This is a genomic window from Nitratidesulfovibrio sp. 1201_IL3209 (assembly GCF_036763125.1).
Lineage (GTDB): Bacteria > Desulfobacterota > Desulfovibrionia > Desulfovibrionales > Desulfovibrionaceae > Cupidesulfovibrio.
Map to the genome: position 1 here is coordinate 1 of NZ_JBAIYT010000033.1, position 44,890 is coordinate 44,890.

Below are 44,890 nucleotides of genomic sequence, written 5' to 3' on the forward strand. Positions count from 1 at the left end.
GGCGGCTCCCTCTACCTCCGGGGCACGGGCGTCACGGCCCTGCGGGACAACCTGACCGTGGGCGGCTCCCTCGACCTCCGGGGCACGGGCGTCACGGCCCTGCCGGACAACCTGACCGTGGGCGGCTCCCTCTACCTCCGGGGCACGGGCGTCACGGCCCTGCCGGACAACCTGACCGTGGGCGGCTACCTCGACCTCCGGGGCACGGGCGTCACGGAAGAGAACGCCCGTAGGGTCCGCGAAAAATCGTTCCCCGAGAACTTCATCCTATCCTGGCGGGGCGGAAAGTACGTCAGCGTGGACGGCATCTTTTCCGAAGTGCTGTCCCGCAAGGGGAATGTCTGGAAGGCCCGTGGCATCGGTGAGAAGAAGATCACCTATATCGTCACGGACGGGCACGGGAAGTGGTCGCACGGCGACACGCTGAAAGCGGCCAAGGATGACCTGCTCTACAAGATCGGCAGCCGGGATAAGAGCCTCTACGCCGAGCACACCATGGACAGCACTTTGCCCCTGGAACAGGCCATCGAAGCCTACCGCGTCATCACCGGTGCGTGCGCAGCGGGCACGCGCGGATTTGTGGAAAGCCTGTCCGTGGTCAAGGCGCAGTACACCATTCGGGAAATTTGCGAACTGACCAAAGGCCGGTACGGGCACAACGAGTTCACGCAGTTTTTCGCGCGGTAGACGGAAACCACCGGAGGCATCATGTCCACGATCACGACGAACAACGGCAGGGGCAGCACCCGCTACAAGCTGGTCACCACCGACGCGCGGGAGATAATCGTGTCCGCAGGCGACGATGTTTACATCAACACTTATGTTAACGGCGAGGTGGCGTAGCCATGAGCGATAAGCCGAGGATGCTGTGGGTGGCGAGGGATGAGGATGGGGAAATATGGATTTACTCATCACGTCCGACTTTGGACCACGGAATGTGGTATTGCGACGGGTCAACGAGGCACGCGGAGTTCTATGATAACTTTCCCGACCTCCAGCCCGGCGAGTGCCGCATGTTCATCGAGTTCGCGCCGCGGGTGGTGAAGGGCGGCGTGCATGGCGAATCTTTGCGCTGGGGAAAAAACGGTTGGGTGCGCGTGCCATACGCCATGCCCGGCGACATCATCCTGCCCATGCCTCCCGACCCCACGCCGTACCTGGAGCAGGTGGACCCCAGCGCGGCGCGGCGCGATGAGATACGCGCGCAGATCGCGGCGTTGAAGGAAGAGCTTGAAGGGATGGATGGGTAGAACATGCGGTGGACGACAGATCGAACTATCGCGCGGTGGACGCTTGGCGGAGGCGCACTGCGCGAACAGCAGGAGTGGGATTACATCAACTGGCGCGAACAGGACTGGTCCATCCTCGCCGAATACTTCACCCACGAGTAACCCCATGGACACCGAAGACACCCCGCGCAGCGTGCGCGACGAGGAACGCCGAAAAGCGCTGGAAGAACACGACATAACCGACTTTTCGTGAGGCTGCCATGCAGTGCCAAAGCGACAATATCCAGGAAATCGCCGCCGCCATAGCCACGGCGCAGGCCGCTATCCCCCCCGCCGCCAAGAACGCGCAGAATCCGCACCTGCGCAACCGCTACGCGGACCTCGCAGCCGTGTGGGCCGCTGTACGCGACGAACTGCCGAAGCACGGGCTGGCCGTCGTCCAGACCATGGTTCCGCGTGACGACGGCAAGGCGTGCGTGCGCACTCTGCTGACGCATACCAGCGGGCAGTGGATCGCTGGCGAGTGCGCCCTGCCGGTGCCCAAGGCGGACCCGCAGGGATACGGAAGCGCCATCACTTACGCGCGCCGCTACAGCCTGTCGGCAATGCTTGGCGTGGTGTCCGAAGACGACGACGACGCAGAGGGTGCCGGGGCGCGGGCAAAGAAGCGCGACGTGCAACAGCAGCGCGACGACGCACGAGCCGCACAGCCCCCGATGAATCAGGCGCTGCGCAAGGCGTTCCAAGCCGCTATGGGCAAGCGCCACGCCGCGGCACCGGACGCCGAAGCAAAGCGCACCGCCATCTTGTCGGAACTGTCGCAATTCTTTGCGCGCACCATCAGCACCAGCAACGAACTGACCGACGCCGAGGTGAAGGAATTCCTCGACGCCATCAAGGAGTAAGGCATGCCCACGATGCGCGACATACAGGCGGAAATCCGCAACGTGCTGGACGCCGTGGAAGACGGCGCGGAACTGACGGACGAACAGCGGGCGCAGATCGACGAGTATCTGGCAGAACTCGCCACCGCCGAGGCCGACAAGGTGGACGCCTTCGCGGCTGTGCTGCGGCGCGAGAAGGCCCGCGTGGAATTTCTCAGGAGCGAGGAGAAGCGCGTAAACTCCCGCCGCACCAGCGTTGAGCGTGCCGTAGAGCATATGCGTGCGCGCTACCTCGCGGTGATGGTCGAGGCCGGGCGAGACAAGATCAAGGGCAACACGTCGTCAATTGGCGTGCAGACTCGCGCTGTGCTGGTGGTAGACGACGCCGCCGCGCTGCCCGAAGCGCTGCGCGACGAAGTGACCACGACCATCTATCAGCCGCGTCGTGCGGATATTGAACGGGCGCTGTCGGACGGGGCGGAAGTCCCCGGCGCGCACATCGAAGAACGCCAACACCTGGTTGTGAGGTAGCCCGTGCTTAACTCCGTCCACATAATTGGGAGACTGGGGCGCGATCCAGAGATTCGCTATGCCCCAACCGGCTCCCCCATCTGCAACCTGCGCGTCGCCACCGACGAGTCGTATACCGACCGCGACGGCAACAAGGTAGACCGCGTGGAGTGGCACACTGTGGTGGTGTTCAACAGGCCCGCCGAGGCGTGCGCGAACCACCTTGGCAAGGGAAGCCTCGTGTTCGTCGAAGGTAGCCTGCAAACCCGCAAGTGGCAGGACCAGAGCGGCCAGGACCGCTACTCCACCGAAATCAAGGCTCAGCGAGTCCAGTTCCTTGACCGGCGCGGCGATGGGCAACCGGCCAGCGAACCGGCCACGGGACGTGCGCAGGCCCCCAGCAACAGGGGCGCGGCGCGGCAGCAGCAACCGGCCAGTGCGCGCGAGGCGTTCACCGGCGACGAGGGCGGCATGGACGATGTGCCATTCTAACCTCCTCCACCCCGGCCTCGTGGTCTGCACACCCTGCGGTGACGTGGTGCTGCGGGGCCGGAACGGGTGCTACCCGTGGATGTGGTGGGGCCACCCGGTGCGCGACGGTACGCCCGACACGCGTCGGGAGCGGATAGTGGACACGCGCGGCAACGTCGCCGCGAAAACTGTAGACGGCGCGCGGTACGTGCTTCCGGTGGAGGGGTGAGAGATGTTGACGCCGAGCGATATGTACTGGCTGACGCGGTTGGACGGCATAGTTGGGATTGGCGTCTTCCTAGGGATATTGGGATTCGCCGTCTGTGCCGGGTGTTTAGGGATTGGATTATGCGAAGGAATTCAGCGGGCAGTGCGCGCTGGTTTCATAGCTGGAACCGTTGCCGTCCTTGGCGCGCTGCTGGCAGTTTTTGTACCTACAACCAAGGAAGCCGTCGCAATCTACGTGATTCCCGCCATCGCCAACAACGAATCTGTGCGCGCCATACCCGATACCGCAGCGCGGCTGGCCGACGAATGGCTGAAGCAGAAGCTGGGCGAGATTACCGGAGAGAAAACGCAGAAGAAGTAACCCCGCCCCCGCTGCGGCGACGCGCACCCCCTGCGAATCGTCGCCGCAGCCACCCCGCCCGCGAGTGTCGTGGCCGGGTAAGCGGATAGCCCCGCCGGGGGCCTGTACCCGACAATTAAGTAAAGTACACATGGCTAAAAACGCGCCTGCAAGCAGATATGCACGGGAGAAGGTATGAAGATCGAAGCCATCAACAGGGCCGAGGCAGAGGCGAAGCGCTTTCTGGAGCGCATCAAGGGCTACAAGGCCGCGCAGAAGCGCATCGACGAAGAGCGCGCGGCATGGGCCAAACAGCACGGGCGCGACTACAAGACGCCTCCTTACCCTTACAACGCCCCGCGCGAATCCGGGGCCATCAGGCGCGCGTCCATGGACTTGACCCGCGCGCTCGCGGACATGAGGAAATGGGGATGAGCGACTTACCGAAGTGCCGTTTATGCGGGGCTGGTGCTCGCATATTCCCTGCGCTCAACGGGGTGCAGTGGATTATCCATGACGTTCTTGATCGCGGGTACTGCTCGCTTGAGCATACACGGATACTGATCGACGAGTGGCGCGCCCTGATGGCCCCGCCGGTCGTCACCGACGCGATGGTGGAGCGGGGAGCCGGGGTCTTGATGGACAGTTTCCCGTGGACCGCACGGGATATCGCACGCGATGTTCTCGAAGCGGCGATGAAGGAGTAGGGGTGTGGAAGAGCAAGAATACGTTGATGCATACAACGACGGCTATGACTATTGCTATGTGAAACTCAAGGAGACAGAAGCGGAGCGCGATGCTCTGCGCGAACGGGTGGAGGCGCTGGAGTGGCTGCGGGAGGTGGAACAGGCTGGCGGTGCATGGCTTGCAAAAAGGTATCGCAAAATCGGGCGCAAGCGATACGACAGTCTGGTGACACAGTACCGCGCCACGCACGCCCACGCCCTTGAGGAGGCCGGATATGACCTATACGAATGACGCGCAGGCCACCCCCGACGACTCGTACCTGCTGCGCCTCCTGGCCGAGATACGCGACGCCATGGGCGTGGGCGGCAAGCCCATGCTGGATGAACTTCCGGGCCTGATCCAGGCCATGAAGGCCGAGCGCGACGAGTTGGCGCGGGCGCTGCTGTCCGGCCCGCACCACTGCCCGTGTCCGAAGTTCTGCAACACGGTGGCCGGGCAGGAAAGGTTGCCGCATCTCCCCGGCTGCCCCGTGGCGCTGGCGGAACGAATCGTGAAGGAGGCTGGCGATGGGCGTTGAGCTTGCGTCTCACAATACGCAATCGGTGAGCCACAACGCGGGTAGCGAATCAACCGTGAGCCACAACATGGCGAAGTGCCCGAACTGCGAGAAGTGCATCGCTGACCTCCGCTCCGAGAACGCCCGGCTACGCGAACGCCTGTCCATGGCCCGCGAGTTCGCCGTGGGCCGCCTGCACGTCGTCTGGCGAGCGGACGGGATGTGGTCCGTGGGCGCAGCCGGGCGCATGGTGTTGAGCCGGGATGGCCGCTTCGAGTACGAGCTTCACCCTTCGGACAGAGATGAAGCCTTTCTCGCCCGCACCCGGTACACCCTCGACGAAGCCCTCGACGTTGCCCTCGCGCTGGTCGAGCGCGAGGCCAAGGAATGCAAGGCGTGCTGCGGCTCCGGCGTTCGGGACGATGGACGGTGGGGCGGCATCGCCGACACCACACCCTGCTCGGAATGCAACGGCACGGGCGTGGCCGAAACCGATGGCGCCGTCGAGAAGTGCGAATGCGGCGGGAAGGGGGCGTAGTGATGGCTGATGTCATCAAAAGCATCAACCCAGGCTGCTGCTTCATCAAGGCCGGATGGAAGCGTGTCGGTCGCAGTAAGGTTCGTGGGTTGGTTTTGCTGGTGAAAGACGCGCCGATGCATCGCATGGAACAGTGCGATATGCTTTCACTTGCCCCCTCATTCCCTGTCAGGTAAACGAGGCCCGCATGGATTGGTCACCGCGCATGCTCATCGGTGCAACTGACGCCGCACGGTATCTCGGACTAAAGTCCGAAGATGCCGCCAAGCGCCAGTTGGCGAAGTTGCGCGTGCCCGTGGTCAACCTGGGGCGTGGGCGCGGCCTTGGCCTGCGCTGGCGCATCCAGGACATCGACGAGGCCATGGAAATCCTGCGTCAGACCCCCGGCGAACCACAGAAGCCCGCTCGCAAGAAGAAGCAGCACGTGCAGGACATCTTCGACCTCCCCGTCCGCGAGCAGGCCCGCAGGTTCACGGACTTGACCGACACCCGCCGCACGCAGTAGCGATGGCCGCATGGCCATCCAGAAACGCCCCGGAAGAACCAAGCCGTATCGGGTCTACTGGAACAACCCGACGACCGGCAAACGCGAATCCCGCAGTTTCGAAACGCTGCGGAATGCTCGAATTTTCAATGCGGACGTGCTGCGCAGGCTGAAGGAAGAGCCGGACAGTTTCGCGGATACCGAGGATGAACCCACCGGGGGAACCGTCCGCGAGATCGTGGCGTTGTACATCGCGGCCAAGGGCTTCAAGGGCATCAACCTCGTGAACACCCTGCATCACCTGAAACCGGTGCTTGAAGTCATGGGGAAGCGCGAGATAGCCAGCCTGACAAGGCACGACCTTGTCCGCTTCCTGTCGGACCAGATGGCCAGCGGCGTGAAGCAATTGACGGCGCACCGCAGGCTGTCCATTCTTCGGTCTGGTTTGGCATGGGCCAGCGAACAGGGATTGATCGCCGAGAATCCCCTGGTAGGAATCAAGATTCCCAAGGGCAAACCGCTGAAACTTCCACCGCCAACCACAACCGAAGCCGCGCGGATCATGCAGGCTGGGCAACCTCACATCCAGCGCGTGGTGATTTTGGGCATGTACGTGGGGGTGCGGGTTGGCCCAAGCGAGATGCTTTCGATGCAGTGGCCCAACGTGGACATGGACCGGGGCATCATCCGCTTGAAGGGCGCTAACAAGGGCGGTGACGCATGGCGCGATATTCCCATCTCCACAGCCCTGCGCCCTCATCTTGCCGCATGGGCTGCCATCGACATCCCGGCAGGCATGACGCACATCATCAACTATAATGGCAAGCCGGTGAAATCCATCAAGACGGGATGGCGCAAGGCGCTCCAACGCGCGGGCATCACCCGGCGCATCCGGCCCTATGACCTGCGGCATGCATTCGCCACCCTGGCGCTGGATGCCGGGGCGGACATCAACGCCGTGGCGGCCAACATGGGGCACACCGACCCCACCATGGTCCTGAAGCACTACCAGCACGTGAAGGAAGCCATGCGCCGCGAAGCCGTGGAATCCATCCCGGAAATCCCGCTCGAACTGGGCACATCCCCTGGGCACATTCCAGACGCGTTTTATGGGGATTTTCCATGTGCCCACACAAAAAAACAACAATAAAAACAACACATCAACACAAAGGCGCAGCGTTCGGGACGCTGAGGCCGGAGGTTCGAATCCTCTCATCCCGACCAGAATGGTCAAGGGCTTGTGGTGAACGCCACAAGCCCTTTTTCCGTTGGGCGCCTGCATGCGGCCCGGGGTTGACAGTCGGAGGCACGCGGACTAATTTAACGCCAAACGGTAAACGCTGGACGTACAATGATCGCATCGTTCCGGTGCAAGGAAACACGAGCCATCTTTGAAGGCACGCCAACCCGCAGGTTCAGCGCCTTCACCAGCGTCGCCCTGCGCAAGCTCGACATGCTGGACGCCGCGGCCTGCCTTGACGACCTGCGCATTCCCCCCGCCAACCGCCTCGAAGCGCTCAAGGGCGACCGGCAAGGGCAGCACAGCATCCGGATCAACGATCAGTGGCGTATCTGCTTCGCCTGGCGGGACGGCGCCGCCCACGAAGTCGAAATCGTCGATTACCATTAAGGAGGGCACCATGCGCATCCGTACCCACCCGGGCGAAATCCTGCGCGAGGAATTCCTGTCCCCCCTCGGCATCACGCCCCACGCCCTTGCCGTGGCCTTGGGCGTGCCCGCCACCCGCATCTCGGACATCGTCCACCGGCGGCGTGGCGTCACGGCCGATACGGCGGCGCGGCTCGCGCGGTTCTTCGGCACCAGCGCCGCGTTCTGGATGAACCTTCAGTCGGCATACGACCTGTCCATCGTCGAGCGCGACAGGAACGACGATCTGCTGCGCATACGCCCGCTCCCTTCCGCCAGGACGCCCCTGGCCTGCTGAGGCGCATCCGACCAGAATGGTCAAGGGCTTGTGGTGAACGCCACAAGCCCTTTTTCCGTATGGAAATCGTTCCGGAACGCGCCCACCCGCTTGCGCCCGCCGTCACGAGCGGGTTGCCAAAACGCCGTTTTCTTGGCACCAAAGAAACCGTCGGCGCGAAACATCCGTTTCCCGCAGCCGCCACAGTCACAGTCCATAATCCGGTTCCACCGCACGCCGGACGGCCGCAGGCCCCTGAAACCACAGGCATGCAGCCGCCCCCGGCAAGTTCGTCTCCAAAGCCGCCAACACCGCAAACACCACCGAACGCCGCCATGCACATGACGACAAAGAACGGACCGTCGCCGCTATTCCGCGCCTGCGCCCGCCTTCTGCCGCTGCTGCTCGCCATGACCCTGGCCGGCCCCGCCTGCGTCCGTCAGGTTGCCAAAACCGCGCACGACACGGACCAGCCCGCCGCCATGGCAGAATCCGCCACCGCCAACGAGGACGCCGGGGCCGCCTGCGACATCGCCCCGCGCCTGGACGGGTCCGCCCGCCTCGACAACGCCGGTTCGCACTACGCCGAGGACGACGAGGAGGGCGACGACACCCTGGCCGACGGCGTGCTCAGCGACATCGCCGAACTGGACGAAGCCCTGGCCGCCATGGACGAAACCGGCGACCACCACCCCAAGGCGGAAGACGCCGACGAGGACATGACCGCCATCGACGCCCGCATGCAGCTGGTCAACGTGGCCATGTCCAAGCTGGGCACCCGCTACCGCCGGGGCGGTTCGGGCGAGACCGGTTTCGATTGTTCCGGCTTCACCGGCTGGGTGTACGAGAACGTGGGCATCGACCTGCCGCGCACCTCGCAGTCGCAGTTTCTGGAGGGGCGCACCATACGCCGCGAACAGTTGCAGACCGGCGACCTGGTGTTCTTCAAGCGCAACAAGAAGCGCCGCATCCACCATGTGGGCATCTACCTGGAGGACGGCAAGTTCATCCACAGCAGTTCGTCCGACGGCGTGGTGATATCCAAGCTGGACGCCAAGCCGTGGTGCAATCAGTGGGCTGGGGCCAAGCGGGTGTTCTAGGGGCGCCACCTCCGCCAGAATTTTCCGCGCGCCGGGCCTGCCCGGCGCGTTCCTTTTCCGGCGGCGCCCGGCGCGGCACGGACAGCCCCCGCCGCCGTCGCCCGCAAGCCGCCTGCCTCCGGCATCCGTCCCCTCCCCCCCGTTGCGGGACGGGCCGTGCTCTGATACGCCGGAACCGCGCGGCATCCGCCGCCCGCAACCGAAACCCTTCCCCCCATGCACCCGACACACGCAAGCTGCGTCACCCACCTTACCGTCGAACCCGTCGCCGACCCGGAAATCCACCCCTACACCATCGACGCGCTGCACAACGGGCGCGTGGTGGGCCGCCTGCGGGGCTTCGTCCTCGAATACCACAACCTGGAAGGCGTGGCCGCGCTGGCCGGGCTGAACCACGACGACCTGCGCGAAGCCGTGGACGCCGTGCGCTTCGCCATGGCCGTGACCCACGATGCCCCCATCTCCTACGTGGACGTGCTGCTGGTGGCCCCCGCCTACCGGGGCTACGGCCTGGCCCGCCAGATGCTGGAACGCTCGTGGCTGCACGCCGACTGCGGCGCCTCGCTGCTGCGCCCCTGCCCCTTGCAATTCTGCCTGGACTGGCTGCGCCCGGAAGACCTGGCGCTCATCGGCCCGCAATGCATCGGGGTGGACCCCAAGCGTTCCCTGGCCAGCCTGATCAGGTTCTACCAGCGCATCGGCTACGCCGCCCTGCCGGGCACCGATTTCTGGTGGCGGCCCCTGCCCCTGCAACGCTGACCCGCGCCGTTTCCCTCCGCGCTTGCCATTTCCACGCGGCCCTGCAAGGATGACCGGAACCGCCGGTCTCCCGCGCCGGGCCGCGCCCCGCTGGCGCACCGCCGCCGGGTTCCCCGCCGATCACGTCCACGCACCGCACCCTTCATCCCGCAAGGAGGCCGCATGCGCACCGTGACCGCCCCATCCGCCGTCCGTCCATTCCCGTATCCTCCGGCCATGCTGATCGTGCTGCTCTGGCTGGCCGCAGCGGCGCTGCCGCTCCCCGCCGTCGCCTCCATCTCCGGTCCGGAGCAGGCGGGCTCTCCCGCCGCCGCCCCGCGCGCCGTGGTGGCCCTTTCCGTGGCGCCTCCGGCCCCGGCCGCCCTGGCCGTTCCCGACGACCTGCCCCTGGGCGCGTTGCGGCTGCCGCCGGGCTTCACCGTGGAACTGTACGCCCGCGTGCCCAACGCGCGGCAGATGGCCCTGGGCACGCGCACCCTGTTCGTGGGGTCCATGCGCGCGGGGCTGGTGCACGCCCTGCCCCTTGACGACACCCTGCGCCCCATGCGCGTGCTGCGTCTGGCGGAGGGGCTGCCCCTGCCCGCCGGGGTGGCCTTCCGCGACGGGTCGCTGTACGTCTCCGCCGTGTCGCGCCTGCTGCGCTACGACGGCGTGGAGGAATGGGCGCATGCGGGCGCGGCGTCCGCGCCGTCTGGTCCCGGCTCTCCGCAGCCCGGTCCATCGCCCTCCCCGGTCACCGTGCGCGCCGACCTGCCATCGGAGACGCACCACGGCGCCAAGGTGCTGGGCTTCGGGCCGGACGGCCTGCTCTACGTGCCCGTGGGCGCGCCGTGCAACGTGTGCCGCACCGGCCCGCGCCACGGCGTCATCCTGCGCATGCGGGCCGACGGCAGCGGCGAGGAGGTGTTCGCGCGCGGGGTACGCAACACCGTGGGGTTCGACTGGCACCCGGAAACCCGCGAACTGTGGTTCACCGACAACGGCCGCGACTGGCTGGGCGACGACCTGCCCCCGGACGAACTGAACCACGCCCCCGTGCCGGGGCTGGATTTCGGCTTTCCGTACTGCCACGGCGGCACCATTCCCGATCCGGAATACGGCGGGCTTGGCAGTTGCGCCGCCGCCACGCCCCCGGCACGCAACCTGGGGCCGCACGTGGCCTCGCTGGGCATGGCGTTCTACACGGGGCGGCAGTTTCCGGCCGAGTATCGGGGGCAGGTGTTCATCGCGGAGCACGGCTCGTGGAACCGTTCCACGCGCATCGGCTACCGGGTGACCCTGGTGCGGCTGGAGCAGGGCCGGGCGGTGTCCTATGAACCTTTTGCCGAAGGCTGGCTGCGCGACGGCGCGCCGTGGGGACGGCCCGCCGCCCTGCTGGTGCTGCCGGACGGCTCTCTGCTGATTGCCGACGACTACGCCGGGGCCATCTACCGCGTCCGCTACGCCGGGCGCTGAGCCGTCGGCATGGGGTTGCCATTTTCGCCGCGCGCGCTACTATCCGAAGGTCGGAAAACGTCACCGCAACGGCAGAGACTTCCCATGGCGACCATCCCCGCATCCGGGCCCGCATCCGGCTCCCCGTCTCCCGTGCCCCGCACCCCGCGTGGCGGCTTCGTCCGGCGCGGCCTTGCCCGCTGGGCGCTGCCGGTGCTGGCGTGCGCACTGGCGCTGGCCCTCGTGCTGGAAACGGGGTGCACCGTGCGTTCGCGCGGGCAGTACGACGTGAGCGTGGGCAAGACGTCGCGCCCCTGACCGCCGCAGGTTCCCTTTTCACCCGTCACCGGACACGCCATGACCCAGCCCGCCCAACCCGCCGGGGGCGCAACGCCGCCCATCCCCCCAGCCGCCACCCCGGCCGCTTCCGCCGCTGCCTCTCCCCAGCCCGCTCAGGCCCGCCAGCCTTCGCCCGTGGACTTCCAGGCGGTGGCCCCCGCCCAACCGGCGGAACACGCCGAGGCGGCCTGCCCGCCGCCCCCCGCGCCCATCATCATCAACGAGGCGCAACTGATCCTTGCGGAGAAGCGCACCTCGCTGGCCGCGTTGCGCACGGGCATCGCCATCGTGGCGCTGCCCATGTCGCTGACCACCTTCCTCATCGCCACCTCGCGCTATTACAACACCGAGGACGTGCTGCACTTCCTGCTGCCGGTGGGTGCGCTGAACCTGGTCCTGCTGGTGCTGGGCTCGTGGCTGTCGTTGCGGGCCGTGCACCGCCTGCGCCAGCAGGAGCAGATGTTGCGCCTGCTCAAGGAGCGCAACGGCGCCCTGGCCGAATTCCTGAAATAACCTCGCACGCCGCGTCCGGCGTTTCCCCGGCCGGTATCAGGGTCCGCCCGCCCATGGCGCGCGGGCCTTTTGGCGTCTGGCGAAAACGACAAGGCATCCTCTTTCCCCCGGCCCGGCCACCTGCCCGTTCCCCTCGCATCGCCGCTTCATCCCGCCCTCCGGCCCGCCCCGCGAAAAATCATGCGAAAAATACTACCATCAATTTCACACAATTAAAGACTTCTTTCGGAAAAAAAACGAAAAAGGTCCCCGTCCAGCCCTAAAGCCTTTTTTATGGGTGCCGATACGACCGGCGAGTGGGGAGGGGAGAATCTACGGCCAACCGGAGGTGATTTCCGCGCCACAGGCGCAAGGCCGCGTCCCCCGATCTGGCAATGGAAGTCGTGACGACACATTCAAGGAGGAATGGTCATGTCACTGATCATCAATCACAACTTGATGGCGATGAACGCCACCAACAACCTGAGCCTGTCGTACGGCAAGCTCGCCACCTCGGTGCGCCGGCTCTCTTCGGGCCTGCGCGTGGGCACGGCTGCCGACGACGCCGCCGGTCTCGCCATCCGCGAACTGATGCGCGCCGACATCGCGTCGCTCAACCAGGGCGCGCGCAACGCCAACGACGCCATCTCGCTGATCCAGACCGCCGACGGCGCCCTGGGCGTCATCGACGAAAAGCTGATCCGCATGAAGGAACTGGCCGAGCAGGCCGCCACCGGCACCTACACCTCGGACCAGCGCCTGATCATCGATTCGGAATACCAGGCCATGGCCTCGGAAATCACCCGAATCGCCAACTCCACCGACTTCAACGGCGTGCACCTGCTGAACGGGCACCTTTCGGGCGCTCACGACGGCTCCGGCATCGAGGCCACCGGCAAGCTCAAGGTGCACTTCGGCTCCGCCAACGACTGCGCGGAAGACTACTACTACATCAAGATCGGCAACGCGACCGCGTCCGCCCTTGGTGTGGGCGCCCAGGCCGCCGACGGCAAGGGCAAGTCCATCTCCACCCAGTCCGCGGCCCAGGCGGCCCTGGAAGGCCTGACCAACGCCATCATCTCCAAGGACAAGATCCGCGCCTCCCTCGGCGCGCTCCAGAACCGTCTGGAAAACACCATCAGCAACCTGCAGATCCAGGCCGAAAACCTTCAGGCAGCCGAGTCCCGCATATCGGACGTGGACGTGTCGATGGAGATGACGGAATTTGTGCGCCAGCAGATTCTGTCGCAGGCGGCGGTGGCCATGCTTTCGCAGGCCAACTCGCTGCCCCGTCTCGCGTTGAACCTGCTGGGCCAGTAATAGGGGGGCGGGACGGCAAACCAGGATTTTTCATCCGCTGGCAAGGAAAGCGAACCGGACATGAGAGAGTATGCGGCAGCCGTTATGCGAGTCTTCGAGCATTACGGATGGCGACCGCAACGAGCTCTTCTCGTATTCGACCGAGCCTCAGCCGTTAGGTGAGCGAAGCGAACCTTACGGATGAGGACAGCAGAGCAATGGACGGTGAAGCCTGACGCAGCCAGCGGGGAAAAGGACGGTTTGCAGCACGCCCGATGCAGGGGAAAGACAAGGACATCGTCAATCCCGACAAGACTTCCAGACCACGCCGGGGCCGCGGGCACACGAACCCAAGGAAACGGCCAGCCTCTCCACTCACAAGCGCCAGCAAAAGGGGCCTCCGCAAGGGGGCCCCTCTTTTGTCGCGCATGGTGCGTGAAATGTGGGTGGCGTTCGCGCGAAGCTCCCCGACTTCCGCATCCGCCCTACTCCCCTATTCCCCCTATTCCATAGTCGAGGTGGAGCGCAGCACCTCCACCACCGTGGGCAGCTTGCGCAGTCTGTCCAGCGCCCGGTACAGGTGCGCCACGTCGCGCACCTCCACGGTGAAGTCCACTTCCGACTTGCCGTCCACCATGGAGCGCATGGTGCCGGAGTCGATGTTGACGTTCTCTTCGGCCAGCAGCGCGGAAATCTGGGCCAGCACGCCCTTCTCGTTGCGGCACACCAAGTGGATGCGCGCCGGGTAGGGCTTGTCCTCCTGCCCGTCCCAGAACACCGAGATGAGCCGTTCCGGCTCCATGGTCTGCACGTTGGCGCAGTCCGAGGTGTGCACCGTCACCCCGCGCCCCCGGCTGATGAAGCCGATGATGGGGTCGCCCGGCAGCGGGTTGCAGCAGCGGGCGAAGCGCACCAGGATGTCGTCCACCCCCTTGATGCTCACGCTGTCGGCCCGGCGGTTGGCCTCGCGCGTGGCGGCGCTGGCCGCCGTGGCCTCGGCCGCCCTGGCGGCTTCCTCCGCCGCGGCCTCCTCGTCCTTGGGCAGCAGGCGCTTCAGCACCTTCTTGGGGGTGTAGCGGGCATAGCCCACGTTGGACAGCAAGTCCTCCACGCTGCCCAGCGAAAGCTCCTTGACCACGGGCAGCAGGTCGCCCTCGCGCAGGGCCTTGGCGATGTTGATGCCCATGCGCCGCCCTTCCTTTTCCAGCATTTCGCGCCCCAGCGCGATGGACCGCTCGCGCTCCTCGGTGCGGATGTAGTGCTGGATGCGGGTGCGGGCTTTTGCCGTCTTGACGAACTTCAACCAGTCGCGGCTGGGCCGCCGGCCGTTGTCGGTGATGACCTCTATGGTGTCGCCGCTCTTCAGGACGGTGCCGAGGGGCACCAGCTTGCCGTTGACCTTGGCCCCGGCACAGTGGTTGCCCACCTCGGTGTGGATCAGGTAGGCGAAATCTATGGGGGTCGCCCCTTCGGGCAGTTCCTTCACGTCGCCGCGCGGGGTGAACACGTACACCTCGTCCTTGAACAGGTCGAGGCGCAGCGACTGCATGAACTCCTTGGAGTCGGTCTCCATCTTCTGGCGGTCAAGTATCTCGTGCAGCCAGGTGAACTGTTCCAGGTCGCGCGGGTTCACCCGGCTGCCTTCCTTGTACAGCCAGTGCGAGGCCACGCCGTGTTCCGCCAGACGGTGCATTTCCTCGGTGCGGATCTGGATCTCCATGCGCTCGCCTTCCGGCCCGATGACCGTGGTGTGCAGGCTGCGGTACCCGTTGGCCTTGGGCATGGAGATGTAGTCCTTGAACCGGCCATGCACCGGCTTCCACTGGGCGTGCATCAGCCCGAGCACGGCGTAGCAGTCGCGCAGGTCGCCCACGATCACCCGGAAGGCGATGATGTCGTGCATGTCGTCCAGCGTCAGGTCCTGCTGCACCATCTTCTTGTAGATGCTGTGCTTGTGCTTGATGCGCCCGCGCACCTCGCCCTTGATCTCGTTCTTCTCCAGAATTTCCCGGATGCTGGTGATGACCCGCTCGATGTAGTGGCGTTCCACCACCTGGTTGGTTTCCAGCCAGTCGTCGATCTGGGCGTAGACGTCGGGCTTCAGGTAGCGGAAGCTCAGGTCCTCGAGTTCCAGCTTGATGCGGTGCAGCCCCAGCCGGTTGGCCAGCGGGGCGTAGATGTCCATGGTTTCCTGGGCGATCAGCTTCTGCTTGTGCGGCTTCTGGAAGTCCAGGGTGCGCATGTTGTGCAGGCGGTCGGCCAGCTTGACGATGAGCACCCGGATGTCGTGCGCCATGGCCAGGATCATCTTGCGGATGTTCTCGGCCTGGGCCTCTTCCTTGCTCTCGAAGGTCATCTGGCTGATCTTGGTGACCCCGTCCACCACGTCGGCCACTTCCTCGCCGAACAGGGTGTCGATGTCCTCGATGCTCACGGTGGTGTCTTCCACCGTGTCGTGCAGCAGCCCGGCGGAGATGGCCGCCTCGTCGAAGCGCATCTCGGCCAGGGTGTAGGCCACGGCCAGCGGGTGCGACAGGTAGGGCTCGCCCGAAAGGCGCGTCTGGCCCGCGTGCGCGGCGGCCGCGTACACGTAGGCCTTCTGGATGAGGGCAAGGTCGGCGTCCTTGTTGACCGACGCCACCTTGTCGAGAACGTCCTGGATGCGGATCATGCGATTCGGGCCTGTTTGCGTCGGCCAGGGCGGAGTGGAGCCGTGGCCGGAGTTGGCTGTGTGTTCCCGCCGGTCAGTGCCGCGAAATCGCGCGCACCCGGCGGCGGGGCCGGGTGCTGGGGAAAAGGCGAGACATGCCCTCTTACGGGGCTGTTTCTGAATGAGGATTTTCGTTCGTTGGCAAGGAAAACGAGCCTGCCATGAGGGAGTGCCCCAGCCGTTATGCGAGTCTTCGAGCATTACGGATGGGGACCGCAACGCATACTCTTATCGTATTCGACCGAGCCTCAGCCGTTAGACGAGCTTGCGAGTCTTACGGATGAGGACAGCAAAGCCATGGCAGGCGAAGTTTGACGAAGCCAACGGGCGAAAAGACCATTCAGGAACTAGTCTTACTGCTGCATGCGGTACCGCTGCTGCTCGCGCGGCGTCCACCAGCGAGTGAAGTTGTGGGTCAGCCCCGCCGGGGCGGGTTCCAGCCCCTGGAAGCGCGAACTGACGATGGGCAGCGAATACGGCACGTACAGGAAGCAGTACGGCTGGTCGCGGTGCAGGATTTCCTGGAAGCGGTCGTACAGCTTCTTGCGCTCGGCCTGGTCGAAGGTGGAGCGGGCGCGTTCCAGCAGGTCGTCCACCTCCGGGTTCTTGTAGCCCACGAAGTTGAGCCCGCCGGGCACCGCCTTGGACGAGTGCCACACGTCGTACAGGTCGGGGTCCTGCAGGATGTTCCAGCCCAGCAGCACGGCGTCGAAGCGCCCCTTGTCCACGAATTCCTTGATGAAGGCCGCCCATTCCACGGTGCGGATCTTCACGTCGATGCCCACGGCCTTGAGCTGGCTCTGGATGATGGTGGCCGCCTTGATGCGCTGGTCGTTGCCCTGGTTGGTCAGGATGGTGAACGCGAACGGCGCGCCGTCCCGGTCGATGACGCCGTCACCGTCGGTGTCGGCCCATCCGGCCTGGGCCAGCAGTTCCCCGGCCTTGGCAGGATCATACGGATAATCATCGATCCTGTCATTGTATACCCAGGTGCCCGGCTTGTACGGCCCCACGGTGGGCATGCCCTGCCCCAGCAGCACCCCGGCCACCAGCGCCTTGCGGTCGATGGCGCAGGCAAGCGCCTGGCGCACCGTCACGTCCCTGAACAGCGGCAGCGACAGATTGTAGCCAAGGTAGCTGTAGCCGAAGGACAGGTACTGGAACTTGCGCCAGGCCATGTCCCATTCGGCCCCGTTGGTCTGGTGCAGGTACTGCTGCGGACTCAGGTTCATCATGTCCAGGCGCTGGGCCTTCAGTTCCAGGAACATGGTGGAAAGGTCGGGGATGACCCGGTAGACCACCTCGTCGATGTACGGGCGGCCCAGGAAATAGCCGGGGCTGGCCTCCAGCGTCAGGCGGGTGCCCGCCTCCCATTCCTTCAGCCGGTACGGCCCCGCGCCCACGGGCTTGCGCGAGAAGGGCGTGTTCATCAGGTCCTGCCCTTCCAGCAGGTGCCTGGGCATGATGCCGTGCATCCAGGTGATCAGCGACCGGGCGAAGGGCCTGGCGTAGCGCACCTCGAACGACAGCGGCCCGGTCTTGCGGAACTCCTGTATGGCCAGGTAGTCCTCGGCGTAGGGGGTGGGGGTCTTGGGGTCCACCATCAGCCTGTAGGTGAACTCCACGTCGTCGGCGGTCAGGGGCTTGCCGTCTTCCCAGCGGATGTCGTCGCGCAGGGTGAAGCGCAACAGGGTGCCGTTCTCCAGCACTTCGTACGAGGCGGCGGCCCACTTCTCGATGTTCAGGTCCTTGTCGTAGCGCAGCGGGGCCACGAAGATCTGGTCGCTGACCTCGTGCGACGAGGCGTCGGAGGCGATGAACGGCAGCAGGTTGGACGGTTCGCCAATAGTGCCGAGGATGATCCGGTCGCCGGTGACCGGCTCGCCGGGCGTTGCCTGCACGCCCTGTACGCCCTCAGAGGTCGCGTTGCCCCCGGCGGCGGTGGCGTTGGCGCCCGTGCCGCCGTTCTTGCCTCCTTGGGGGGCCGAATCGCCGCAGGCGGACAGCAGCAGGCACAGCAAAAGCGCCAGAAGGAACGAGCCTGCGCGCGCGGCGCGCGGCGCGGGCGTGACGGTGCGGTTCATGCGATTGCCTCCGGCTATTGCCTATTCCCGTGGATGGGGTATGATTTCACGATAGCATGGGCGCATCCCCGCGCGTGGCGCGGCGGATTTCTCCCGAGCGCGTTGGATATCATTGTCCCGCGCCGTGAGCAAACGTCCGTGCTATTGATAACGGCGCAATTTTGGACTAAAATGGTCAATTGCGCTTCGTACGGGGGGACACACACGAAGCGCGCCCCGCCCGCATCCGGCATGCGCGCCTTCCCTCCGGTTGCGACTCCAGAGGAGCACACGAACATATGGAACTGAACGAGGAGCAATCCGTCCGTTCGCTCCTGCAGGACTTCGTCCATGATTCCATCCCGGAATACATCCTGGACGGGTCGCAGGACATCCTCGCCGAAGGCGGCGTCCAGAAGCTGAGCCTGAAGAAGGCCGACGGCTATTGGGAAGTCGAGGGAAGCATCCAGGGGGAGGACTTCCAGATATATTCGCCCAGGCTGTCCGTCAGCCTTGGCGAAGGCACCACCGCCTACCACTGCAACTGCCCGGATTCGTTCTCCGGCGTGTGCCGGCACGTGGGGGCCACCGCCCTCAAGATGCTGTCGTCGCTGGAAACGCGTTCCGGCGGCGAGGAACCCGCCCGGCCCAAGACCGAATGGCGGCAGAATTTCCGCGCCTTCTTCTCCACCGCCATAGAGCCGGAGGCGGGCCAGCACTACCTGATCTTCCGCTTCCACCCGGAGCCGGGGCGGCTGCTGGTTTCGCTGTTCCGGGGCCGCCAGAACAAGTCGGGCCTGTCCACGGTACACAATGAAATCACGCTGGAGCAGATCCTGCGCAACCCCGACTGGTGCGAGCTTTCGCCCCAGCTGGCGCAGGTGGCGCAGCAGATCGGCCAGATCGTGGACTACTACGGCCACCGCATCGAGGTGCCGGACGGCCTGCTGACCTGGTTCCTGTGGGCCATCCGCAACGAATACTACCTGTTCTGGGGCGACACCGACCAGCCCTGCCGCATCGAGCGCACCTCCATGCGCCTGAAGCTGAAGCCGCAACTGGCCGACGAAGGGCTGTCGTTCGACGTGATGCTGCACCGCGAGGGCAAGCAGCCGTTCTCCATCATCGGCAGCGAGGTGACCTTCCACGGCCAGATGCCGCTGTGGGTGTGCTGGAACAAGGGGTTCTACCCCGTGCACACCAGCCTGAACTCGCAGCTGGTGCAGGATCTTGTCCGCCAGCCCCCGGTCATCCCGCAGGAGGACATCTCCGAATTCCTCGACCGGGTGTGGACCAAGCTGCCCACCAGCGACCTGTACGGGCAGGAAGAGTTCCTGAAGCACATGGAACCCATCTTCCAGCCGGCCACGTACAACCCCAAGCTGTTCCTGGACGAGGAAGGCAGCCTGCTGACCCTGGAGATCCAGAACATCTACGAGACCGTGCACGGCGAATTCTACCTGCCCGGCCCCAACCCCGAATTCCAGACCGGCAGCTACACCATCGACGGGCACACCTGCCTCATCCGCCGCCATCAGGAAGAGGAAGCGTCGCTCACCGCGCTGCTGGCCGAGATGCGCTTTCAGCCGCGCAGCAACCGCATGTGGTTCCTGGAGCCGGAAGAGGCCATCAACTTCCTGCTCGACTCCTACCCCAAGCTGGTGGAACTGTACCGCGTGTACGGCGAAAAGGCCCTGTCGCGCTACAAGGTGCGCCTGTCGCAGCCCATCATTACCGCGAAAGTGGAAAGCAGCGAGGAGGACAAGTGGTTCTCGCTGGACATCACCGTGGAATACGACGGCCAGAAGGTGCCCATCGACAAGATCTGGAAGGCGTGGGCCCAGGGCAAGCGCTACGTGCAGCTCAAGGACGGCTCGTACACCAGCCTGCCCGAGGCCTGGCTGAAGCGCATCGCCCACAAGCTGCAAGCCCTCGGCCTTGACCCGGAAAAGCCGCCGCAGAAGCAGTTCCAGCAGTTCGAGGCCCCGGTGCTGGACAGCCTGCTGGACGACCTGCCCGACGCCCAGACCGACCCGTTCTGGAACAGCCTGCGCGACAAGATCCGCAACTTCCGCGAGATCAGGTCCATCGCCCCGCCCAAGGGGCTCACCGCCTCGCTGCGCGGCTATCAGCAGCAGGGCCTGTCGTACCTCAACTTCCTGCGCGAATACGGCTTCGGCGGCATCCTGGCCGACGAGATGGGCCTCGGCAAGACCATCCAGACCCTGTCGTTCATCCAGCACATGGTGGAGCGCGGGGCCAACGGCCCCAACCTCATCGTGGTGCCCACCTCGGTGCTGCCCAACTGGGACCGCGAAGCCCAGAAGTTCGTGCCCGAACTGCGCCGCCTGATCATCTACGGCACCCGGCGCGAGGGCATGTTCCGCCGCATCGACGAATCGGACCTGGTCATCACCACCTACGCCCTGCTGCGCCGCGACCTTGAGGAATTGCAGGAGCACGAGTTCAACACGATCATCCTGGACGAAGCCCAGAACATCAAGAACCCCAACACCATCACGGCGCGCTCGGTGCGGCGCATCAACGCCCGCATGCGGCTGTGCCTGTCGGGCACGCCCATCGAGAACAACCTGTTCGAGCTGTGGTCGCTGTTCGAATTCCTGATGCCGGGGTTCCTGGGGTCGCAGCACGCCTTCCAGCGGGGCATCATCAAGCCCATCAAGGACGGCGACAGCGAAACGCTGGACTACCTGCGCACCCGGGTGCGCCCGTTCATCCTGCGGCGCACCAAGTCCGAGGTGGCCAAGGACCTGCCGCCCAAGATCGAGAACACCTACTACTGCGCCCTGGCCGAGGAGCAGGCGGAACTGTACACCGCCCTTGCCCGCAAGCTGAAGGAGCAGGTGATGGCCGACGTGGACGAGAAGGGCATCGCCAGGAGCCAGATGTCCATCCTGGACGCGCTGCTGAAACTGCGCCAGATCTGCTGCCACCCGCGCCTGCTGAAGCTGGACATGCCGGGGCTGACCACCAACCTGCCCTCCGGCAAGTTCGACGCCTTCAAGGACATGATCACCGACATCGTGGAGGAAGGCCACAAGGTGCTGGTGTTCTCGCAGTTCGTGCAGATGCTGCACATCATCCGCTCGTGGTTGCAGATCAACGCCATTCCCTTCTGCTACCTGGACGGCACCAGCAAGGACCGCTTCGAGCAGGTGGACCGCTTCAACAACACGCCCGAGATTCCCATCTTCCTCATTTCGCTGAAGGCGGGCGGCACGGGCCTTAACCTGACCTCGGCCGACTACGTCATCCACTACGACCCGTGGTGGAACCCGGCCGTGGAAAGCCAGGCCACCGACCGCACCCACCGCATCGGCCAGACCCGGCAGGTGTTCAGCTACAAGCTGATCTGCGAAAACACGGTGGAAGAAAAGATCCTGAAATTGCAGGACATGAAGCGCGGCGTGGCCGAGGCCATCATCCCCGGCCAGGAGGCGTGGAAGTCGCTGACCCGCGAAGACCTGGAAATGCTGTTCGAGGTGTAAGGTGCAGGGGACCGGGGCGCGTTCAACTGCCCCCCTGCCCCGCCCCGCGCCGCCCCCGGCTCCGCAACAGTTCCACCCCGGTTCCGCAACAGTCCCGCAACATCCGCACGACGAAGCAACGGCGCGCCTCTCAAGGGAAGCGCGCCGTTTTTCGTTCCCCCGGAAAGGGGGCGAAGGCGGGGGGCATGTCCCATGCCCCCGCGCCTTCGCGGTCGGCCCGTCGCCCTTGGGGGGGGACCCGCCATGTCGGGGAGGAGGCGGGGTGGCGACGTGCCGCCATGCAGCGCGGGCGTTGCCGCGCGTCCGGGCGCGGCGGGGGATCGCTTGCGCGCCGTCACGCACGGCACGCCCACGGAGCAGTCTTTGATGCGTCGGCCTGTCGAGTTGGAACTCCCCTGACCGTCCGGAAGTATCAACGAATCCCGTCCAGCACGGCCTTTTCGCTCTCGCCCAGCAGCAGGTCGAGGTCCAGCAGCAGCAACAGCAGCCCTTCCAGTTTGCCCACGCCACGGATGAAGTCGGACCCGCCCCCCTCGATGACAGCGGGGGGCGCCTCCACCGTGGAGGCGGGCAGGCGCAGCACCTGCGACACCGAATCCACGATGAACCCGGCCACGCGGCCGTCCACCTCCACCACCATGATGCGGGTCTTTTCGTCGGCGGCCCCGGCCCGCAGGCCGAAGCGCGCCCGCATGTCGATGACCGGGATGACCTTGCCGCGCAGGTTGATGATGCCTTCGACGAACGCGGGCGCGGCGGGCACGCGGGTGACCGGCATCATGCGGATGATCTCCTGCACCCGCAGGATGTCCACGCCGAATTCCTCTTCGCCCAGGGTGAAGGTGACGAGTTGCAGCAGCGTGCCGTCTCCACCGCCCGGCCGGAACTGCCCGGACGCGCCTGATACGGCGGAGGCGATGGTCTCGTGGGTGGTATCCATGCGCGCCTACCCTTGCTTCAGTTCTTCGACCAGGCGGCGCAGCACCTGGGCCTGGTTGGACAGTTCGGACACCGCCTTGGCCGCCTCGCGCATGGCCTGCGCCGTCTCGGCCGAGATGGTGCTGACCTGCTCCACCGCGCGGTTGATCTCCTCGCTGGCGGCGGACTGCTGCTCCGACGCGGTGGCGATGCCGCGCACCTGGTCGGTGGCCGAATCCACCAGCGCCACGATCTCCTTCAGCGACGCGCCCGATTCCTGGGCCATGCGGGTGGTTTCCTCGATGGCCCGCACCGAGCGGTCCACGTTGTCCATGTTCTTCTGGGCGCCCTGCTGGATGCCCCGGATGGCGCTGCCCACCTCGCTGGTGGCCTGCATGGTCTTTTCCGCCAGCTTGCGCACCTCGTCGGCCACCACGGCGAAGCCGCGCCCGGCGTCACCGGCGCGGGCCGCCTCGATGGCGGCGTTGAGCGCCAGCAGGTTGGTCTGGTCGGCGATGTCGGAGATGACGTTCATGATCTGGCCGATGGCCTCGGCCTGGCGGCCCAGGTCTTCCATGTCGCGCTTCAGGTCCATGGACTGCTGCTGCACCTGCGAGATTTCGCGCACCACGCTGTTCACGATGTCCGCGCCCGACTCGGCCTTGTTGCGGGCGTTTTCGGACGAGGTGGCGGCGGTGCCCGCGTTGCGGGCAACCTCCAGCACCGAGGCGTTCATCTCTTCCATGGAGGTGGCGGTTTCGGCCACCCGCTTGGACTGCTCTTCCGCGCCCCGGTCGGACTGTTCGATCTGGGCGGAAAGCTCTTCCGACGCGGAGGACACCACCTCGACCACGCCCTCCAGCTTCCGGGCGGCCTGGATCATGCCCTCGCGCCTGGCGTTTTCCGCGCGCGTGCGGGCTTCCTCGGCGGCGGCGGTGGCGGCCATGGCCTCGCGCTCCTTGGCCTCGGCCAGCACGGTCTTTTCGTCGGCCTCGGCGATCTTGCCCTTGAGGGTGGCCACCATGGCCTGCATGGCCTGGTACACGCCGGACAAAGGGCGCTCGGACCGGAAGGCCACATTCAGGTTGCCCGCGGCGATCTCGGTCGAGACGCCCCGCAGGTAGCCGGGATCTTCCCCAAGCTGGCTGAGGGTGGAACGGATCAGGAACATGGCGGCCCCGGCGCCGATCAGCAAGGCCCCGGCCACGAGCACGATGTTGATCTGCTGGGCCGACGCGACGCGGTCGTTTGCCGCCTTTCCGGCCGCCGCCGAATCGCGGTCGTTCAGTTCCACGCAACGGCTCAGGGCATCCATGGCCGCCGCAAAGCTGGGACGCAGCACCTTCCTGTCCAGTTCCATGGCCTCGTTCTCGCGGTGGTCGCGCGAGAGGGCCAGGGCCTTTTGCATGCCGCTCACGTAGTCTTCGATATTGGAGCGATAGTCCTGAAACGCCGCGCGCTCCTCCGGCGAGGTGATGAGCTTCTCGTAAATGGTGCTGTTGGCCATGCGCCTGCCGTTGATGGCCTTCAGGTTCTGTTCGATGGATTCCATCTCCTGCTCTTCAGAGGCAATGACATGCTGGAAATGCTGTCTGCGAAGTTCATTCAGGTTGCCCCGTATATCAGCTATGGCCTTTACGCTTGGAAGAATATTATCAGTAACCTTTACAACGTTTTCAAGAATAGCCTTCAATTGCACTGAAGAAGACCCGCCAACACTGGCAATAAGCACCAGCAAAACAGCAAAACTCACGATCAACTTCATCTTCAACGTCATAAAACACTCCGGAACATACTCTGCCCACCACCCTCATGCCCCTGACACCAGACAAGACACTACTCGCAGCAAGACAAAATTCCCCTTCAAAATCAAAACAAATACAATCATAAAGATACTGGGACTTTGTCCGATAAACACATCACAAACAGACCCTTGCCGTGCAGAAAGCAGATCACAAAGGAAATTGATATTCATAAACGCGCTTCAAGATATGAATCGCCGATTACAACACCCTGTGTTCTATTTTGTAGCAAATATTGCGCATGCAAGAAAAAGCATATCGCAATACACCATCAGCAAAGACGAGATTTGTCGTCATCGAAGCGTGCGCTTGCAGACAAGCCGCATGAATCGCGGCCTCGCCGTTCCCCATGAAATAGAAAATTGCGTACTCGGCCTTAGGGATCGAAGATGGCGTGTGATACTTATAGGCTGTAGACTTATAGTCTTCAACGCAGAACCTGAATGGATTCCCTCAGCCATCGGAGGAAGCCATGTCAGGATACTCTGCCGAAGAAAAACAACACCTTATCGAACTAGGCGCGGCAATCCGCCACTTTCGAGAGGCACTCGGCTGGTCGCAGGAACAGTTGGCCGAAAGAGTGGAGTTGCACCGCACTTACATCGGCGGCGTGGAACGCGGCGAGCGCAACCTGTGTCTGTTGAACATCCTCGCCATAGCCGATGCGTTGGGAATATCGCCGGGCAGGCTCATCGACATGGCGTTTCCCGCCCGGATACCCGCCGGAAGGAGTGTGCCGCCACCGGGAAAATAACGCTCCCGGAACGGAACTTGCCTCGACCTCCGCAGCCCGCGAACCGGGCAAAACCTTCCGCCGCCGTTCGTGTTGCGGCTTGATGCCCCGGGCCGAGCCCGGGCAGACCTGGGAGGGCAGACGGAGGTACGCATGAGCATCGAGCATTGCGAAGGAGTCTCCCGCAACGGGTGGGACCCGTGGCACGGCAGGGGCAGGGGCCTGGGCAGGGCCACCGCCCGGCTGGCCAGCGCCATGATGGAGGAACTGGACGCCGACGACGACGGCAGCCTTTCCGCCACCGAGGCGCAGCTGTCCGAAACGTCCTTCGCGGCCCTGGACAACGACGGCGACGGCGCCGTCAGCAAGCGCGAACTGCGCGCCGGGCTGCGCAGCAAGCGCGACGAGTTGATCGACCTGATGCGGTCCGGCACCGATGATGCAACCGGCACGGGCGAAACGCCCGCGCCTGTCACCCCGGCCGGCCCCACGGCGGAACAGGCGGCGGCCGTGGCCGGGCTGCTCGTCGAAAAGGGCGATGCCGACGGTGACGGCGCGCTCTCCGCCGCGGAAACCGGGCTTGCGGGCGAGGTGTTCACCAGCCTGTTCACCAGCCTGGACACCGACGGCGACGGGCTGCTCTCTTCCGGCGAGCTTTCCAGCGCCGCGCTGGCGGGCGCCATCGCCGCCACCCTGGACGGCAAGCTGGCCGTGCGCCTGACCGCCTCCGCCGCCCGGCAGGACACCGGCAGCACCGACACCGCTGACGGGGGCACGGATTCCACCGCCACCACCGCAGCCACGGCGGCCGCCACGGCCGCCACGGACACAACGTCCACCTTAGCGGGCACGGCGGGCACCGTCGGGGCCATGGCCTCGCGCATCGCCCAGCGCATCGTGGAACGTCTGGACGCCGACGACAGCGGCGGGCTGTCGCAGTCGGAATCCGGCCTTGACCAGAACCGCTTCGCGCAAATCGACACCAACGGCGACGGCAGCGTCACCGCCAACGAGTTCGGCGGCTCGCTGCAACAGATGCTGGACGTCATGGGCGCCCTGCACGCGCTGAGTTCCGTGGCGCGCAACAGCTACGGCCGCAGGGCCTACGGCATGGCCGCCCGCGAGGCCGTGGAACGGTACGAGGGCAACATGGGCGGCCTGATGACCGCCCTGTTCGAAACCGCGCCCACCGGCAGCACGGGCACCACCACCGGCACCTCCGGCGCGGTGGCGGCCACCGGCGGCACTACCTCTGGTGACGGCGGCAGCACCACCGACGCATCCTCCAGCGCCGTGGGCGACATCGCCGACGTACTGGCGGACGCCGCCGCTGCCGAGGCGGCGCAGGCCGCCACCGGGGCAGCAGGCACCACGGCCTGACACGGCCCCGGCGCCTCGCCCCACTGATCACCTGCCGGGCGGGCTCGTTGCGGCCCACCACGCCATGCCACCCGGCAGGCCATGCGAACGGGACGCATGTCCATCCCGCGCCATCACTCCGCCTCCGCCCCTCCCCGGCCGTCCGGCGCATCACCCTGCCACCCGGCACACCACCCGGCCACCCGGCGCACCACCCGGCAGGCTTTGCCGTTGGTGCGATTCTTGCTTTTTCGCGGCCGTGCCGCATGGTGCGGCACGCTTTTCCTGCCCTCGGGCTGCGGGCGAGCACGGCGCTGCGCACATGTGGTACGTCAGGAGGTACTCATGAGCATATCGGGAATAAGTTCCAGCAGTTCCACGTTACAGGAACTGCTGGCATCCTGGGGCAGCGACCAGGCGTCGCAGATAACCCAGGGTGCCGCGTCCACCCTCGCCAGCCTGTTCGGCGGGTCGGACGACAGCGAGGGAACCACCCAGGCCAGCGGACTGTTCAGCAACCGCGACAAACTCATCGCCATGCTGAGCGAAGGCGGCGGCGAAGGCTCTGCCTTCGCACAGACCGCCTCGCTGCTGGGCCAACTGGACAAGGACATCAGCGGCGGGCTTTCGCTGGATGAGTCGGGGCTGGAGCAGGAGTCGTTCGACGCCCTGGACACCGACGGTGACGGCACGGTGACCGGCTTCGAACTGGAAGCCGCCCTGAAGTCGGGCGTGGCCACCGTCGGCGACGACGGCACCCTCACCGTGGACGCCTCGGCCGCGTCCGACGCCGCCGCGCAGGCCTATTCGTCCCTCACGGCCATGATCATGGGCCTGGCCGACGGCGACCAGAGCGGCGACCTGACGCTGGAGGAATCCGGGCTGGACGAGGATACCTTCAGCCAGTTCGACCTGGACGGCGACGGCGTGATCACCGGTGACGAACTGTCCGCCGCCATCGAGAACGGCGTGGCCTCCACCTCCGATTCCAGCCTGAGCGCGGCGGTTTCCGGCTCGGCGGCCAGCGGCGCCTCGGGTTCTTCCGGCGAAGACGACGAGGAAGAGGACTACGACGAACTGGACACCAACAAGGACGGCGTGGTTTCCGCCGAGGAACTGGCCGCCGCCATCCCCGGCTACGCCGAAGCCCTGCGCCTGGCGCGCGGCGAGAACGGGTCCGATGCTTCCACCTCCGAACTGCGGCGGGCCATGAACGCCTACGGCAGCGCGGGCGGCTTCGACTTCGCCAGCCTGTTCGCCTCCACGGATTCGACGGCGATGTCCGCCGGCGTCTCCGGCCTGCTGGAGGAAATCGCCTGACGGGAACGCACCCGACAGGCGAAGACGCCACGCCGTTGCCGCATGCAATGAACAACGCGGCGCTGCCCTTTCGGGAGCGCCGCGTTTTTGCGTGACCGGGCGGGAAAGCGGAGGAGGATGGCGATGGATGGCGCAACGCGCGGGCCAGGCTATCCCCGCCCTGCGCGCATCGCCGCGCGGACCTCCGCGAAGCGGGCGGCCACGTCGTCCGCGCCCACGATTTCCGAGACCAGCGCGCAGCACCGCGCGCCGTGCGCGGCCACCTGCCCGATGTTGTGCAGCTTGATGCCGCCGATGGCCACGAACGGCAACTGGATGTTGGCCACCACCCAATCCAGGTATTCGAAGCCCACCGGGGCGCAGACGTCCTTCTTGGTCTTTGTGGCGAAGATGGGACCCACGCCGATGTAATCCGCCCCGCTCGCCACGGCGGCGCGGGCCTGCTCCGGCGAATGGGTGGACAGCCCGATGATGCGCCCCGGCCCCACCAGTTGCCGCACCGCCTGCACGGGCAAGTCCTCCTGCCCCACATGCACGCCGTCGGCATCGCACAGCACGGCGATGTCCACGTGGTCGTTGACGATGAAGCAGGCCCCGGCCTCGCGGGTCATGCGGCGCAGTTCCATGCACTCGCGCAGCATGTCCCCGGCGTGCCTGTCCTTCTCGCGGTACTGCACAATGCGCGCCCCGCCGCGCAGCATGGCGTCCACCACGTCCACGGCGGACCGCCCGTGCGACAGCCCGTCATCGGTCAGGCAGTAGATGTCGGCCTCCGGCGTGCTGCCGGGAAGGATGCGCGGCATGGGATGCTCCTTGGGGTTGGAGGGAACGGAAAAACTCGCCTTCTTGCCGGAACCGCTGGCCAATCAGGAGGTTGGCCAGGCATTCACTCCAGAAGAAAAAGTCCCGGCTCGGCACCCCGTCTGTAATCGGCGTCAGGGTGGGTAGAGGCAAGGAAAACGGAGTTTTTGCGAGGGGAGTGTACGTCTTATGGTACTCGACCCGAGCAAAAACTCCGTTTGACGCAGCATCTGCCCGCCATCACGCCGATTACATGAAACCGGGGCAAGGGCCGAGTATACGAGAAATAACCGCATCCGCCTGCATGGCCGCCGCCATGGTCACGCGCGGGGCCAGCGGGGGCAGGTCGTGGCCCACCTCGCTGGTGAAGTCGCCCACCAGCACCATGCGCTCGCCCATGCGGCGCATCTGCATGGCCGGACCGCCCCAGCCGCCCATGCCGGAGGCGGACACCACGAAGGCCCCCATTTCCAGCGCGGCCTCCACGAACATGCGCTTGGCCTCGGGGTCGTCCAGGGCTTCCACCAGGATGTCGCAACCCGCGAACACGTCGGCCACGTTGGTGGGGGTCAGGTCCACGCGCCGGGCGGTGACCACCAGGCGCGGCTCGATGATGCGCAGGCTTTCGGCAAGGGCGTCCACCTTGGACTTGCCCAGGTGGAACGGCTGGTACTGCTGCCGATTGAGGTTGGAGGGTTCGACCACGTCGCGGTCGGCCACCACGAGACGGCGCAGGCCGCTGCGCACCAGCATGGCGGCGCAGTTGGAGCCAAGGCCCCCCGCCCCCGCGATGCCCACGCGGGCCGCGGCCATGCGTTCAAGGTGGTCATGTTCGAGATACCGGGCGAGACCGTCGGAAAGAATGCTCACGAAAGCTCCTGAAGGGGGATTGCGACGGCGGATGCCCCGCCGCGCCCGTCCCGTGCGCACGCCCGGCCTTATGAAAGAATCAGGCCGTGGCGCGGGGGGCTGCCGGGGCGGGAGCCCCAGCAGGTTCCCCAGGGTCCCCGGGCGGGGTGCGTCGCGCGGCGCACGCTATCCCACACCCGTACCCTCCGTCCAGCACCGATTCCCAGTCCTTGTACACCGGCTGGTAGCCGCGCGCGGCGATGGCGGCGGCCATGGCGTCGGCGCTGCGCGGATCGGAGATTTCGAACTGCGGGGTAGCGCCGTCGCCATCCGCCTGCCCTTCCGCTTCCTTGTGCGCCGCGTGGCCCCCGACTGCGGTGCTCACCCCGGCGGACATGCGGGTGACCCCGAGGGGGATCAGGTTGTCGCGCAGTTCCGCGCGCTCGCGGGTGGACACGGTGATGCCCGCGCTGGGCATGAAGATGCGGTAGGCCAGGATGACCTGCACCAGGTCGCGGTCCGACACCGCGTGCGCGGGCTGAAAGGCCCCGGCGTGGGGGCGCAGGCGCGGCACGGAAAAGCTCACGTCCACATGGGGATACCGGCGTTGCAGCCAGTGGCCGTGCAGGGCGGTGAAAAAGGCGTCGCGCCGCCAGTCGTCCAGCCCCAGCAACGCGCCCAGGCCCACGGCGCGCATGCCCGCGCGGGCGGCGCGCTCCGGCGCGTCCAGGCGGAAGCGGTAGTCGCGCTTGGGCCCGGCGGGGTGCAGTTCCGGGTACAGGGCTTCGTTGTAGGTCTCCTGGAACATGGTCATGCCGTCGATGCCCGCATCCACCAGCAAGGCGTATTCCTCGTCCGCCAGCGAATAGACCTCCACCGACAGCGACGGAAAATACGGGGCCAGCAACCGCGCGGCGTGGGCGATGTACTCCGGCCCGGACACGTGGCGCGCGTCGCCGGTGAGCAGCAGCAGGTGGCGCAGGCCCGTGGCGGCGATGGCCCGGCCCTCGGCCACGATCTCCGCGTCCGTCAGGCGCTGGCGGGGGATGTGGTTGCGCGCGTTGAAGCCGCAGTAGCGACACTGGTTGGTGCAGTGGTTGGAAAGGTACAGCGGGGTGAACAACTGGATGGTGCGGCCGAAGTGGCGCACCGTCAGTTCGCGGGCGCGGCGGGCCATGGCTTCCAGTTGGGTGGCCGCCGCCGGGGAAAGCAGGACCGGCAGGTCGTGCGGGGAAAGGCGTTCCTTGCGCAGCACGCGGGCCACGTCGGCGGCGGTGGCCGATTCCATGACCTCGCGCAGGGGGGCGTCCGCCACGCGGGGGGTCCATTCACTGACCACGTCGTACATGCTCATGTCCTGCTCCTTGTGCCGGGGCGACGAACGGATGAACGGACGGGCATCCGGCAGGCCACGGCCCGCCCCGCGCGCCGCGTACTCCGGCTATTCCCCCAGAAAACCCGTCAGCGGCGACGATGCGCTGGCCCCACCCTGCGACACCGGCCCCGCGCCGGAACGATACGCCGCGCGCCCGGCGCGCACCGCCTCGCCAAAGGCGCGGGCCATGCCTATGGGGTCGCCCGCCGTGGCGATGGCCGTGTTCACCAGGCACGCGGCCGCGCCCATCTCCATGGCCTCGCACGCCTGCGAGGGCTTGCCGATGCCCGCGTCCACGATGACCGGCAGGTCGATTTCCTCGATGAGCACGCCGATCATCTCGGCCGTGCGCAGCCCCCGGTTGGTGCCGATGGGCGCGCCTAGCGGCATGACGGCGGCGGCCCCGGCGTTGACCAGGTCGCGCGCCACGTACAGGTCGGGGTTCATGTACGGCAGCACCACGAAGCCCTCTTTCGCCAGCGTTTCCGTGGCGCGGGCCGTGGCGTAGCCGTCCGGCAGCAGGAAGCGGCTGTCGGAAATGACCTCGATCTTGATCCAGTCGCCGCACCCGGCGGCGCGGGCCAGCCGGGCGATGCGGACGGCCTCGTCGGCCGTCCGCGCGCCCGAGGTGTTCGGCAGCAGCCGCATGTGCGGCGGAATGTGGGCCAGCACGTTGGTCCTGGGGTTGGCCAGATCCACGCGCCGCAGCGCCACGGTGATGACCTGGGAGCCCGAGGCCCCGGCCACGTCAGGGATGAGGGAGTCGGTGCCGTACTTGCCGGTGCCGATGAAGAGGCGGCTCGTCAGTTCCGTCCCTCCGATCACCAGCGTGTCGTTGTCGTGCGTGTCGTGCGTCACTAGCCCCCTCCCACGAAGTGCAGTAGTTCGAGTTCGTCTCCCTGATCGAGCCGGGTGGCCCCGTACTCCCCGGACTTCACGATGGCGCGGTTGCGCTCGACCACCACGGCCTCGGGCCGCAGGGCCATCCGCTCCAGCAACTGGAGCAGCGTCGTGCCGGGTTCGCATTCCATCTGCTGTCCGTTCACGCGTATCGTCATGCCGTAACCTCCGCTGCCGCGACGTTCGAGAAAGCGAAGGGAGCCTGCGAACGGCAAGCTCCCCTGTGATGGCCCGAAGGCGAGGAAGCTTCCCTACGGCAGGATGACCTGCATCAGGTTCTCGGGGTCGGAAGGCCGTCCTTCCCTCTCAGCCCGTGCGGGCTCCCCCAGCTTCGCGTTGTGGCGCGCCCGCCGTGCGGCCCTTCCTGCTTCCGTGCGGCGGGCGAACAAAAAAACGCCCGTCGCAGGGTGGACGGGCGTTTCCGGCATTTCGGGCGCGGTACGCTCAGCTTCCCTACGGCAGTGTGAACTGCTTCAGGTTCAGAGGGTCTGGAGGCATGCTCCACTCTCAGCCCGTATGGGGCTCCCCTAGCTGAATGTGTGACCAATACCCCCCGGCCGGGGGGATGTAAAGCGATAAATACGGGCGCGGCCTTCGCCGCGCCCGGTCTTGTCTGTCGTGCTGCAAAGGGGAAGCCTGGCCGGGACCAGGCCGGACGCGGCCAAGCCGGACGCGAACCGGGCCGGAGCCCCGGCGGAGGGCGGTGGCGTCAGCGCACCACCAGCACCGAGCACGGGGCGTGCGAGATGACCTTGGAGGCCACGCTGCCCAGCAGGAACTTCTCGATGCCCGTGCGGCCGCGGCTGCCGGTGACGATCAGGTCCACGCCTTCCTTCTTCGCCAGTTCGATGATGTTGTCGGCGGGCGAAGAGCCGCTTTCCAACACCGGCTTCAGGGTCACGCCCTTGGACTTGGCCAGTTCCCCGGCCTTTTCCAGGGCCTCGTCGGCCACGGCCTTGAAGTGGTCGGACAGGCTCACGGACACGGCGATCTCGCCCATGTCCACGGGCTGTTCGGCCACGGCAAGGGCGATCAGTTCCGCGCCTTCCTTCTTGGCCATGTCCACAGCCTTGGCCAGGGCCTTTTCCGAGTAGGCGGACTTGTCGACGGCGATGAGAATCTTCATGGGCTCCTCCTTTCCGGTGTTCCGGCGTTCCGGGCAAAGCGTGCCACACCCCGGTGGGCGGCACGCGTGGCAGCGGAGGAAGCGTCCGTGAATCGTCAGGCGGAGCGGGCGTCGGCGGGTTGGCTCATGGGGCACCCCGGCCGACATCGTGACAGCGGGAACAAGCGCGGACGCATGGGGAAAGTGATCACTCTCCTTCATTCTCCTTATATGACGTTACACTGCCAGCGGCAATGGATTTCCGCGCGAAACGCCATGTTTCATCGGCGCACCGGCACGGCGGCCCTCGGAGGGCGCGCGGCGAAGGAGGCTGCCCGGCGCGGCCCCCTTCGCCGCCGGATGTTTCAGCGCCGCGTCACGCACCAGATGCCGCACAGCACGCAGGCCACCCCGGCCAGATGTGCCCAGCCCACCGGCTCGCCCAGCAGCAGCGCGGAAAAGCCCAGCGCGCTCACCGGCAGCATGGCGGTGAACGCCCCGGCTGTGCCCGCGGGCACACGGGCCACGCCCCGGAACCACAAGACGTACGCGGCCACGGTGATCACCGCGCCGTAGTAGCCCACCAGCAGCCAGCCGGTGACGTCCAGTTCCGTCACCCGGTGCGCCTCCGGCAGGGCCAGCGGCAGAAACTGCACCGCGCCGAACAGGGTGCAGGCCGTGGATGCGGCCAGCGGCGAAACGGGCGTGCGCAGGGTGCGCCCCAGCAGCAGGAACAGGGTTTCGCAGCACACCGCGCCCAGCACCAGCAACAGGCCCATGCCGTCAACTCCGGAGGCCGCGAGCGGGCCGGAGGCATCGCCCCCCGCCGTGCCCGGCGCGGGCGCCAGCCGCAGCACCAGCACCCCGGCCACGCAACAGGCGATGCCCGCCAGGGCGCGCGGGCCGGGGCGCTCGCGCAGCAACACCAGCGAGGCCAGGGTCATCACCGCCGGAGTGGTGCTGGTAACCACCCCGGCCGCCGCCGCATCCAGCCGGGCCACCCCTGCCAGCAGCAACACGTTGAACAGCAGCGACCCGGCGGCGGCCTGCAGGAACAGCACGGCCCAGTCGCGCGCGGGCAGGCGCGGCAGGCCGCCCTCCCGCCGGTACAGCAGCGGCACGGCGATGCACGCGGCCACCAGAAAGCGCAGTTCCTGCACCAGGTGCGGCGGCAGCGTCAACGAGACGAAGCGCGCCGCCGCCACCGACGAGCCCACGATGACCATGGCGGCAGTGAGGTCGAGACAGGCGCGCCATGCGGGACCATGGGGCGGCACGGGGGAAGGAATGGGGGACGGCGCGGCATCCGCGTGCGGCGGCTCAGCGGCGGGGGATGCCGGGGATATCGGGGATATGGGGGACGCCGGATTCTGCCCGGTCTGCCGGGTGGTCCGGCTGATCCGGGTGGGCCGGGGCGTGGTCATGGTCATGGGAGTCCTCCGTGGAAGTCCGGTTTTCCACGAAGGCTACGGCCCATGCGCCGCGCGCGTCTTGAAGCATCTTGCGGAATCTGGCCGGGGTCACCCCCATCTGCGCCCGGAAGGCGCGGGTAAGGTGGCTCTGGTCGGCGAAGCCCGCCGCTGCCGCCGCCTCGGCGGGCGTGGACCCGGCGGACAGCAGGCCGCGCGCCCGGCGCACCCGCGCCTGCACCAGATAGGCGTGCGGGGGCAGCCCCACGGCGGCGGCAAAGGCGCGGGCGAGATGGAACGGGCTCAGGCAGGCCACGTCGCCCAGGTCCGCCAGACGCACGTCGTCGGCGCAGTGGGCATCCAGATATTCGCGGGCACGGCGCACGGCCGCCGGTTCCCCCCCGGCGCGCGGCGGCCGGGCGGTGGGGGCGCGCTGGGCCGCGTGGCGGGTTATCCAGCGGGCCAGCACGGCGGACAGGCGCGTCTCCTGCGCCAGGGTGGGCATGCACGGCCCGGCGCGCTCCATGTCGCGGTGCAGCGCGCCGATGGCCCGCGCCAGCACCGGGTCGTCCAGCACGCCGGTGGAAAAGTCGGGCAGCGCGCCGTGCGGCAGGCCCGCCTCCTCACCGGCCATGCGCACGATGTCCGGGTCGAGGTAGAACATGCGGTAGGCCCAGCCCGCGTCGTCCGCGTCGCCCGCACCGCGCCCGTCGTGCGTCTCGCCGGGGGCCACCAGGTTCACCGCGCCGGGGACGGCCACGTGGTCGCGCCCCAGGTAGCGGAAGCGTAGCGCCCCGTCCTCGATGACGCCCAGCGCGTACCCTTCGTGGAAGTGCCGGGCGAACACCTGCCGCGTGTAGCGCGCCCGCAGCAGGTCCAATCCCGGCAGGCGCGAGGCCGCCATCCAGGCCACATTTTCCTTCGGGGCCACCTCTTCCTTCGGGGCCACGTCGTCCTTTCCGGCACGGGACGCGACAGGGGGCGCAGCGGGGGGCGCGGATTTTTCAGCGGTGCGGGTGCGCATGCCCCTGCTGTGCGGCAGACGGCCCGGAAACGCAAGCCCCTCCGCGTCCGAGCGCGCGGAGGGGCTGCGAGGGGATGAGGCGGAGGGAGAAGGCGAGGATGGGGCGGGCCGCGCCGCGCGGGGTGCATTCGCGCGGTTCTCCCCGAGCCCGCCCCGTGCCGGAGCCTTGCGGCCCCGGCATGTTTCACGAACGGCTGGCGGCTTCCATGGCACCGGGGGCACCGGGGGCATCGGGGGCGCCCGGTTCGGCAACCGCGCCCGCATGGCCCGGCAGCGCATCGCGTCCGTCCCGTTCAAGCTCACGCATGGTCCGGGCGTAGCGCTCGGCCAGAATGGAGCACACGAACAACTGCAACTGGTGGTAGAACATGATGGGCAGCACGATGACCCCCAGCGCCGGATGCGCGCCGAACAGCAGCCGGGCCATGGGCACGCCCGAGGCCAGGGTCTTCTTGGAGCCGCAGAACACGGCGGCAATCTCGTCGGCCTTGTCGAAGCCCAGCGCGCGGGCCACCACAGTGTTCAGCACCAGCACCACCAGCAGGAACAGGGCCGCGCCGCCGATGGTCAGGGCCAGCAGGTCCATGCCGTGGTCGCGCCACAGGCCGCCCCGCACGGAATCGCAGAACGAGTTGTACACCAGGATCAGGATGGCCGCCTTGTCGAAGGCGTTCACCTTCTTCTTGTGGCGGGCGATGAAGCCGCCCAGCCACGGGCGCGCCAGCTGGCCCAGCACGAAGGGCAGGAACAGCAGCCCGGCGATGTTGATCATGGCGTCGGTGAGCGACAGCGCCCCGCCCTGCGATCCGGCTGCCAGGGCGATGATCACCGGCGTCAGGAAGATACCCAACAGACTGGACAGGGTGGCGTTGAAGATGGCCCCCGGCACGTTGCCGTGGGCGATGGCGGTCATGGCCACCGACGAGGAGATGGTGGACGGCAGCGCGCACAGGTACAGGAAGCCCAGCATCAGGTCCGCCGGGACCAGTTCGTCGAAGGCGAAGCGGAAGCCGAACCACAACAGCGGAAACACCACGAAGGTGGTCAGTTGCACCATGGTGTGCAGCTTCCAGCGGGACATGCCGTGGCGCATGCTTTCGGGCGAGATGCCCGCGCCGTGGAACAGAAAGATCAGAAAGATGCCCGCGTTGCCCAGCATGTCGGCGTGCAGCGCGCCGCCGCTGGCCCCCAGGTCGGGCAGCAGCGTGGCCAGGACCACGGCTCCCAGCATCCCGGCCAGGAACCAGTCCCTGACCATCCGTCGTACATATTTCCCGAACATGGCCGTCTCTCCGTTGGGCTGGGGTTCGCCGGGCGGCCCGAGCGCCGCCCGCACCAGACATCTAGCCACCCGCGCCTCTTCCTGCTATCGACACGGAGACAAGATATGTCGGGAATACGCCAAACACTGTTTCCCGTTCCCCACGGCACGGAAAGGCATCCCGACCACCCCACGGACTGCGCATGACCATCCCCCGCCTCATACCGGACATCGCCGCCCTGCCCCGCCCGGTGTTCGCCCGGGCCGAATCGCTGGCCGCAGGGTCGTGGACCCATCCGCACAGCCACGGCTGGGTGCAGTTCACCTATGCCGTGCGCGGCGTGCTGGAGGTGCGCACCCGGCAGGGCAGCCACATGGCCCCGCCGCAGCGGGCCATCTGGATACCGGCAGGGCTGCCGCACGAGGTGATGACCGGCGGCCCGGCCGAACAGCGCAGCCTGTACATCGACCCCGCCGCGCTGGCCCCGTTGTGGAGCGCCGCGCCCGCCCGCTGCCGGGTGGTGGAGGTGACGCCGCTGGCCCGCGAACTGGTGCTGGCCTTCACCCGGCTGCCCAGGGACTATGACGAGCGCGGCGCGCACGGGCGGCTGGTGGGGGTGCTGCTGGACGAACTGGTGGCCCTGCCCGAGGCCGGGCTGTCCCTGCCGCTGCCCGCCGACGCGCGTCTGGCCGCCCTGTGCGAGGCCATGCTGGACGCCCCCGGCGAGGACCATTCCCTGCCGCGACTGGCCGCGCGGGCGGGCATGAGCGACCGCACCCTGACCCGGCTGTTCCGGGCCGAAACGGGCCTTTCGCTGCGCCAATGGCGGCAGCGGGCGCGCATGCTGGCCGCCCTGCCGGAACTGGAGCGCGGGCGCGGGGTCACCGCCGTGGCGCTGGAAATGGGCTACGACTCCACCTCGGCGTTCATCGCCGCCTTCCGTCAATTGATGGGCCGTACGCCGGGGGAATTCTTCAGCCACATGCCGGAGGCGTAGCCGGTCCGCCTTCCCCCGCCGCCATGGGCTCCGTCAGCTTCGCCGCTCCCCCTCCCCCGACAACACAGAAACGCCGGGAAGGTTGCCCTTCCCGGCGTCGATCAAGCCTTGGCCCTGTCTGCGGCCTTGTTGTTTACTCCTGCGCCCAGCCCTTGGCCCGTTCGACAGCGCGCTGCCACTGATGCACCAGCTTTTCGCGCGCGTCGGCGGACATGTTGGGCTCGAAGCGGCGGTCCAGTTGCCACATGGCCTCGATTTCCTCCTCGCTCTTCCAGAAGCCCACGGCCAGGCCCGCCAGATAGGCCGCGCCGAGGGCCGTGGTTTCCGTCACCTTGGGCCGTTCCACGGGCACGCCCAGCACGTCGGCCTGGAACTGCATCAGCAGGTTGTTGCGGGTGGCCCCGCCGTCGGCGCGCAGGGCCGCCAGCCTGATGCCCGCGTCCTTTTGCATGCAATCCATGATGTCCAGCGTTTGCAGGGCGATGGATTCCAGCGCCGCGCGGGCGATGTGGGCCTTGGTGGCGCCACGGGTGATGCCCACCATGGCGCCGCGCGCGTACTGGTCCCAATGGGGCGCGCCAAGGCCCGCGAAGGCGGGCACCAGGTACACGCCGCCGTTGTCCGGCACGCTCAGGGCCAGTTGTTCCACTTCGGGCGCGGCCTTGATGATGCCCAGGCCGTCGCGCAGCCACTGCACCACGGCACCGGCTATGAACACGCTGCCTTCCAGGGCGAAGAACCGGCCCGAGGGGGTGGCCCAGGCCATGGTGGTCAGCAGGTTGTTCTTGCTGGCGTGCACTTCCTTGCCGGTGTTCATGAGCATGAAGCAGCCGGTGCCGTAGGTGTTCTTGGCCATGCCGGGCTTGAGGCAGGCGTTGCCGTAGGTGGCGGCCTGCTGGTCGCCCGCGTTGCCCGCGATGGGAATGGCCTTGCCCAGGAATTCCGGATGGATGTCACCCACCACCTCGGACGAGCGGGTCACCCTGGGCAGCATGGAGCGCGGCACGCCCAGGATGCCCAGCAGTTCGTCGTCCCAGTCGCCGGTATTGATGTTGAACAGCAGGGTGCGGCTGGCGTTGGATTCGTCGGTGGCGTGTACCTCGCCCTTGGTCAGGTTCCAGATGAGCCAGGTGTCGATGGTGCCGAACAGCAGTTCGCCCTTTTCGGCCTTGGCGCGCGCGCCGGGCACGTTTTCGAGGATCCAGCGCACCTTGGTGCCGGAGAAGTAGGCGTCGAGCACAAGGCCGGTCTTCTGGCGGAAGGTGTCGGCCAGGCCGCGCGCCTTCAGTTCGTCGCAGAAGCCCGCCGTGCGGCGGTCCTGCCACACGATGGCGTTGTACACCGGCGCGCCGCTGGCCTTGTCCCAGACCACCGTGGTTTCGCGCTGGTTGGTGATGCCCGCGGCGACCACCTGCGAGGCGTCGATGCCCGCCTGCTTCAGGCAGTCGCGCATGACCCACGACTCGGTGTCGAATATCTCGTTGGCGTTGTGCTCCACCCAGCCCGGCTGCGGGTAGATCTGGGTGAATTCCTTCTGGGAAATCTGGATGATGTCGCCTTCGCGCGAGAAGAGGATGGCGCGCGAGCTGGTGGTGCCCTGGTCAAGTGCGAGAACGTACTTGGTCATGTCGTGCTACTCCCTTGGTTGGGGGGATTGCGGCACGGGCGGCACGGGGTTGGCGTCCCGACCGCCCGCCGGGAACACCGATGTTAGGCGGCCTGGGCCTTGTGCACGGCGCCCGTGGTCCAGTCGTAGAGGAACGCGCCGACCGGGCCGCCGATGAGCGGACCGACGATGGGCACCAGCACGATGCCCGGCTCCATCAGATTGGGCTGGGTGAAACCGGCCAGCAGGGCGAAGAAGCGCGGGCCGAAGTCGCGCGCGGGGTTGATGGCGTACCCGTGCATGGCGCCAAGGCTCATGCCGATGGCCACCACCAGCAGCGCCACCAGGATGCCGCCGATCCAGCCGATGTTGTTCTTGCCTGCAAAGTCGCCGATGGCCAGGATGCCGAACATCAGCACCGCGGTGCCGATGATCTGGTCGATGAAGCCCGGCAGGTAGGAGGTGGTGATGGCAGGGAAGGTGCAGAAGATGCCGGCGGTGCTGGCCAGTTGCGGATCGACGCCCAGCCATTTGGCGTGGAAGTCCGCGAAGACGATGGCCGCGCCGGCGAAGCCGCCCGCCACCTGCGCGACGGAGTACGGCAGCACCTTCTTCCACGGGAAGCGGCCGGTGGCCGCCAGCGCCAGGCTGACGGCGGGGTTGATGTGCGCGCCCGAGGGCAGACCGGCCATGATCCCGAACAGCACGGCGAGACCCCAGCCGAAGGTGATGTTGTCCCAGGTGATGTTCAGGCCCTTGCCGAAAAGCACGGTCATGGCGACGTTGCCGGCGCCGAAGATGATCAGGACCATGGTGCCCATGAATTCGGACAGCATTTCCCGTCCCAGCGAAAGTTCCTTCATAGAATCCTCCTGATGGTACACCCTCTCATGAATGCACGGAGTACCCTGCGTTCTCCGCGCGAAGGTCGGCACCCTTGCGGGTGCGCGCCCCGCACCGTCTTCCCGGTCTTGAAAACCGGCCGACGGGCGGATTAGGCGGCCTGGGAGTCGCGTCCCTCCTTGCGACCCGCCGGGTCTGCACCAACCCGGAGATCCGTTGACGGTTCGTCATCCGCATGCGCGGCGGGCCGGACCGCCTGTGCCATGTTCCGGACAACCGTCCGGAAATTCTGCCTTGCATGGCACAGTGACTGTCCCGCGGCGGTCCTTGCGCCGCGCGCATCTTCCGTATCGCGGGGCGGGGCGCGCCGTGTGGCGCCCCCCTGCCCCGCGTGGCAAACCTTAGTCCCCGGGCGCGCGCCACCCCGCAAGATACGCTTCGAGGTGTTGCAGTTCCGCCTCGGTCCGGGCTGCATCCCAGCCGAGTTCGGCGGCCATGATCCGGGCCACGCCCGGCGCGGCCTGCAACGTGTGCTCCACGTCCAGCAGGCCCATGGGCAGGCGGCGCACCAGCACGTCCACCAGGCGCATGGCCATTTCGTTGCGCACGATGAAGGCCACTTCGGCCAGGATGTGCGGATGGTCCGGGTGCACCCGGTCGCCCAGGTTCTCGTCGCGGGCGATGGCCAGCACCTGCCCGGTCTCGTCGCCGTAGGTGCCGTGCAGCGCCTTGGCCAGTTCCGGCGCAACGCCGTATTCGCGCGCGATTTCCGCGTGGCCGCCGGGGATGAACCCGCGCGCGCCGATGACCTTCAGGTCGCGGGTCACGCAGGGGCGCGTCAGGTTCAGGCCGAAGGCCACGTCGGCGCGGTCCACGGTGTCCTGGGCCATCATGCGGTAGCTGGTCCACTTGCCGCCCGCGACGGTCAGCAGCCCGGCGGGCGAAACCTCGATGACGTGGGTGCGGGCCAGTTCCTGGGTGCTGCCCTTGCCGGGCGCGAACACCAGCGGCCGCAGCCCGCTCCACACCGCGCGCACGTCGCCCCGCGTGACCGGGCGCGACAGGTACTTGCTGGCGTAGCGCAAGAGGTAGTCGATGTCGGCCACGTCGGGCACGGGGTCGTGTTCGGGGTTGGCGTGCTCGTCGGTGGTGCCGAAGACCACGTGGTTCTGCCACGGGATCATGAACAGCACGCGGCCGTCCTCGGTGCTGGGGATCATCAGCGAGAGGTCCGGCGGGGTGAAGCCCGCCTCGAGCACGATGTGGATGCCCGAACTGACCTTGAGGATGTCGTCCGCGCCGGGGTCGTCCATGCGGCGCACGGAATCGGCCATGGGGCCGGTGGCGTTGACGATGCCCCTGGCGCGCAGGGTCCACGTCTCGCCGGTGAGCATGTCGCGCAGTTCCGCGCCGCGCAGCCTCCCGCCTTCCTTGACCAGGCGGACGACCTCGACGTGGTTGCAGCAGGTGGCGCCGTGGGCGTTGGCGGTGCGGGCCAGGGCCACGGCCATGCGCGCATCGTTGAACTGGCCGTCCCAGTAGGTGACGGCGGCCTTGTAGTCGCCCATGCGCAGGGTGGGGAACATGCGCTCCGCCGCCCGCTTGCCCACGAACCTGCTGTGGCCGAGGCCAAGACGCCCGGCCAGCAGGTCGTACAGGGTCAGCCCGGCGAACATGTAGCCCGCGTCCTTCCAGGTGGGCACGGGCGTCAGCAGGCGCACCGCGTGGGCCAGATGGGGGGCGTTGGCCAGCAGAAAGCCGCGCTCGCGCAGGCCCTCGCGCACCAGGCCGAACTGTTCGCGGTCGCATTGCAGCACCGCCTTTTCCAGGTAGCGCACCCCGCCGTGCACCAGTTTGGTGCTGCGGCTGCTGGTGCCCTGCGCGAAATCGGCCCGATCCACCAGCGCGACATCCAGCCCGCGCGTTGCCGCGTCCACGGCCACGCCGCAACCGGTAGCCCCGCCGCCGATCACCAGAAGATCGAATTCGCGGCCGGACTTCAGTCGTTCCAGCAACCCTGACCTGTTCATGCATCTCCTCCATGTTCCCGATCGAGCAGGCGCAGCGCGGTGCCCTCGTCCGTGACCAGCACGTTGACGAAACCGCCGGTGAGCGCGGCCCTTATGATCGCAGTCTTGTTCTCGCCGCCCGCGGCGGCGATGGTCATCGGTATGGAGCGCACCTCGTCGAGGCTGGGCCCCATGAAACAGGCGTTCATGGGGTGCTCGACGGGCACGCCGGAAGCGTCGACGAAGGTGCCGAACACCTCGCCGACGGCCGTGGTGCGCTGCAACGAGCGCACGTCATCCTGGGTTATGGCGCCGAGCACCGCGTTGGTGGCGTCGGAGGCAAGCTGGCCTATGCCGATGAGCGCCACGTCCACCCGCACCGCCCGCGCGTACACGGAGCGGAACAGCTCCTGCGACTTCAGCAGGCGGCACGATTCCGGGCTGGGGGCGAACATGGGCGCGGCGATGTAGTAGGTCTGCGAGGCGGACAGCCGCCGCGCGAAGGTGGCCACTATCTCGTAGGGGTTGATCACCACGCTGTAGGGCAGGCCGCCGTACAGCGAGACCACGGTCAGCCCCTGGGCGGGCTTGCGCGGCACGGAGGTGGCGGCGGCGGCAACGGTGGTGCCCCAGCCGAGGCCCAGCGAGGAACCGTCGCGCAACACCCCGGAAAGGTACTGGGCGGCGGCGTGGCCAAGGTTGCGGTTGAGCGATTTCTGCGAGGGGGGCGTGGGGATGACCACGGCGCGGCGCAGGCCGAAGGCGGCCTCCATGCTGCGCTCAAGCTCGTAGCAGACGGCCCGGTCGGCGTTGACCAGGATCTGCACGTAGCCTTCCTCGCGGCAGACCTGGAGCAGCCTGTTGACGCGCACCCGGCTGATGCCCAGCCAGTCGGCCACGTCGGACTGGGTCATGCCCTCGACGTAATAGGCCCATGCGATGCGGCTGAGCAGCGCGCGTTCCATGGGGTCGTGCATCATCTGCGTCTCCTGCCGCGCACGGCGGCGGAAGCAAGCCCCGCAGACCATGCGCGCGTTCCCTGTTCCGTGCCCGGAAGCGGTGTGGGTCACCGGCTTTCGTCATGGCGCGCGGCCTGCCCGGCACTTTTGTTCACAGACTGTACATATGTCACATTTCGGCGTCATGGCAACCAGAAATTGATATGGCGCACAGTATTTTTTGGCCTGAAAAAATCCCTCCCACGATATCGGCAGGTTGCACTGCGCGAGCGGGCGTTCCCGCGCCAGCGCGAATGCCCCTGCCGATGCGCCACCCATTCGACGAAAGAACCCCGGAGACCGAGCGGGCCGCCGGGGCTGGAAATGCGCCGGGGCCGCCTTGCGGCGGCCCCGGACAGGTGAACCGGAACGCGCGGCTCAGGCCGGCAGCGGTACAGGCGGTCAACCGCCTGCGTTCCGCTGCGCATCACCGCGCGACGGTATGGTCTGGCGTCATGTGCATGGGCACGGGGGCGGTACGCGATCCACGTCAGACAGGAATCACTTCGTATGCTGCCGTCCCCATCTTCAAGGCTTTCATGTGCGCAAGCTGGTGCAGGCCGCTGCGGCTTTCAATGCGCTCCACCAATGCCTGCCTTTGAGCCGCAGGGAGAGCGTACACCATGTCCACCGAAGCCTGGTCCACGGCGAGGATATCCGTCGACGCAAGAATGCCGATGTCCGGCGTGACCACCGGGGCGGCTTCGACGCCCGCGCAATCGCAATCCACGGACATGTTGCGCAGCACGTTGATGTACGTGATGCGGGGGCCGAAGTGATCGACGATGGCCTTGCCCCCCTCGACCATGCGCTCCATGAAGTTCGACCCTCCGGACCACAGTTCCGCGCCTTCCCTGTGCAGTTGCTCCTTGCCCACCTTGCCGGAAGCGCAACCGATGGCAACGTTTTTCAACGAGCCGCCGAACCCGCCCATGGTGTGCCCCTTGAAGTGGGTCAACACCACCATCGAGTCGTACCGCATGATGTTCCTGCCGACGGCCAGTTCGCTGATCCACTTGCCCCCGGCAACCGGCAGATTGACGTCGCCATCCGCGTCCATGATATCCACGGGGCAGAAATCCCATCCGTTCGTGGCCAGGGTCGTCCTGTGCCCTTCCGTGGTCTGACGCGGGCTGGGGTACAGCACATTGCACTCCACTATGGTGGCGTTGGGCACATCGGGCAGCAAGGCCCGGACCCATTCCCGGGGGATGATGTTCGGGCCGTTCGGCTCGCCGGTATGCACCTTGACCGCGACCTTGCCGCGAATCCCCTGGTTTACCCTGGCGTACAGCTTGCGCAGGCCTTCCGCGCTCAGGTCCCTGCTGAAGAAAACCTCGGCCTTCTCTTCCTGGGCGGCAAACACGGGGTCCACGTTCCGCAACGTCCGCGCGGCCGCGACGGTGCCGAGAGCGACGGCTCCGCCCTTCAGGAAATCACGGCGTGACACTGGCTTTGACATGTTACTGCTCCGCTATGAAGGCGTTGATGGCCGTGAGGGACATGGCGCCCCCCCTGGGCCGGGGCTGAAAAGACCGGGTGGGAAACGCATGCGTCCCCCATCCCCGCCGCACACGGGACTTCCCTGTAGTATCTATCCCCCGTGCCGACCGTGGCATATACACGATCCTGTCTTTTTCTTGCACAATGCTGCACGGCTGTTCCCCGCGCCCATGCCCTTCAGCCGTGTTTTCCGGCGCCTGCCACCCGTTGGCGGAATTCGGACAGACGAAGCGGCCGCTTTCGGAAACACCATTTCCGGACACGCAGAAAGGCCCGGTCACGCCATGACCGGGCCTTTCGATTCCTTTCCTGTAACTTCGGAATGGTGTGCCGACATCTCCGAAGGACTGGTAACCCTCATCCGAAGGTTCCGCCTTTCCCGCGCGAGTGGAGAATCAAAACCACCCGCATAGCGGGTGGTTTGCTCTGCCCTATAAGGGCATCTTACCGGCCTGCGCCTAAAGGACGCTGCTTTCACTGCGTTCAAGCCAGTACCTTTGTCTCTTTGGCTACCCCTTGA

At 66.8% G+C, this 44,890-nt stretch carries 46 protein-coding genes and 2 riboswitches; of the genes, 28 read left to right on the forward strand and 18 right to left on the reverse strand.

All coding sequences use genetic code 11. The features are described from left to right. The 23 genes from V6B97_RS13845 to V6B97_RS13955 all read left to right on the forward strand — a co-directional run. A partial coding sequence (locus V6B97_RS13845) for a hypothetical protein (RefSeq protein WP_333507096.1) occupies positions 1–687 on the forward strand: 687 nt, incomplete at its 5' end. Between the two features lie 21 nt (positions 688–708). Continuing rightward, positions 709–843, forward strand: coding sequence for a hypothetical protein (locus V6B97_RS13850; protein WP_333507097.1), 135 nt, complete (start codon positions 709–711; stop codon positions 841–843). Between the two features lie 170 nt (positions 844–1,013). Further along, positions 1,014–1,250, forward strand: coding sequence for a hypothetical protein (locus V6B97_RS13855; protein ID WP_333507098.1), 237 nt, complete (start codon positions 1,014–1,016; stop codon positions 1,248–1,250). A 3-nt stretch (positions 1,251–1,253) separates the two neighbouring features. Further along, positions 1,254–1,391: a hypothetical protein gene (locus V6B97_RS13860; RefSeq protein WP_333507100.1), complete on the forward strand. Its 138-nt coding sequence runs from the start codon at positions 1,254–1,256 to the stop codon at positions 1,389–1,391. Positions 1,392–1,489: 98 nt separating this feature from the next. Next, entirely contained in the window at positions 1,490–2,134 is a 645-nt protein-coding gene (locus tag V6B97_RS13865) for an ERF family protein (RefSeq protein WP_333507101.1), read from the forward strand. A 3-nt stretch (positions 2,135–2,137) separates the two neighbouring features. Next, positions 2,138–2,644 (forward strand): siphovirus Gp157 family protein, encoded by a 507-nt coding sequence (locus V6B97_RS13870; RefSeq protein ID WP_333507102.1) that lies wholly within the window; start codon positions 2,138–2,140, stop codon positions 2,642–2,644. 3 nt (positions 2,645–2,647) lie between these two features. Further along, positions 2,648–3,115 carry a single-stranded DNA-binding protein gene (locus V6B97_RS13875; RefSeq protein ID WP_333507103.1) on the forward strand — a complete coding sequence of 156 codons (468 nt, stop codon included), beginning with the start codon at positions 2,648–2,650 and terminating at the stop codon, positions 3,113–3,115. Between the two features lie 211 nt (positions 3,116–3,326). After that, a complete protein-coding gene (locus tag V6B97_RS13880) occupies positions 3,327–3,683 on the forward strand; it encodes a hypothetical protein (protein ID WP_333507104.1) in 357 nt (118 codons plus the stop codon). Positions 3,684–3,857: 174 nt separating this feature from the next. Next, complete coding sequence (locus V6B97_RS13885; RefSeq protein WP_333507105.1) at positions 3,858–4,097, forward strand: hypothetical protein; 240 nt, start codon at positions 3,858–3,860, stop codon at positions 4,095–4,097. Then, positions 4,094–4,369: a hypothetical protein gene (locus tag V6B97_RS13890; RefSeq protein ID WP_333507106.1), complete on the forward strand. Its 276-nt coding sequence runs from the start codon at positions 4,094–4,096 to the stop codon at positions 4,367–4,369. Before V6B97_RS13885 ends, V6B97_RS13890 begins: the two co-directional genes overlap by 4 nt. A gap of 4 nt (positions 4,370–4,373) precedes the next feature. Next, positions 4,374–4,640, forward strand: coding sequence for a hypothetical protein (locus tag V6B97_RS13895; RefSeq protein ID WP_333507107.1), 267 nt, complete (start codon positions 4,374–4,376; stop codon positions 4,638–4,640). After that, entirely contained in the window at positions 4,624–4,926 is a 303-nt protein-coding gene (locus V6B97_RS13900) for a hypothetical protein (protein WP_333507108.1), read from the forward strand. Before V6B97_RS13895 ends, V6B97_RS13900 begins: the two co-directional genes overlap by 17 nt. Before the next feature lie 67 nt (positions 4,927–4,993). Next, entirely contained in the window at positions 4,994–5,443 is a 450-nt protein-coding gene (locus tag V6B97_RS13905; RefSeq protein WP_333507109.1) for a hypothetical protein, read from the forward strand. 187 nt (positions 5,444–5,630) lie between these two features. After that, positions 5,631–5,948, forward strand: coding sequence for a hypothetical protein (locus V6B97_RS13910; RefSeq protein ID WP_333507110.1), 318 nt, complete (start codon positions 5,631–5,633; stop codon positions 5,946–5,948). Positions 5,949–5,958: 10 nt separating this feature from the next. Beyond that, positions 5,959–7,077 carry a tyrosine-type recombinase/integrase gene (locus V6B97_RS13915; RefSeq protein WP_333507111.1) on the forward strand — a complete coding sequence of 373 codons (1,119 nt, stop codon included), beginning with the start codon at positions 5,959–5,961 and terminating at the stop codon, positions 7,075–7,077. A gap of 201 nt (positions 7,078–7,278) precedes the next feature. Further along, positions 7,279–7,557 (forward strand): type II toxin-antitoxin system RelE/ParE family toxin, encoded by a 279-nt coding sequence (locus V6B97_RS13920; RefSeq protein ID WP_333507112.1) that lies wholly within the window; start codon positions 7,279–7,281, stop codon positions 7,555–7,557. Positions 7,558–7,567: 10 nt separating this feature from the next. Beyond that, positions 7,568–7,873, forward strand: a complete 306-nt coding sequence (locus tag V6B97_RS13925) for a HigA family addiction module antitoxin (RefSeq protein WP_333507113.1) — start codon at positions 7,568–7,570, stop codon at positions 7,871–7,873. A gap of 314 nt (positions 7,874–8,187) precedes the next feature. Continuing rightward, on the forward strand, positions 8,188–8,952 hold the full coding sequence (locus V6B97_RS13930; RefSeq protein ID WP_333507114.1) for a C40 family peptidase: 765 nt from the start codon (positions 8,188–8,190) through the stop codon (positions 8,950–8,952). 216 nt (positions 8,953–9,168) lie between these two features. Continuing rightward, a complete protein-coding gene (locus tag V6B97_RS13935) occupies positions 9,169–9,711 on the forward strand; it encodes an N-acetyltransferase (RefSeq protein ID WP_333507115.1) in 543 nt (180 codons plus the stop codon). A gap of 162 nt (positions 9,712–9,873) precedes the next feature. After that, complete coding sequence (locus V6B97_RS13940; RefSeq protein ID WP_333507116.1) at positions 9,874–11,166, forward strand: PQQ-dependent sugar dehydrogenase; 1,293 nt, start codon at positions 9,874–9,876, stop codon at positions 11,164–11,166. Between the two features lie 84 nt (positions 11,167–11,250). Further along, entirely contained in the window at positions 11,251–11,463 is a 213-nt protein-coding gene (locus V6B97_RS13945) for a hypothetical protein (RefSeq protein ID WP_333507117.1), read from the forward strand. Between the two features lie 39 nt (positions 11,464–11,502). After that, positions 11,503–11,997 (forward strand): hypothetical protein, encoded by a 495-nt coding sequence (locus tag V6B97_RS13950; protein ID WP_333507118.1) that lies wholly within the window; start codon positions 11,503–11,505, stop codon positions 11,995–11,997. Positions 11,998–12,408: 411 nt separating this feature from the next. Continuing rightward, entirely contained in the window at positions 12,409–13,296 is an 888-nt protein-coding gene (locus V6B97_RS13955; RefSeq protein WP_333507120.1) for a flagellin N-terminal helical domain-containing protein, read from the forward strand. A 481-nt stretch (positions 13,297–13,777) separates the two neighbouring features. Here the strand turns inward: V6B97_RS13955 and V6B97_RS13960 are convergent, their stop codons facing one another. After that, positions 13,778–15,946, reverse strand: coding sequence for a RelA/SpoT family protein (locus tag V6B97_RS13960; RefSeq protein ID WP_333507121.1), 2,169 nt, complete (start codon positions 15,944–15,946; stop codon positions 13,778–13,780). A gap of 392 nt (positions 15,947–16,338) precedes the next feature. Beyond that, complete coding sequence (locus tag V6B97_RS13965; RefSeq protein WP_333507122.1) at positions 16,339–18,069, reverse strand: peptide-binding protein; 1,731 nt, start codon at positions 18,067–18,069, stop codon at positions 16,339–16,341. A 278-nt stretch (positions 18,070–18,347) separates the two neighbouring features. Between V6B97_RS13965 and V6B97_RS13970 the strand changes: the two genes are divergently transcribed. Beyond that, positions 18,348–21,557 carry a DEAD/DEAH box helicase gene (locus V6B97_RS13970; protein WP_333507123.1) on the forward strand — a complete coding sequence of 1,070 codons (3,210 nt, stop codon included), beginning with the start codon at positions 18,348–18,350 and terminating at the stop codon, positions 21,555–21,557. Between the two features lie 412 nt (positions 21,558–21,969). On the opposite strand, the gene V6B97_RS13975 is transcribed toward V6B97_RS13970, so the two are convergent. Beyond that, a complete protein-coding gene (locus tag V6B97_RS13975; RefSeq protein WP_333507124.1) occupies positions 21,970–22,497 on the reverse strand; it encodes a chemotaxis protein CheW in 528 nt (175 codons plus the stop codon). Positions 22,498–22,503: 6 nt separating this feature from the next. Beyond that, a complete protein-coding gene (locus V6B97_RS13980) occupies positions 22,504–24,252 on the reverse strand; it encodes a HAMP domain-containing methyl-accepting chemotaxis protein (protein ID WP_333507125.1) in 1,749 nt (582 codons plus the stop codon). 497 nt (positions 24,253–24,749) lie between these two features. Here V6B97_RS13980 and V6B97_RS13985 point away from each other — a divergent pair, with 497 nt between their 5' ends. The 3 genes from V6B97_RS13985 (at position 24,750) to V6B97_RS13995 (ending at position 27,689) form a co-directional block, all read left to right on the forward strand. Further along, the gene (locus tag V6B97_RS13985) at positions 24,750–25,031 is read left to right on the forward strand and encodes a helix-turn-helix domain-containing protein (RefSeq protein ID WP_333507126.1); all 282 of its coding nucleotides are present in this window, start codon (positions 24,750–24,752) and stop codon (positions 25,029–25,031) included. Positions 25,032–25,163: 132 nt separating this feature from the next. Beyond that, positions 25,164–26,390 (forward strand): calcium-binding protein, encoded by a 1,227-nt coding sequence (locus V6B97_RS13990; RefSeq protein ID WP_333507127.1) that lies wholly within the window; start codon positions 25,164–25,166, stop codon positions 26,388–26,390. 324 nt (positions 26,391–26,714) lie between these two features. Then, complete coding sequence (locus V6B97_RS13995; protein ID WP_333507128.1) at positions 26,715–27,689, forward strand: calcium-binding protein; 975 nt, start codon at positions 26,715–26,717, stop codon at positions 27,687–27,689. 149 nt (positions 27,690–27,838) lie between these two features. On the opposite strand, the gene thiE is transcribed toward V6B97_RS13995, so the two are convergent. The 9 genes from thiE to V6B97_RS14040 all read right to left on the reverse strand — a co-directional run bounded on the left by thiE (position 27,839) and on the right by V6B97_RS14040 (position 36,434). Continuing rightward, positions 27,839–28,492 (reverse strand): thiamine phosphate synthase, encoded by a 654-nt coding sequence (gene thiE, locus V6B97_RS14000; protein ID WP_333507129.1) that lies wholly within the window; start codon positions 28,490–28,492, stop codon positions 27,839–27,841. A 247-nt stretch (positions 28,493–28,739) separates the two neighbouring features. Beyond that, positions 28,740–29,360 (reverse strand): sulfur carrier protein ThiS adenylyltransferase ThiF, encoded by a 621-nt coding sequence (thiF, locus tag V6B97_RS14005; RefSeq protein ID WP_333507130.1) that lies wholly within the window; start codon positions 29,358–29,360, stop codon positions 28,740–28,742. Between the two features lie 79 nt (positions 29,361–29,439). Further along, positions 29,440–30,693 (reverse strand): 2-iminoacetate synthase ThiH, encoded by a 1,254-nt coding sequence (gene thiH / locus V6B97_RS14010; RefSeq protein WP_333507131.1) that lies wholly within the window; start codon positions 30,691–30,693, stop codon positions 29,440–29,442. 87 nt (positions 30,694–30,780) lie between these two features. Then, positions 30,781–31,572 carry a thiazole synthase gene (locus V6B97_RS14015; protein ID WP_333507132.1) on the reverse strand — a complete coding sequence of 264 codons (792 nt, stop codon included), beginning with the start codon at positions 31,570–31,572 and terminating at the stop codon, positions 30,781–30,783. Then, on the reverse strand, positions 31,572–31,772 hold the full coding sequence (thiS, locus tag V6B97_RS14020) for a sulfur carrier protein ThiS (RefSeq protein ID WP_333507134.1): 201 nt from the start codon (positions 31,770–31,772) through the stop codon (positions 31,572–31,574). The genes V6B97_RS14015 and thiS overlap by 1 nt, the downstream gene beginning before the upstream one ends. A 73-nt stretch (positions 31,773–31,845) precedes the next feature. Continuing rightward, positions 31,846–31,951, reverse strand: a riboswitch (TPP riboswitch). Positions 31,952–32,047: 96 nt separating this feature from the next. Further along, positions 32,048–32,153, reverse strand: a riboswitch (TPP riboswitch). 170 nt (positions 32,154–32,323) lie between these two features. Beyond that, complete coding sequence (locus V6B97_RS14025; protein ID WP_333507135.1) at positions 32,324–32,740, reverse strand: universal stress protein; 417 nt, start codon at positions 32,738–32,740, stop codon at positions 32,324–32,326. Between the two features lie 344 nt (positions 32,741–33,084). Beyond that, positions 33,085–34,149, reverse strand: coding sequence for a DMT family transporter (locus V6B97_RS14030; protein WP_333507136.1), 1,065 nt, complete (start codon positions 34,147–34,149; stop codon positions 33,085–33,087). Next, positions 34,040–35,077, reverse strand: coding sequence for an AraC family transcriptional regulator (locus V6B97_RS14035; protein ID WP_333507137.1), 1,038 nt, complete (start codon positions 35,075–35,077; stop codon positions 34,040–34,042). Before V6B97_RS14035 ends, V6B97_RS14030 begins: the two co-directional genes overlap by 110 nt. Positions 35,078–35,336: 259 nt before the next feature. Next, positions 35,337–36,434: a bile acid:sodium symporter family protein gene (locus V6B97_RS14040; protein ID WP_333507138.1), complete on the reverse strand. Its 1,098-nt coding sequence runs from the start codon at positions 36,432–36,434 to the stop codon at positions 35,337–35,339. Positions 36,435–36,616: 182 nt separating this feature from the next. Between V6B97_RS14040 and V6B97_RS14045 the strand changes: the two genes are divergently transcribed. Beyond that, positions 36,617–37,411, forward strand: a complete 795-nt coding sequence (locus V6B97_RS14045) for an AraC family transcriptional regulator (RefSeq protein WP_333507139.1) — start codon at positions 36,617–36,619, stop codon at positions 37,409–37,411. 133 nt (positions 37,412–37,544) lie between these two features. Here the strand turns inward: V6B97_RS14045 and glpK are convergent, their stop codons facing one another. The 5 genes from glpK to V6B97_RS14070 form a co-directional block, all read right to left on the reverse strand. Continuing rightward, the gene (gene glpK, locus V6B97_RS14050) at positions 37,545–39,038 is read right to left on the reverse strand and encodes a glycerol kinase GlpK (protein WP_333507140.1); all 1,494 of its coding nucleotides are present in this window, start codon (positions 39,036–39,038) and stop codon (positions 37,545–37,547) included. A gap of 83 nt (positions 39,039–39,121) precedes the next feature. Then, positions 39,122–39,880, reverse strand: coding sequence for an MIP/aquaporin family protein (locus tag V6B97_RS14055; RefSeq protein ID WP_333507141.1), 759 nt, complete (start codon positions 39,878–39,880; stop codon positions 39,122–39,124). 381 nt (positions 39,881–40,261) lie between these two features. Next, the gene (locus tag V6B97_RS14060) at positions 40,262–41,890 is read right to left on the reverse strand and encodes a glycerol-3-phosphate dehydrogenase/oxidase (RefSeq protein ID WP_333507142.1); all 1,629 of its coding nucleotides are present in this window, start codon (positions 41,888–41,890) and stop codon (positions 40,262–40,264) included. Further along, on the reverse strand, positions 41,887–42,849 hold the full coding sequence (locus V6B97_RS14065) for a sugar-binding transcriptional regulator (protein WP_333507143.1): 963 nt from the start codon (positions 42,847–42,849) through the stop codon (positions 41,887–41,889). The genes V6B97_RS14060 and V6B97_RS14065 overlap by 4 nt, the downstream gene beginning before the upstream one ends. Before the next feature lie 508 nt (positions 42,850–43,357). Continuing rightward, complete coding sequence (locus V6B97_RS14070) at positions 43,358–44,329, reverse strand: DUF362 domain-containing protein (protein WP_333507144.1); 972 nt, start codon at positions 44,327–44,329, stop codon at positions 43,358–43,360. Between the last annotated feature and the right edge of the window lie 561 nt (positions 44,330–44,890).

What these genes read in the sequence shown, in the direction of transcription:
- V6B97_RS13850 (WP_333507097.1), top strand. Translation starts at nt 709, where the DNA reads ATGTCCACGATCACGACGAACAACGGCAGGGGCAGCACCCGCTACAAG.
- V6B97_RS13855 (WP_333507098.1), top strand. Translation starts at nt 1,014, where the DNA reads ATGTTCATCGAGTTCGCGCCGCGGGTGGTGAAGGGCGGCGTGCATGGC.
- V6B97_RS13860 (WP_333507100.1), top strand. Translation starts at nt 1,254, where the DNA reads ATGCGGTGGACGACAGATCGAACTATCGCGCGGTGGACGCTTGGCGGA.
- V6B97_RS13865 (WP_333507101.1), top strand. Translation starts at nt 1,490, where the DNA reads ATGCAGTGCCAAAGCGACAATATCCAGGAAATCGCCGCCGCCATAGCC.
- V6B97_RS13870 (WP_333507102.1), top strand. Translation starts at nt 2,138, where the DNA reads ATGCCCACGATGCGCGACATACAGGCGGAAATCCGCAACGTGCTGGAC.
- V6B97_RS13880 (WP_333507104.1), top strand. Translation starts at nt 3,327, where the DNA reads ATGTTGACGCCGAGCGATATGTACTGGCTGACGCGGTTGGACGGCATA.
- V6B97_RS13885 (WP_333507105.1), top strand. Translation starts at nt 3,858, where the DNA reads ATGAAGATCGAAGCCATCAACAGGGCCGAGGCAGAGGCGAAGCGCTTT.
- V6B97_RS13890 (WP_333507106.1), top strand. Translation starts at nt 4,094, where the DNA reads ATGAGCGACTTACCGAAGTGCCGTTTATGCGGGGCTGGTGCTCGCATA.
- V6B97_RS13900 (WP_333507108.1), top strand. Translation starts at nt 4,624, where the DNA reads ATGACCTATACGAATGACGCGCAGGCCACCCCCGACGACTCGTACCTG.
- V6B97_RS13905 (WP_333507109.1), top strand. Translation starts at nt 4,994, where the DNA reads ATGGCGAAGTGCCCGAACTGCGAGAAGTGCATCGCTGACCTCCGCTCC.
- V6B97_RS13910 (WP_333507110.1), top strand. Translation starts at nt 5,631, where the DNA reads ATGGATTGGTCACCGCGCATGCTCATCGGTGCAACTGACGCCGCACGG.
- V6B97_RS13915 (WP_333507111.1), top strand. Translation starts at nt 5,959, where the DNA reads ATGGCCATCCAGAAACGCCCCGGAAGAACCAAGCCGTATCGGGTCTAC.
- V6B97_RS13920 (WP_333507112.1), top strand. Translation starts at nt 7,279, where the DNA reads ATGATCGCATCGTTCCGGTGCAAGGAAACACGAGCCATCTTTGAAGGC.
- V6B97_RS13925 (WP_333507113.1), top strand. Translation starts at nt 7,568, where the DNA reads ATGCGCATCCGTACCCACCCGGGCGAAATCCTGCGCGAGGAATTCCTG.
- V6B97_RS13930 (WP_333507114.1), top strand. Translation starts at nt 8,188, where the DNA reads ATGCACATGACGACAAAGAACGGACCGTCGCCGCTATTCCGCGCCTGC.
- V6B97_RS13935 (WP_333507115.1), top strand. Translation starts at nt 9,169, where the DNA reads ATGCACCCGACACACGCAAGCTGCGTCACCCACCTTACCGTCGAACCC.
- V6B97_RS13940 (WP_333507116.1), top strand. Translation starts at nt 9,874, where the DNA reads ATGCGCACCGTGACCGCCCCATCCGCCGTCCGTCCATTCCCGTATCCT.
- V6B97_RS13945 (WP_333507117.1), top strand. Translation starts at nt 11,251, where the DNA reads ATGGCGACCATCCCCGCATCCGGGCCCGCATCCGGCTCCCCGTCTCCC.
- V6B97_RS13950 (WP_333507118.1), top strand. Translation starts at nt 11,503, where the DNA reads ATGACCCAGCCCGCCCAACCCGCCGGGGGCGCAACGCCGCCCATCCCC.
- V6B97_RS13955 (WP_333507120.1), top strand. Translation starts at nt 12,409, where the DNA reads ATGTCACTGATCATCAATCACAACTTGATGGCGATGAACGCCACCAAC.
- V6B97_RS13960 (WP_333507121.1), bottom strand. Translation starts at nt 15,946, where the DNA reads ATGATCCGCATCCAGGACGTTCTCGACAAGGTGGCGTCGGTCAACAAG.
- V6B97_RS13965 (WP_333507122.1), bottom strand. Translation starts at nt 18,069, where the DNA reads ATGAACCGCACCGTCACGCCCGCGCCGCGCGCCGCGCGCGCAGGCTCG.
- V6B97_RS13970 (WP_333507123.1), top strand. Translation starts at nt 18,348, where the DNA reads ATGGAACTGAACGAGGAGCAATCCGTCCGTTCGCTCCTGCAGGACTTC.
- V6B97_RS13975 (WP_333507124.1), bottom strand. Translation starts at nt 22,497, where the DNA reads ATGGATACCACCCACGAGACCATCGCCTCCGCCGTATCAGGCGCGTCC.
- V6B97_RS13980 (WP_333507125.1), bottom strand. Translation starts at nt 24,252, where the DNA reads ATGACGTTGAAGATGAAGTTGATCGTGAGTTTTGCTGTTTTGCTGGTG.
- V6B97_RS13985 (WP_333507126.1), top strand. Translation starts at nt 24,750, where the DNA reads ATGTCAGGATACTCTGCCGAAGAAAAACAACACCTTATCGAACTAGGC.
- V6B97_RS13990 (WP_333507127.1), top strand. Translation starts at nt 25,164, where the DNA reads ATGAGCATCGAGCATTGCGAAGGAGTCTCCCGCAACGGGTGGGACCCG.
- V6B97_RS13995 (WP_333507128.1), top strand. Translation starts at nt 26,715, where the DNA reads ATGAGCATATCGGGAATAAGTTCCAGCAGTTCCACGTTACAGGAACTG.
- thiE (WP_333507129.1), bottom strand. Translation starts at nt 28,492, where the DNA reads ATGCCGCGCATCCTTCCCGGCAGCACGCCGGAGGCCGACATCTACTGC.
- thiH (WP_333507131.1), bottom strand. Translation starts at nt 30,693, where the DNA reads ATGAGCATGTACGACGTGGTCAGTGAATGGACCCCCCGCGTGGCGGAC.
- thiS (WP_333507134.1), bottom strand. Translation starts at nt 31,772, where the DNA reads ATGACGATACGCGTGAACGGACAGCAGATGGAATGCGAACCCGGCACG.
- V6B97_RS14025 (WP_333507135.1), bottom strand. Translation starts at nt 32,740, where the DNA reads ATGAAGATTCTCATCGCCGTCGACAAGTCCGCCTACTCGGAAAAGGCC.
- V6B97_RS14030 (WP_333507136.1), bottom strand. Translation starts at nt 34,149, where the DNA reads ATGACCATGACCACGCCCCGGCCCACCCGGATCAGCCGGACCACCCGG.
- V6B97_RS14040 (WP_333507138.1), bottom strand. Translation starts at nt 36,434, where the DNA reads ATGTTCGGGAAATATGTACGACGGATGGTCAGGGACTGGTTCCTGGCC.
- V6B97_RS14045 (WP_333507139.1), top strand. Translation starts at nt 36,617, where the DNA reads ATGACCATCCCCCGCCTCATACCGGACATCGCCGCCCTGCCCCGCCCG.
- glpK (WP_333507140.1), bottom strand. Translation starts at nt 39,038, where the DNA reads ATGACCAAGTACGTTCTCGCACTTGACCAGGGCACCACCAGCTCGCGC.
- V6B97_RS14055 (WP_333507141.1), bottom strand. Translation starts at nt 39,880, where the DNA reads ATGAAGGAACTTTCGCTGGGACGGGAAATGCTGTCCGAATTCATGGGC.
- V6B97_RS14060 (WP_333507142.1), bottom strand. Translation starts at nt 41,890, where the DNA reads ATGAACAGGTCAGGGTTGCTGGAACGACTGAAGTCCGGCCGCGAATTC.
- V6B97_RS14065 (WP_333507143.1), bottom strand. Translation starts at nt 42,849, where the DNA reads ATGATGCACGACCCCATGGAACGCGCGCTGCTCAGCCGCATCGCATGG.
- V6B97_RS14070 (WP_333507144.1), bottom strand. Translation starts at nt 44,329, where the DNA reads ATGTCAAAGCCAGTGTCACGCCGTGATTTCCTGAAGGGCGGAGCCGTC.